This is a genomic window from Rhizobium sp. P38BS-XIX, assembly GCF_012641435.1.
Taxonomy (GTDB): Bacteria; Pseudomonadota; Alphaproteobacteria; order Rhizobiales; family Rhizobiaceae; genus Rhizobium.
Genome location: NZ_JABAIJ010000013.1, coordinates 114,386 through 164,443, shown reverse-complemented (window position 1 = coordinate 164,443; position 50,058 = coordinate 114,386). Strand labels below are relative to the sequence as shown.

The window sequence follows — 50,058 nt, the reverse complement described above, 5'->3', positions numbered from 1 at the left end:
CGGAGGGCTTTGCCCACGGCTTCCTGACACTCACCGACCACGTCGAGTTTCTGTACAAGACCACCAATTACTATGCGCCCGAGAGCGATCGCGGCATTCGCTGGGATGATCCCCAGATCGCCATCGATTGGACGCTCGATAGTCAACCTGTGCTTTCTCCGAAGGATCAACGGCAGCCGTTGCTGAAAGATGCAGAAACCTTCGATTGATGGAAGGCAGTCGTTATCATTCTTGAGGCGGTGATGTTCACAGAACAGACCTCCGCAACCAATTGCCTGTGTTGCCATCTTTCGATTTCAGGATCGCCGGGTTCCGTCAGCTTATCTCAAGTATCGCCTTAATAACCTGCGCTTCAGGTCTCAGCCAATCTGTAAAGAGCTCCGCGCCGTTTTTAAGGTCACCCCGGTGTGTGTTCAACGCAGACGTTGGCACCCGGCCATTCTCCATCTGTTTGACAACTTCGGCAAAATCGTCCGGCTGAGCGTTGCGGCTGGCGAAGAGTGTCGTTTCGCGCTTGTGAAACTCGGGGTCGGAAAAGGTGATGTCGTCGCGCACAACGCTGACGAGAACGTAGCGGCCGCCGTGGGCGACGAAGTTGAAGCCGCGTTGCATGGCTGCCGAGTTGCCGGTTGCGTCGATGACCACATCGAAAAAGTCGCCGTCGGTGAGGTGCTTTGCTTGAGCCTCCGCCTCGCGATTGGCGAGGAGCGTGCGGTCGGCGCCGAGGGAAGCGATGGTGAATGCCAGGCGGTCTTCGCGCATATCCATCACGGTGACGTCTGCACCCCGCGCCTTGGCGAAGATAATGGCCGACATGCCGATTGGGCCTGAGCCGACGACGAGAACGCGATCCGCTGCTGTTATGCCGCCGCGCTTCACTCCGTGGGCGCCGATCGCCAGGAACTCGATCATGGCAGCCTCGTCCAGACTGGCCTTGCCGGCCGAGACGACGTTCTCGTCCGGCACGCAAAGAAACTCCGTCATGCCGCCGTCGCGATGGACGCCGAGAACGGCAAGGCTCTGGCATGCATTTGTGATGCCGCGACGGCAGGCAACACATTTGCCGCAGGCGATGTAGGGGACGATGTAAACGTTGTCGCCATTTTTCAGGCGCGTGGAGCCATTGGCATTCTCGACGGTGCCCGAGAGTTCGTGGCCCATGACGCGCGGATATTCAAGGAAGGGGTGCTTGCCCTGAAATATGTGAAAATCCGTCCCGCAAATGCCGACGCGTCGGATGCGAACCAGAACCTCGCCTTCAGCCGGGGTCGGGACATCACGCTCGATAAGGGAAAGCCGCCCCGGTTCGCTACAGATCAAAGTTTTCATGACGATGCACTTTCGATGAGGCTTGGCTGCCGTAAATTGATGATAGGAGACGCCTGACGCAATTAGTCTGTTGCTAATGTCCGTTGCTCAGAGGCATCGTTGCCTCTCTTGGCCTTATTGACCGATTTGCCTGGGATCGGGTCACACCGCTGCTTCCTGAAGGGGATATCGGCCCGCGAGCTCCTTTAGGGCTGGCATCTTTGAAGAACTGTTTGCAGCGGTTGCCCATTTGAGAAAAGCATGGATGCGGCGAGCGACTTTCGCGTGGTGATGCTGAGCAATGTCGGAAAGCCGATGTTCAAGGAAGGGATTGGAAAAGCGCTCAAGCGTCGTTGCGACATAAGCCGACGCTTCACTTGCCATGTCGTTCGCGGCGAAGCCCGGAAGGACCTCATCTCTGTAAAGCGTATCCAGTCGTTCACGAATGCCGACATCCGCAAGAATAAGGCGAACTGTCTCATCGGTAGGCCGGTGTTCCCTCTGCCAGATCTCGGCAAGAAACGTATGGCCAAGGTTGAGGATGTGCAGCTTGAGGCACTCGTAGGGTTCAAGGTTGTCGGTAAGCACGATGCTCTCATGCGTGCAAGGGAGGCGGACGCCCGGCGCGCGCTTGATGGCCCAAATCGCATAGGGTTCTGCAATCGCTCCAATCGGCTCGATTGGTTCCGAGACAATGCGGTCAACCAACGTCTCGGCGAAGGCGACATTGGCGTCGAGCCATACCATAAAATCGGTCGGCGCGTCATTCTGTTGGGCGCAGTCGACAACGGCCTGCCTCAAGACAAGGCCGTTGCCCGTCACCAGTTCGCACGGGAGGATAACCAACGGCCGGCCTGATATCTGCCATCGCTTAACGAGAAGTGCCGCCAGCTTGGCTGGGAACGAGCGTGGAATTTGTCCCGTCACGCCGAAACGGTCCTCATCCTGCCACGTTTGATATCCCGTATCGCCGGTGTTGGAGACGATGAATTCGGCTTCAGTGCTGAAGATCCGCGATAGCTCATCCCAATCGTCAGTTGCCGAAAGGCCGCGTTCGACGCTGGTGACATTCACCGTGTGATCGACCGGCTGTCCGGCAGAGATGCCGCGAAGGACGACTGGATAGCCTCCCGGTTTGCCAAATGCAGCAACACGGCCGTTTCTGCTGCTCGATCCCGATATCTGAACGACGGTGATCGGGCCGGCATCCTGGCCAGCCTGTCTGGCCTCGTGGACAAAAAGAGCGGCGTGCGCCTGGAGGAACCGGCTTGTTCCAAACTGGATGATGCGGGAGGTCACGCTGTTGCCCTCGCGCCTTCAAACCGGCATCGCACTGTCAGTGTGTTTACCTCACCCCCATACACTCATCGATCCTCCGCGCTGAATGTTTTTTATCTATAGAAAACAGATTAGCGTCGACGTCAAGCGCTTTGCGCGTGCGGTTGGCGCGCAAAGCTGACGGTACGGGGAACATCCGCCGAGCTATCGGCGTGGCAGCAATCAGAGCGAGACTGGACTTGCCATGCGCCTCGGGCGTTCTTCGGCAAGTGTCTGGCCATGAAATTTAGAAAGGGCGCCGACGACCTCGTCGATCTCCTTGGCGAGCCGATTGGCATCCCACTGCAGCGCTGCCGCCGCTATTTCTCCGATGTCACGCAATCCCTGCATGGTCAGCAATCCCTCGATTGCCAGGGTCGTCCGCCGGAAGACAATATCCGAGAGATGAACGACAAGTTCCTGTCTCGCGATCCAGTCGATCTCCAGGGCGCTATGGCGCGGCGCACCGGTAATGCGCTCTCCGTCGCCGTAATGGGAGCTAAAGGTGAGGATGTCACCGGCCGTCGTGCCGTATCGGCCAAGCAGTTCGTCCACTCTGCTTGCGTCGGTATTCGTCTTCGCGGCGATTGAGCGGATCCAACTGGTGCGGTCGTTCGATGCGGTTGGAAAGTCGCGTCCGCCGCCAATCGCCAACCGTTCGGTGGACATGCTTCGCGTGCGTTGCAGCCGCGTCAGCACGGTGTTGGCCACTTCCTCGGCGAAGCCGCGGAACGTCGTCCACTTGCCGCCCACCAGGGAAATCACGGGGAAAGGGCGACTGCCCTCGGCTTCCGCAACCGGCGCTGAGTGATCACGGCTGATGAGGCCGGGGGACGAGGCGTCCGACGCAGGCAGCGGACGAATGCCGCTATAGCTATAGGTTACCTGATCGCGTTCAAAACGAAGGCTCGGAAGAAGCGTGCGCACACTGTCGAGGAAATACTCGATCTCCGGCTCCTCGCATCGAACGTTATCGGGGTCGTCGCAGGGAATATCCGTGGAGCCGACGAGCGCTTGGCCGAGATAGCCATAAACGAGGCAGATGCGGCCATCATCGGCTTCAAAATAGATCATGTGGCCATTGAGACTGCGTACCAGCTCCGGGTGATCCAGCAGAATGTGAGATCCCTTTGTGCCGCCGATCAGATGGGATGGTGCGCCAAGCGCTGTGTTGACATGGTCGATCCACGGCCCCGCCGCGTTGGCGACCAGTTTCGGCCTGACCGAAAACGCATAGCCATCCGAGCGTTGGAAGGTAAGCACGCCATCTGTAGCGGATACGAGATTGGTAGAATTCGCCGCCAGGGATTTCTGGTTGGCGCGCAACCCATCACCGACCAGTTCATAGACCAGCCGCTCGGGCCGGCTGATTTTTGCATCGTAATAGATGCCACCGGCAACGATCTGAGGGGTCACATGCGGCATTTCCTTGAGCGCACGGCGCTTGAGCAGAAACCTGTGGCGAGGCATGACGCGGTTGCGAGATCCGAAGAAGTCGTAGAGTGCAAGTCCGATTTTCACGAGCAGCGCGCCGCGGCTTCGAGGCGCTGTGGTCGAGCCGGTCAGGGTGCGAAGGGCCGCCCATATCCCACGCGTCCAGGAGAAGATCGGAACAAAGGTCGGAAGCGCTTCCACGCAGTGCGGCGCGTTCTTCAGTAGCAGGTTTCGCTCGAGCGCCGATTGAGCTACGAGGCCGAATTCACCCGTTTCCAGATATTTCAAGCCACCATGGATCAGTCTGGATGGCGCCGCACTTGCGCCTGCGCCAAAGTCTGATTTGTCGACGATCAGGCAGTTGACGCCCTGTACAGATAGGTCGCGAAACAGTCCTGCACCATTGACACCGGCGCCGATGATGACGACATCGACGTCTCCGTCTCGAAGTTGCGAGAAGCGTTGTTTCAGATCGGCGGCCATATCGGTCATAACATCATCGTCCTGCTGAACTGCCGCGCTGGAGCCTGTCCGCGCGGCGCAATTGTCTGTCTAGTCTTGGGAGTGTTGTGTTGAGAGCGCGCCGATCCGCGGCCAGAGCGGCGCCATGGTGTCTGCGATGTCGCGAAAGAGATCGTATCGAATGCGATAGTCGGCGTTGCGGGCAGAATCCGGCAGATATGTCTTGGCAATTTTGCCGATGTCGCGAGGATCGCTCTCGGCGCTTACATACGCGCCGATGCCGGCACCGGCACAAAGCGCCGCGCCCCAGGCCGCGGCTTCATCCGTCTCCGTGACGGTGACAGGCATGCCCAGCACGTCTGCAAACATCTGCACGACCATCGGATTGCGCGACACGCCGCCTGCCAATCTCGCTTTATTAAAAGAAAAACCGTCGCTTAGGGCATCGATATGAATCTTATGATTGAACGCGATGCCTTCCAGAACGGCCCGCAGCATATCGCCGCGATCATGCCAGCCGCCAAGACCGAAAAAGCTGGCGCTTGCCGAAGCCCCATAGGGAGAGCCAAAAAGATAAGGATGGAATAGCGCACTCGATGGGCGATCGAACGCCGCCTCGATTTCCGGAGCCAGAAGAGCATGGATCGATTGCCCTGCAGCCTCGGCGTTTGCGATATCGCTGGCGCAGAGCTTATCCAGGAACCATTCGTAATTCGCTGAGGAGGCCGGCGAGATCGACATGTTGTTCCATTGGCCGGGCGCAATGGCATTGCGGCAGAACCAGCGGCCGTCCACGCTCGGCTTCGAGGACAGCGTTTCGTTGATCGAATAAGTGCCGGCAATAACGGCAACGACACCGGATGCGTAACCGCCAGCGCCAAGGGCAGAGGCCGTGACGTCATGCAGACCGGCTACGACCGGCGTGCCTTCGGCGAGACCCGTGCGCTTCGCCACGGCCTGCGTCACATGACCAACGACCTCGTCGGAGCGCGAGGCCTTCGGCAACGCGTCGGTCACTTCGGCCACGCCGAAAAGCTTCAGTGCGTCCGGCGCATAGTCCTGTGTCGATACGTTGGTAAAGGAGGTGCTGGCCTCGGTGCGGTCGGTGCCGGCGATGCCGGTCAGGCAAAAGCGCAGCCAGTCCTTGCAGCTCAAGATGTGGCCGATTTGGGCAAAGCGTTCCGCTTCATTGGTCTTGATCCAGGCCAGCAACGCCGAGGGAGCCGAGACGTGCGGCAGCTGACCGGTCAGTGCAAGGGCTTCTTCGGCAAGCGGGCTGTTCAGCCAATGATCGACCACCGAGCCGGCGCGGCTATCGAGCGATAGAATGGCGCGTCCAAGTGGCTTCTTTGCCCTATCAAGCAGATAGATGCCGTCGCCGTGCGCCGTCGCAGCGATCGTCTGTATGTCGCTTGCGGGGCGGCCGCTTAACTGGATCGCCTCGGCGATTGCGTCGGCCGTCCGGTCCCACAATTCGTCCATATCGCGCTCGACATGGCGGGGCTTGGGCATGAATTGTGTTACGCGACGGCGCGCAACGGCAAGCGGTGTACCATCGATATCAAAGATAACCGCCTTGGTGACGGTCAGACCGCTGTCTATTCCGAGAAGGCTCGGCATTCATGCTACTCCCGATGGCGAAGGATCCCAGGCTGCCCGCTCAGGGCTTGCCGTCAGGATCGCTCCCTGTCGCTTTTGGCGACGACCACATTGATGTTCTTGCTCTGCATGCGCTCCAGATGAGCGGGCGCTATTTTTTCGTCGACGATCACGACATCAAACTCGCTGAGATGCGCGAAACTATGTAGCGCGCGCCGATCGAACTTCGTGTGGTCGGTCAGCAGCACGCGCTTGGCGGCGCTGTCGAACATTGCGCGCTTGATATCGACGATTTCGGGTGACTGATGAAAGGCGACATCGTCGATGATTGCCGACATCGAGATGAAGGCAACGTCCGCTCGCAGCCGATTGATCTCGTTGATGGTCATGCGCCCCATGAAGGCGTTGCACCAATTATAATATTGGCCACCCAGCGCCAGAAGGTTGACGTGATGCATATCCTTCAGCGCGTTCATCAATGTCAGCGAATTTGTAATGGCGGTCAGAGGCACCTTGGCCGGCAACTGCGAAGCCATCTGCAGGACGGTGGTTGAATCGTCGAGGAAAACCGCCTGGCCGGGCTCGATGAACTGCATGGCGGCCGCTGCAATCGTCTTCTTTTCCGTTGCCTGTCGATTGGCGCGGTAGACGTCGCTGGATTCGATCAGGCTCGTTGCGGTTGCCGTCACGATGCCGCGCGTCTTTCGCAGCAGACCCCGGCTAACCAGCTCGTCGACGTCGCGGTGGACCGTCATCAGGCTGATGCCGAACCGCTCCGTCAGATCCTCGATGCGCATGGAGCCTTCCGCCATCACGGCCTCGGCGAGCATCTGACGCCGGGCGATCTGACGGGAGTGACGACTATCGGTCGGCAGCTCGTCTTGCAGAAAGGATACGGGGCTTGGCTTGTCTGTCACGTTGGCCTCTGACGCTCTGTCTTGCGGATGATGTTGCCGCATCGAATGCGTACTAAGGAAAAATAATATAAAAACAGTTCTCTACGAGAATTATTGTAAGTTTCCCATGATGCCAGATGGATCGGCAAAAAGGGTAGGGGCGCCGTGTCGGGCGCCCCCGATGTCATTACTGCGCGAGGACGAACGGCGCGGTGTACTTGTCGACATTGTCCTTGGTGATCAGGAGGCAATCGAACAGCTGCTTTTCGCTCTTGGCGCCGGTCTTGCCGGTCTTGATGAAGCTGTCGGCCTGCTTGACGGCTTCTTCCGAGAAGACGGCAACCGGCTGCAGAACCGTGTACTGCAGTTCGCCAGCCTTGATGGCAGCAACAGCGTCCGGCGAACCGTCGAAGCCGCCGACCTTCACGTTGGCAAGCTTGCCGGCTTCCTTGAGAGCAGCAATTGCACCAAGCGCCATCTCGTCATTGCCGGAGATTACGCCGGTGATGTCCGGATGAGCCTGCAGGATAGACTGCATCTTGTTGTGACCCTGGGTGCGGTCCCAGTTGGCAACTTCCTTGGCAACCTTCTGCAGGTCCGGGTACTGGGTCAGAACGGTTTCATAGCCATTCGAACGCGTGGCGGCATTGTTGTCGGACGGAGAACCGAAGAGTTCGGCATACTTGCCCTTGTCGCCAACGGCTTCCACCCACTGCTGAGCACCAATAGCAGCACCCTGAGCGTTGTTGGAGACGAGCTGAGCCTTGGCAAGGCCTTCCTGGTTGATTTCAGCGTTCACGAGGAAAACCGGGATACCAGCAGCAACGGCCTTCTTGACCGCACCGACGGAGCCGTCGGCGTTTGCCGGATCGAGGATGATCGCAACGGACTTGTTGGTGATCGCAGTGTCGATCAGGTTGCTTTCGGTGTTGGTGTCGCCCTTGTGCGCGCCGACCGTTGCGGTGTAGCCGAGCTTTTCAGCCGTCGCCTTCGCAACATTGCCTTCCGTCAGCCAGTAAGGGTTGGACGGGTCGTTGACGATGACGGTGATCTGGCCGGCGGCCCATGCAGCTCCGGTCAGAAGCGGTGCCACAGCAACTGCTGCCATGACGATGCGCAAACCTTTTTTGAACATTAGTCTCTCTCCCTTTGATGAGCTCTGGTGATGCCGGCGAACCGGCGGTTCTTTCGCCGACCGATTTTCACCGGTCGGTGACAAGTGCGTTTTCAGCCTCAGCTGGACTTCGTGCGGCGTCCGTACTGAATGCTGTTCATGAGCACGGCGAGCACGATGACAGCGCCGGTAAAGACGGTCTGCCAGTATGCGGATACGCCGATGATGACGAGGCCGTCCGACAGGAAGCCGATGACGAAGGCACCGAGCATGGTGCCGCGAACCGTGCCGCGGCCACCGGTCAAGGCTGCGCCGCCGATCACGACCGCCGCGATTGCTGTCAGCTCGTAGGTCGTACCTGCCGTCGGACCGGCAGAGGTCAGCTGCGACGACAGGACGAGGCCGGCGATAGCGGCGCAGACGCCCGAAAATACATAGACGAGAACCTTCACCCGCTTGACCGGAACACCGGAAAGATCGGCGGCACGCTCGTTGCCGCCCGAAGCGTAGAGCCAACGGCCAAACGCGGTGCGGCTGAGCACCAGACCGCAGATGATGGCAAGCACGGCAAGCACGATGACGCCGATCGGGATTCCGGCGAGGCGATTGAAGCCAAGCCAATCGAAGCCGGTGTTGCCGAGTTCCGGGCGGCCGCCGAGGTTGTTGTAGGTGAGGCCGTTGGTCATCAACAGCGCGACGCCGCGAGCGACATAGAGCACGCCAAGCGATGCGACGAAGGCTGGAACACGCAGATAGGCGATCAGCACGCCGTTGACGGCGCCGACGATAGCGCCGAGTACGCAGGTCAGCACCACGACAGCCCAAACCGGCGGGTAGAGAATGACGCCGAAGCTCGAAAGGTTGACACCCTGCATCAGGAAGCCGGCAATACAACCAGCAAGACCGAGCGTCGAGCCGACAGAAAGGTCGATGCCGCCGTTGAGGATGACCAGCAGCATGCCGATGGCGAGGATGCCGAAGATCGCGACGTGCGAGGCCATCGTCAGGAAGTTGCTGAGCGAGAAGTAGTAGGGCGATAGGAACGAGAAGACCGCGATGATGACGATCAGCGCGAAGAAGGCTCGTCCTTCGAGGATCAACCGCACGAGGCTGAAGTTTCGCCGCTGTCCGTTCGCAATTGGCTTTTTATCGGTAATGTTCGTGACTGACATAATCAGTGCTCCATGAATGCGGCTAGTGCGCGACCACTGCTTCGCCCGAGGCGGCCATGATCTTTTCTTTGGGGACGTCGGGACCGAATTCGGCAGAGATCTTGCCGCGGTGCATGACGATGATGCGATGGGCGATGCTGAGGCACTCGGCGACTTCCGACGTCGAATAGATCACCGCCAGACCTTCCTTGGCACGCTCCGCCAAAAGCTTGAAGACTTCTGCCTTGGCACCGATGTCGATACCGCGGCTTGGCTCGTCGAGCAGGATGACCTTCGGCTGCGTCGCCAGCATTTTACCGATGACGACCTTTTGTTGGTTGCCGCCGGAAAGCGAGCCGATCGCCGCTTCGCCGCCATCGGTCTTGATGTGAACCTTGCGGATCGAGTCATTGACCAGCGAACGCTCGCGGCCGCCTGAGGTGAAAAGACCCTTGGTAAAGGCACCGATGCTGGCAAGCGACAGATTGGAGCCGACGGTCATCGTCTGGACAAGGCCGTCGCGCTGACGGTCTTCCGGCACGAGCACCAGGCCCTGGGCGATACGCCCGGCGATGCTGAGGCCGCCAACGTCCAGATTGCCGAGCAGCACACGTCCGCCGCTCGCCTTCAGGCGGCCGGCCACGCATTCGAGCAGTTCAGTGCGCCCGGCCCCCATCAGTCCATAGATGCAGACGATCTCGCCTGCACGGACCTGAAGGGACATCTGATCAACTGCGTTATAGGCAGCGCCGGCCGGACCTGGAACGGTGAGGCTCTCGATATTGAGCGCGACGTCACCCATCTTGTGCCCGCTCGGCGGGCTGCCGAGGTCGAAATTGTCACCGACCATGTTGCGGACGATCCACTCGAGGTCGATGTCCTTGCGCTGGGCATAGGCGGTCATATTACCGTCGCGCAACACGACGGCGTGGTTGGTAATCTGCAGCGCCTCTTCAAGATGGTGCGAGATATAGACGATCGACACGCCGCGGCCGGTGAGGTCACGAATGACCTTGAACAGGACTTCCACCTCGGTGGCGCTCAGCGCCGATGTCGGCTCGTCCATGATGAGGATGCGGGAATTGACCGAAAGCGCGCGGGCGATCTCGACGATCTGCTGCTGACCGAGGCGCAAATCCTCAACGGGCGTCAGCGGATCGATATGCTCTTCGAGCTCTTCCATCAGCGCACGTGTTTGACGCTCTTCCTCCGCGAAATCGACCACGCCGCCCTTCATGATCTCGCGACCCATGAAGATGTTGTCGCGGACGCTCAAGTTCGGCGCCAGACTTAATTCCTGGTGAATGATGGAAATGCCGCAGGCGCGGGCATGGGTCGAGGAGGCGAAAGAAATCGGCGCGCCATCGAGAACGATCTCGCCCGAGCTCGGCTGGATGACGCCGGACAGGATCTTCATCAGCGTCGACTTGCCGGCGCCGTTCTCACCGAACAAGGTAGTGACTTCGCCGCGGCGAATGTCGAAATTGACGCCCTTCAGCGCGTGCACGTTGCCGTAGGATTTTGCGATGTTACGGGCGGCAAGGACAACTTCGCCGGTACCAGCCTCTTTTTCCAGCGCCTGGCTCATTTCACGTCGACCTTTACAGGAGTGATCAGCCAGTTCTTCGGGTTGATAAGCTTGAAGACGCCGACGACTGTCGCGCTCTTGCCTGTCAGCTTCTCTGGGTCGATGCTGCCGAGTGTCGCCTTCTTCATCTCGTTATTGATGGCGGAACCGGCATCCTGATATTCGATCTGATTGGTGAACTGGCCGAACTCGATCTTGCCGGTCGCGTCACGCAGGTCCGTGCCGTTGATCGCCGGGCCGGTCTGTACGCGAACGGTGATGCCGTCAGGCATGCCTTCGACCTTGAATTCGTTCAAATTGGCCTTGCGGTCGCCAAATGTCCCCGTCAACGTGACGGGCAGGACAGGACCGGTGGTCGTCGCAACCCCATATTTTTCACCCGCCGCCTTTTTGTCCGCCAGTGCGGCGTTGGCAAGCGTTACCGCATCGACAGCGCGCTTCTCGACATCGGCCAGGACCTTCGGGAATTCCTGGGCGCCATAGGTTTCCGGCTGGAAGCCCTGTTCACGCACATCGTGGTCGGAGCCGATCTTGACCACCTTGGTGTCGGCGGCAATAGCGCCGATCACGATGACGACGGCAGCGATGCCCGCGACGATCTTGAGTTTGGAGCCGGTTGGCTTGGCGGTTGCGTATTGAGTTTGCGTATTCATGTTCAAACGACCTTCGGCATGTCAGCCGGATTGCCTGATGGAGAGGGAGAGGTCTTGCGCCAATAAGGGCGTTAGCAAGCGGGCATCCCGTGCCGGGGCACGCGGATACGCTTCGCTCGGCTTTGCCGAGGGTTGCGACCGGAATGGAAGTTCAACATCAGGAGCCTCCTCTAAAGACCAGATGACCGTCTCCTCCGGTCATCTTTTCAGTTCGACAGCGCCTCCGCACAGAAAGTCGCTGTGATAGAATTGTGTTAATAACTGTATTTCATATGTTATAAATTCTGGAGCCTGTCAATCGCCATTTATCATATTTTAAACGGCTCCCAGCGTTTTGATCGATAGGTTCGCTCACATTGTTGCGCAGTCCGCCACAGGCGTGCTGATGCCCGCGCAATGGTCTGCAGTCAAAAACAAGATTTTTATGAAATAAGTGAAATAAGCATATGATATATATGCAATAAATCACTTAGTTGACATGAAAGACTGCGGCTCGCCTACGATTTGGACGCGAAGAAAACGGTGTGTTTTAGCCTCTCTTTGTCACCTCCTTGCGGATTCCATCGCAGTGTACAAAATCCGTGACTGGCAATCATTCTAGCTGAAAAAAATTACAATACCAGAAAAATTTTACTGCAAGTGTGATATCTCTATGTTATAAGTCGCGCATCGCGATTGAGAATGTTGTCGTATAGAATCCGGTGACTCGTTTCCGATCGAGTGCGGCTGGTGTTTGTATCGGCCTTCTTATCGGATCGTGCTGCGTGCGACTCGGGGTGGAGCTTTTCCTGAGTGTCTCGCCGGGAGGGATTGGTATGGTTTTGATGAATGAGAGCGCCGCGTTTTCGTGGCGTGTGATGGTGGGGTTGGCGCGCAATGCCTGATACTGGCGGAATTATCATCGGGATCGATGCCGGAACGTCTGTTCTGAAGGCGGTCGCTTTTGAATTATCCGGTCGGCAAATCGCATCGGCGTCGGCGCGAAATCGATATCAGACCGGAGACGACGGCTCCGTCACGCAGTCGCTGGATCAAACCTGGCTGGACTGTGTCAGCGCCTTGCGCGGCCTGGGAGACAAGGTTCCAGGTCTGGCATCCCGCACGGCAGCGATTGCCGTCACCGGGCAGGGCGATGGCACCTGGCTTGTCGGTGCCGACAATGCGCCCGTCGGAGATGCATGGCTCTGGCTTGACGCCCGCGCGGCGCCGACCGTGATGCGCTTGAGCGGCGGCCCCGATGATCGTGCCCGTTTCGAGGCGACGGGGACGGGGTTGAATACCTGCCAGCAAGGTGCGCAGCTTGCTCATATGGATCGGTTCATGCCGGAATTTCTCGACCGCGCAGAAGCGTCGCTGCATTGCAAGGACTGGCTTTATCTGAACCTGACGGGCATTCGCGCCACGGATCCGTCGGAGGCGAGCTTTACGTTCGGGAATTTCCGCAATCGCCAATACGATCCGGTCGTGATCGAGGCTCTGGGGCTGGCGCGTCGACGTTCCCTTTTGCCTGAGATCATCGATGGCACCCAGATCAGTCATCCGCTGACGGACGAAGCGGCGCGAGCCGCCGGATTGCGCGCCGGCACGCCGGTGTGCCTCGGCTATGTGGATATGGTCATGACGGCGCTCGGCGCGGGCGTTCGCACCGGTGGCCAGAATGCGGCCTGCTCGACGATTGGCTCGACTGGTGTCCATATGCGGGCAAAGGCGGTGCCTGATGTTCAGCTCAACGATGAGAACACCGGTTACGTCATCGCATTGCCCATCCCTGGCATCGTGACCCAGGTTCAAACCAACATGGGCGCGACGATTAATATAGACTGGATATTGCGGATTGCGGCCGATTTGATGTCGGCAGGCGGCAGTCAAGTCTCCTATTCGGATCTCATTCCGCGTATCGATGCCTGGCTGGCCGAAACGCGCCCGACGAACCTCCTTTATCATCCGTATATTTCGGAGGCAGGCGAGCGTGGCCCGTTCGTAAACGCTTATGCCCGTGCGGGCTTTACCGGACTTTCCACGCGACATGGCTTTGCCGACATGTTGAGGGCAGTCGTCGAGGGGCTCGGCATGGCGACGCGCGATTGCTACGCGGCCATGGGCGACATGCCCTCGGAATTGCGCATAACCGGCGGCGCGGCACGGTCTCGCGCGCTCCGCAGCTCGCTGTCGGCCGCTGTGCGGGCGCCGGTCAGAGTTTCTGATCGCGAAGAGGCGGGGGCTGCCGGCGTTGCGATGATGGCCGCCGTCGCAATCGGTGTTTACCCCGACATGGATAGCTGCATCGCTGAATGGGTGACGCCGCTGCTGGGTGAAGCCGAAGCGCCGAGCGCAGAAGATGCCGAGCGTTATGACCGCCTGTTTGACGCTTACAAGGACGTACGAGAAGCGATCGCGCCCGCCTGGGAGAAGCTCGCCGGGCACTAACCCAGCAGCGCGTGGCGCCGTTCATACAGTTTGATTTCATGATGCCAAGGGCATCCGAAGGAGCATGACATGAGTGAACCCGAAATCCTGGATCTTTTCGTGATCGGCGGCGGCATCAACGGCGCCGGCATTGCCCGTGATGCGGCCGGTCGCGGCCTCTCCGTCATGATGTGCGAAAAAGGCGATCTGGCCGAAGGAACCTCTTCGCGCTCGGGCAAGCTGGTGCATGGTGGCCTGCGCTATCTTGAATATTATGAGTTTCGTCTGGTTCGCGAGGCGCTGATCGAACGCGAGGTCCTGTTGAATTCGGCAAGCCATATCATCTGGCCGATGCGTTTCGTCTTGCCCCATAGCCCGACGGATCGCCCTGCCTGGCTCGTGCGTCTCGGCCTGTTCCTCTACGATCACTTGGGCGGCCGCAAGAAGTTGCCAGGAACCCGCTCGCTCGATCTTCATCGCGATCCGGAGGGTGCCCCGATCCTCGACCAATATTCGAAAGGGTTCGAATATTCTGACTGCTGGGTTGATGACGCCCGTCTCGTCGTTCTGAACGCGCTGGATGCTGCCGCAAAGGGAGCGCAGATCCTGACACGCACTGCCTGCATCAGCGCACGTCGCGATCAGGGCGTGTGGACCGTCCAGATGCGCGACCAGCGATCGGGCGAGGTTCGCACGGTACGCGCCAAGGCTCTCGTGAATGCATCCGGACCGTGGGTAAACGACATCATCAACCGTGTTGCCGGCTCAAACAGCAGCCGTAGCGTCCGCCTCGTCAAGGGCAGCCATATCATCGTTCCGAAATTCTGGAATGGACAACAGGCCTACCTTGTCCAGAACCACGACAAGCGCGTGATCTTCATCAACCCTTACGAGGGCGACAAGGCACTGATCGGAACGACCGACATTCCTTATGAAGGCAAACCCGAAGAAGTCAGCGCCGAGGAGAAGGAGATCGATTACCTGATCGCCGCCGTCAATCGCTACTTCAAGGAAAAGCTGCGTCGTTCGGATGTGCTGGAAAGTTTTTCCGGCGTGCGGCCACTGTTTGATGACGGCAAGGGCAATCCATCTGCCGTGACGCGGGACTATGTCTTCGATCTTGACGAGACCGGCGGCGCTCCGCTTCTCAACGTCTTCGGCGGCAAGATCACGACCTTCCGTAAACTTTCGGAACACGCCATGCAGAAGCTTGCCCGATTCTTTCCGAACATGGGTAACGATTGGACCCGCAGCGCCACGCTTCCGGGTGGCGAGATTCCCAATGCCGACTACGTGGCTTTCGTCGATTCGTTGCGCACCGCGTACCCCTGGATGCCGCGCAACCTGATCAACCACTACGGCCATCTCTACGGGTCGCGGACGAAAAAGATCGTCGGCGACGCCACCTCGCTGGTGGGGCTTGGACGCCATTTCGGCGGCAACCTCTATGAGGCAGAAGCTCGCTATCTGGCGACTTCCGAATGGGCGCAAAAGGCGGAAGATGTGCTTATGCGCCGCACAAAGGAAGGGCTGGGTATGACAGCCGAGGAGAAAGCGGCGTTTTCGGCCTGGTTCGACGCCGAGCTGGCGCTTGCTGCCTGAACCATCGATCATTGCCGGGAAACAGATCCATGCCCTTGACCCTTTCGCTGAATACAAACCCGTTGGTGAACCGCTTTGCCGAACCCGCCGATGTGATCGAGACAACTGCGCGCGATCTGCGTATTCGCGATTTGCAGCTGACGCATGAGTTCATTAACCCTAGCTGGCAGGCACCGGTGATCCGCCGCTTGACGCGTGACATGCAGGCAGCGATGCGGCGCACTGGCGTTCGTGTCACTTCAGGCATGACGGGTCCCTACGGGCGGCTCAATCATTTCGGTCATCCGGACAAGGACGTTCGGCGCTACTACGTCGACTGGTTCAAGACATTTGCCGATATCACAGCCGATCTCGGCGGCCATTCAGTCGGCACACAGTTCGCGATTTTCACATATAGGGATTATGACAATCCGGCGCGGCGCGAAGAGCTGATCCGGATTGCCATCGATTGCTGGGGTGAGGTGGCCGAACACGCGAAGTCGGCCGGATTGTCCTATATCTTCTGGGAGCCGATGAGCGTCGGCCGCGAATTTGGCGAAACCATCGAGTCGTCCCTGGCTCTGCAGGACAGGCTTACGAAGGCGCCGTTTGCGATCCCGATGTGGATGATGGCCGATATCGACCATGGCGACGTCACGTCAAGCGATCCCGATGATTATGACCCCTATGCCTGGGCTCGTGCCGTCCCCAAGGTTTCACCGATCATCCACATCAAGCAGAGCCTGATGGATAAGGGCGGCCATCGGCCGTTCACCGCCGAATTCAACGCTAAAGGCAGGATACAGCCGGCGCCGTTGCTTGAGGCGTTTAATCAGGGCGGCGCAAAGGACAATGAAATCTGCCTTGAACTCTCGTTCAAGGAACGCGATCCGAACGATCGGCAGGTCGTTGCGCAGATTGCCGAAAGTGTCGCCTTCTGGGCGCCTCATATCGACACCGGCGTCAGTGACTTGCATATCTAACCGCAGAGGCAACTGAGTCCCCGTTTCGCAGCCAAATCAATCATGAGGTGATGTCGGCGACACTCGATCGGGACCAACGGGAGGCAGGCGGTATCATATGTGTGACAACAAGAAGGGAAACGGTCGATGACGGATGCGGATGCTTCGCTCGCCGTGCGAGCGGCCTGGTTACACTATGCAGGGGGACTGACGCAGTCCGAGGTGGCGAAACGCCTCGGTGTCCCCTCCGTCAAAGCGCACCGTCTGATCGCCCGCGCGGTTGCCGAAGGCGTTGTCAAGGTGACGATCGACGGCGATATCGTCGAGTGCGTCGAACTTGAAACCGAGCTGGCTGCGCGCTTTGGTCTGCAATATTGCGAGGTAGCCCCCGATCTCGGCGAGGAAGGGTTCGAATTTCGGGCCCTCGGCCAAGCAGGCGCCGGATTTCTTCGGCGCGAAATCGAAAGCGGCAACAACAAGGTGATTGGCCTTGGTCATGGTCGAACGCTGTCTTCAGCGGTCCATCATCTGTCGCGCGTCAGCGCCAAGGAGTTGCGTTTCGTCTCGCTGCTGGGTGGCCTCACCAGAAACTATGCCGCCAATCCCTACGACGTCATGCATCGTATTGCCGAAAAGACAGGAATGCAGGCGCATGTGATGCCCGTGCCGTTTTTCGCCAACACGCGCGAGGATCGGGATGTGCTGCTGGCGCAGCGCGGTGTGAAGGAGGTCTTCGATCTCGCAAACGGCGCCGAGCTCAAACTTGTCGGTCTGGGTACCGTCGATACCGACGCCCAACTCGTGCTGTCGGGTATGGTAGAGCCACGCGAGATCAAGGAAGTCACGGCCGCCGGCGGCGTCGGTGAAATTCTCGGGCACTTCTTCGATGGCGCGGGCAACATCATTGAGACGACGCTTTCGGCACGTACGCTTTCGGCCTCGTTGCCACGCTCGAAGAAGGAACGGCTTGTGGCGCTCTCAGGTGGACTTCCGAAGGTGGAGGCCATTCGCGCGGTTCTGAAGAGCGGCTGTCTCTATGGCCTGATCACGGATGAGAGAACTGCTCGCGCCCTCATGGAAACATAACAACAATCATGTGATAACATGCCATTTCATATCAATATCACAATTATAATGTTGAATTGAGAGATACTAGTGTTATATCTTGTCTAAGCCCATTTGCACAACAGTCGGGGTTGCAAGGTGAAGCGGGAAGAGCGGCAGCAATCGATCATCAATCTGCTTGTCGAGCACAAGACCGTCGACCTCGACGATCTGGCCGATCGTTTCATTGTGTCGAAGATGACCATTCATCGCGATCTCGATGATCTCGAGCAGGCCGGTGTCCTGCGCAAGGTCCGCGGTGGTGCGACAATCGACGCCGGCACGCAATTCGAAAGCGATTTCCGCTTCCGCGAACGTCAGGGTCATGATGAAAAGATTGCCATGGCGCGCGCGGCGCTGGAGCTGGTCGAGCCCGGCATGACGGTCATGATCAATGACGGCTCGATGGCCGCCGTTCTCGGCGAGATGCTTTTGCAAAAACGGCCGCTGACACTGATTACCAACAATGCGGCGATCATCGATCGCATGAAGAACGAAAGCGGCATCACGCTGATTGCGCTGGGTGGCATCTATTCCGCCAAGTTTAACGCCTTTTTGGGTGTCGTGACGGAAGAGGCATTGTCGCGGTTGCGCGCCGACATCGCCTTCCTGTCGACGCCAGCGATTTCCGGTCGGCTCGCCTATCACATGGACGACAATGTTGTTCGCACGAAACGCGCGATGCTTGCCTCGGCCAGGAGGAGCTGCCTGCTCGTCAGCCATCAGCGCATCGGGCACACGGCGTTGCATGTCATGGCCGATCTGACCGCTTTCGACGCAGTGATTACCGATCGCGCCCCAGATGCCGATATTCTCGAGCAATTCGGTCATGACGGTATCGCCCTTACCATCGCCTCCAACCAGGATATGACATGACAGAGACCCCTCGCTACTGGATCGGCACGAGCTGGAAAATGAACAAGACTTTGGCCGAGGCGCGCGCCTTTGCTGAAGCATTGAAGGCTGCCGATGCAACAAGGGATGGGCGCATTCAGCGGTTTGTCATTCCACCCTTCACCGCTGTGCGGGAGGTAAAGTCAATCCTGGCCGAAACCTCGGTCAACGTCGGCGCTCAGAACATGCATTGGGCCGATCAGGGGGCCTGGACGGGGGAGATCTCCCCGTTGATGCTGAACGATTGTAATCTCGATATCGTGGAGCTCGGCCACTCCGAGCGCCGCGAGTATTTCGGAGAGACCAATGAGACTGTCGGTCTGAAGACCGAGGCGGCTGTTCGCCACGGCCTGATCCCGCTCGTCTGCATCGGCGAAACCCTGAGCGATCGCGAAAGCGGTCGCGCGACGGAGATCCTGAGCGAGCAGGTCGTTGGCGCGCTGTCAAAGCTTTCCGATAAGCAGAAGCACGCGCAAATCCTTCTGGCTTATGAGCCGGTCTGGGCGATCGGCGAAAAGGGAATTCCCGCTGAGCCGTCGTATGCCGACGCGCGTCAGGCGGAGATCATCGCAGTCGCCGAGACAGTGCTCGGCCACAAGATTCCATGCCTCTACGGCGGATCGGTCAATCCGCAGAACTGTGAAGAACTCATATCCTGCCCGAACGTAGACGGGCTTTTCATCGGGCGCTCCGCCTGGAAGGTCGAAGGCTATCTCGACATTCTGGCCAAGTGCGCCGCCAAACTCTAAGGAGACTATCATGAAACTTGCTATTGCAGGCGACAGCGCGGGCGAAGGCCTGGCAAAGGTGCTCGCAGACCATCTGAAGGATCGCTACGAGGTGAGCGAAGTCTCGCGCACTGAGGACGGCCCGGATGATTTTTATGCCAATCTGGCGGATCGCGTCGCTTCCGGCGTCCTCGATGGTACTTACGACAAGGCGATCCTTGTCTGCGGTACTGGGATCGGCGTCAGTATTTCCGCCAACAAGGTGCCGGGTATCCGCGCAGCCTTGACGCACGACACCTATTCGGCGGAGCGCGCCGCGCTGTCGAACAACGCTCAGATCATCACGATGGGTTCCCGCGTCATCGGCCCCGAACTTGCCAAGGCCATTGCCGACGCCTTCCTGGTGCAGACATTCGATGAAAACGGTCGTTCGGCCGGAAATGTCAAAGCCATCAACGAAGTCGACGCGAAGTACAACGCTCGCTAGTAAACGCAAAGAGCCAAAGCGGTTCAGAGTTTCGACGAAAACCGAACCGCTCAAAGGCCAGTCTCCCAAGACGCAGCAAGCCCGGCCGATCACTTCAGATTGGCCGGGCTTGTCTGTCTTTCGCAACGAATGTGAGCGGCTGTTATTTTGCGCCGCGGCTAGCCAACCACTGCTTGAATTCGACGTTGGTGTCGGTCTGGATCGCACCGACGCCGGCCGCAATGAGTGCACCCCATACGCCGTCAGGATCCTTGAGCGCGCGGCTGTCGTTGAACTCGAGATTGTGGGAGACGTCGAGCGTATTGATCCACAAGCGGATATTTTGGCGATCCAGTTCCTCGCGACCCGCGGCAAGATCGGCGATATCGGCAAACTTGACTTCGATCATGGGCGCCCGCAACGGCTCGATCATGCGCAGATCATCCGCGAATTTCTGAGGCCGGACGCGAAACATGGGCATGTGCGGAATGGAGCCGAACCAATCCTCGTTCAGAACCGGGAAGCTGCCGCTTTGCGGCTGGACGTCCGATTTGATGATCACATGATCTTCAGCGCCGAGCCGTCGCACGGCCGCAATCACCATCGGCAACTGATCCGGAAACTTCGTATCGATGTTGACGAAGATCCGCCCGCGGGCCTCTTCGAGAGCCTCTTCCAGGGTCGGTACACGTTCATCGCTTGCCGCCGCCGCCGTACCTCCCGAGCCGACACGCAAGCGGGCATCGCGAATTGCAGCAAAGCTGCTGGCGCCGACGATGCCTTGAGCTGTTGTCGTGCGATCGAGTGTCTTGTCGTGAATGACGACGAGGTGCCCATCGGCGGTCGACTGGGTATCGATCTCGACGAACTCCACCCCGATTTCAGCGGCAGCCCGGATCGCCGCGAGCGAATTTTCCGGTGCGGCGGACCATAAGCCGCGGTGGGCGATGGTGAGAATATCGGGATTGCTGCGTGACAGGAGCTCGAAGATATCGCAGGTCCGTGCGGAGAGGGCGGCATTCTGGCTGGGCATGGAGACGGCTTTCGTGAAAATTGTCTTTCAGGCGGATGGGACTCATTCGACATCGGTAACGCATTATCATTAATACACATAAAGTGTAATATTTGTGACGAGCCTGATGACGATGAATTTATGGCCTGCTTGCGAGCTTCGATCTGACAGGCTAAGGCGATGATCAAAGGATCGAGATCAATATTCATGGCAGCGCTTGAGAAATCCCCGCTAGCGACTGAAAACGAGCGCCTTATCCTCGATATCGTCCGCCGCCATGAGCCGATCGCGCGTGCGACGATCACCACACACACCAACCTGACGCAGCAATCCGTTCATCGATTGGTCGAATCGTTGATTTCGCGAGGTTTGCTGCGTGCTGGTGCACCCCTGAAGGGTGCGCGCGGACAGCCGAGCCCCACCATCGAATTGGCAAGGCAGTCCGCCTTCTCCGTCGGCATTTCGGTCAATACCGATGCCGTCACCATTTCGCTTGCGGACTTCGGATGCGATGTCGTCGATCAGAAAACGATCAAAGGGGTGCCGGACGATCGGCGCAAAACGCTTTCCCTTCTAGCGGCAGAATTGAACGTCATCCTGGAACGCCATGGATTATCACGTCAGAAGCTGATCGGGTTGGGCTTTGCCATGTCCGGTTTTTTCGTTGGCGATGACAGGCGGTTCAATGCGCCGGAGCCTTTAAGAGACTGGTCCCTGATCGATCTGCAGCCAGAGCTTGAGGATGTATTCGCCTTGCCTGCATGGCTGGAGAACAACGCGACGACCGGCGCCATCGGGGAAAGCCTTCGCGGGGCTGGACGCTGGTGCCAGACCTTCGCATATCTGTCGTTCAATTATGGCTTTGGTGGCGGTCTCGTGTTGGAGGGCAAGCCATATCTGGGATTCCATGGCAATGCTGGTGAGTTCAGCGTCATCTATAACCCCGATGAATCTCCGCGACGTCCGGCGCTGCAGTATCTGATCCGATTGTTGCGCGACAGGGGCGTCGACATCAGGTCGATCGAGGAGCTGAAGCACAACTTCGATCCATCGTGGCCAGGTGTGGAGGACTGGCTTTCCGAGGCTATGCCAATGCTGGATCGTTTGATTGCAACGCTTACCGGCGTGCTTGATCCACAGGCGATCGTATTTGGCGGCCAAATCCCACCGGAACTTGGGCGAATGATGATCTCTCGTGCCCGCGTGCCATCGCAGCGTAAGCATCGCTATGGTGTTGCCCCGTTAGGTCCGCGGCTGGTTCTTAGCGAGACCAAGGGCGATGCGAGCACCATCGGCGCTGCGCTGCTTCCGCTGAAATTCCGCTATTTCTTGTGATTTTGCCTCGTTTGTGGAGCCGACACAGGCAGCGGCTCAACGCCTTCGCGTCTTGCGTTTAATGCTCTCCGAGCAATCCGCGAAGCTCCGTCAAGCGATCGTTCACGAGCCAGCCATAGTAGTTTTCTTCCGGCAGCTTCTTGCCGCCGGCAGCATCGGCCGCCTGCCGCAAGGCAAGCGCACGTCGCCGGGGCTGCCCGACATTGTAGAGCGTCGCGGTCAGGCCGGGATTATCCGATATATCAAAGCCCTGATCGCGATAGGCATCCATGGCGTCTTTGACGATCGCGGCGATATAGATCACACTGCGATCCGGATCCATGATGTCGCGGTAAATTGCCTGCGGATCGTCTACGGAAAGCTTGGACAAGCCACTGGTGGCGTGAACGAGATCGGTGACTTCAAGCGCCGTCAGTGGGCTGATCTGGCCAAGGCCAAAGGTTTGGCCCGCAAAGAATGGCTGGAAGAAGGCCCGTTGAAACGTCATGTTTTCGTAAGTAACGCCGTCGATGATCTTGCCGCGGAAGCTTTGATCCCAGGTTTCGTCGCGGCATTCCCACAATTGAGCGCTACCGGTAAAGGCGTCGCAATGCGCGAATTCCGGCCTTTTCAGGAAGGACTGAACAGTCATGTCCTTGTAGCTGAACTTGAAATCGGCCTGAGAATAGGCAAGCGCCTTGACGTAATAGGACTTTACGCGGTTTACGATGGTGATGTTGTAGGTGTGCTCACCGACAAGCGCGCCGACAATGTGAATAGGGTCGATCTGATAGGCTTGGGCTGCCTTCGTGATCGATGCCATCAAATCCTTGTCATCCCGAAGAACGCTGACGATCTTCTGGTACTTGTCTTCGTAGGTCGTATTGAACGCCTTTACCCGCAGCGCCGAGGTGTTCGGTATTGGCGGCTGCTCGCTATTACGATTGCCGGGCGGCACGCGTACTAGCTCGCGCGCAAATGAGGCGCTTGCAAGGGCCGCAACGAGGAAAAGACCGAGTGCCAGGATTTTCGACAGGCTTGTACGCATTCGCAAGTTGACTTTCAAAACTATTCCCCGGCACGGGGACGATCTTCATACGCGAACACGCTACGAAGGCAAGGGCAGGCGCTTCTTCCGGCCCACGAATCACAATAAACTTGCGGCATATCAGCCTCCGGCTGCAAAGGCGGGTGCCAATGCTGCCGCGGCGAGTTCTCGCGGTTATGTTTGCACCGCGGGCTTGAAAGGATGCCGTTGAATCATCTTGTTGTCGCAGGAAGTATTTTGCTTGCAGCTGCGCCCGGCGAGGCGCTGCCGACCATGGCGGATGTTACGGCCCTTGCAACGGCGGCCGTCAGAAGACGGATCGACGTACCGCCGTCAGCGGTTCATATATTGAGTGCGAAGTCCAGTGAGCGGATGCCGGGCTTCGTTGTCTGCGGCCGGGTCGATATAAACTCTCATTTGGCAGGCGAGGGCGATAGACATGGGGAGCGCTTCTTTGTGGTCGTGCCCGGCGACTTCGCCATACTCGATCAGGACGGTAAAGCTCTCGTCGATACCTATTGGTCTGCCAATCACTGTGAATGAGAAGCGAGCGCCTTGCTGATCATTGCAAGCTCTTCCGGCGTGCGGCCGGATTCGAGCCTGACCCAGCTGTTCGGATCATCGGCTGACTGGCGCTTGATAAAGGTATAGCCGGTTCCTTCCCAGCCCTTTATCGTGTCCGACAGGTTGTCGAGGATCATATCGCCATTGTTCGTGCGCGCCATAAGGACGAGATGTCCTTCATTTTGCTTGTCGAGAACGACCGTCAACAGCAAAGCCGAGCGCGGCCAGCCGGCCTCGATCAGCAGCTTCTTTTTCAGGATGACATAATCGTTGCAATTGCCGGCGCCGTCGTCGGGATAGGTCCACCAGTTGATGATGCCCATCTTGTAGATGCCGTAGTGGTCGTTATCGCCAACGCCCTGGATCTCGCGATTGACGAGGGCGTTGATCTGCTGCAGCTGCGTCCAACGCTCGCGATCGATCGTGACAAACTCGTCGCTCCTTTGGCTTTGAACGCACTCGGAGGGCTGAGCCTTGCAAAAGGTCGCCCAGCCGACCGGCACGCTGGCATCCGCAACAACATTCGCAAATTGATGCGTGTTGACGATTGCCGTGTTGACGACGGGTTTTGCAGTTGTCGCCGTCGAGAACAACAGCCCGGCGACGAAGAGAAAGCTTGCAGCGACTAGAAACGAACGCATACTTGGCTCCATGATTTGGAGCCATGAAATCCGAGGCGCTCAAATTTATTCGGAACAAGATTATTCGCATTTTAGCGAAGCTGCGTTTTTCGCCGCCGCCGCGCACCATATGCTGCAACGTAGGGTGTCGTTGGCGCAATCCAGTCTTGCAGGTGCTCAGCCAATGGATGCCCTAAAAACCGGACATCAGCAAGAAAACTATTATTTTTCAATGATATGTGGGTTTTTCCTAAGCAGGCTTGACGTGTTCATTGTTTGCTTACTCTGAATCTGGATCTCTATGGCGAGGCGACTGGGCGGCCCACCGGTTTGGCCATGAAGTCAGGGGATATTCGTGCGTTGATCACGCCAGAAGTCAGCTCGGCTCGCCTTTCGTTGCCGCATACAGTGCGGTTTTGCGGAGCTGATGCGTGCCTTTGGCGGAACGAGGAAAAGCAAAAAGGATCGGCAACCGCCGACCCTTTTGCTGATTGTTTGACGCCTCGGTGAGTCTAACGTCGGCGCATACGCTGTGGCGGGAGGCGGCCGGAGAATGTGCTGGAGACATCGTCGGCAAAAGCCGGTTCTGTCTGGAAGATCTGGCCGACGGGCTTGGGCCTGCCAAGGAAGAAGCCCTGCGCCTCGTCGCAGCCTTCGACGCGAAGGATTTCCAGCTGATGATTGGTTTCAACGCCTTCAGCCAGAACCGGTATTTCCAAGCTCTTGCCAAGGGTCAGGACGGCTCGAACGATCGCTTTTGCCTGGATGCTTTTATCGACCTCACTCATGAAGGAACGATCAAGCTTGATCTTGTCGAAGGGGAACGAGCGCAAGGTGTCGAGCGAGGAATATCCTGTCCCGAAATCGTCGATGGCAATGGTAACTCCCAGCGCCCGCACCTGCCGCAGGACATGCAACGTGCGATTTTTGTCGGCGATGATGGTCGACTCTGTGATCTCCAGCTCAAGTCTCGATGGCGACAGCCCCGTCTCGAGCAAGATCGAATGGATCAGTTTGGCAAGATCGGCGTGAACAAACTGCACGGGCGATAGATTGACGGCGATCTTGTACGGCTTTTTCCACGAGGCGGCCTGCTTGCAGGCGGTTCGAAGGACCCATTCGCCGATAACGAGGATCGTGCCGCTTTCTTCCGCTATGGGGATGAAATCCGAAGGCGGCACCGGACCTCGTTCCGGATGGTTCCAACGCAGCAAGACCTCATAGCCGCAGACTTCGCCGGTTTGCACAGAAGTCTGCACCTGATAATGCAGATCGAGTTGATCGAGTTCGACTGCGCGGCGAAGGTCCTGCGCAAGCGTGTGACGGGCGCGAGCCGCTTCGTCCATTTTGGATTCGTAGAAGCAGACCGCGCGAGCAACATCGGCTTTGGCGCGATACATGGCCAGATCGGCATTGCTGATCAGGCGCTCCTGATCGTTGCCGTCATCGGGATAGATGGCAACACCGATGCTGGCCCCTGTTGCTAACTCGAAGTCGTCGATGCGGATCGGCTCGAACAGCATTTTTTCGAGCCGGGCCACGAAATCCAAAAGTTCGCTCTGGTTGCGGAACCGCTTTGCGGCGGCAAATTCGTCTCCGCCGACGCGGGCAACGGATTCGCCATCCCTGATCAGGCGCAGGAGCCGACGGCCAATGATCTTGAGAGCCTGATCGCCGGCCTTGTGACCGCGTAGATCGTTGATCTCCTTGAAGCGATCAAGATCTATGCCGATGACCGCGAGCTTCGTGTCATCTTCCTTGGCATGTTCAAGTTCCCTGTCGAGATAGTCGCTGAAGCTGCTGCGATTGGGCAGGCCGGTCAGCAGGTCGTTGAGAGCCATGTGTTGCAGCTTTTGAATGGAATCGCGCGAGGCGCGTTCATCAATCATATAGCTGGCGACGCCGGTGCCGATGATCAACATTCCCCCACCTGCGACCGCGACGGCCATGGCTTTCAGCGCATAGGAGTCGATGATCCCCGCACCGGTTGCCAAGGGCGTTACGGACACGGCGGTCATCGCGGTAAAATGCAGCGAGATCACTGCGAGAACAAAAAGGAGCAATGCCGCTGCCGCGGCGAAGCGCCATGGACGACGGACCGCCTGATTGAGCGCCAGCACGGAGAATCCGACCGACAGCGACACGGAGGCGACGACATAGCTTACGTTCCATTCCACGATACCGTCGACATGATAAGCCATCATGCCGGTATAGTGCATAGTCGTTACGGCAAGTCCGACAATTGCGCCGCCCACTTCCGGCGCGATCCTTGGCAGCCGGGAAAGAGTGACGGAGAAACCGGCGGCGCATCCGGCGACCGCCAGAAGAAACGATACCATCGTCAGGATCGGATCAAACGCGACAGGAGCGCCAACCTCATAAGCCAATATCGCGACGAAGTGGGTGCACCAGATCGAGGAACCCGCCGCGACACCGGTCAGGAAAATCCAGCCGCCGCGCTGAAGCCCGTAGGTTTTCTCTGCTCTCTCCAAAAGATTGAGCGTTATCCATCCGCCGCTGACGCAGACAAACGCCGCAAGAAGAACCAGCCAAAGACTATGTTCCGTGAAGATGCATGATAGGACGCGCACGCAGAGAATCCTGAATTTGCCGAGAAGAAACATGCCTGCCAAGTTGCAGTCGTTTCCCCCGAAAGCGATGGCCCTATGCTTTCAGCTGCAAACACTAAAGATCGCGTAAATACGCTCGGCGCAAACCCGCATGGAAAGCGTCGTATAAAGCTCTATCACCACACAAATTCGTTGCATTCAATGAGCTTGGCCGCGATTCAGCGCGGAGAATAAGCCTCGATTAGAAGTAGAAAAATATCTAATTTAGACTTGTCTTTCTATCTGCGGGCGATCATGCAATCTATAAACGTAGTAAAATTTATATAAATAAATCGCACATACTGCGATGTGCATGTTGTTATCTCAAAATAAATATCTTCGTTTAATAATAATAACGATAAATCATCAGTTTAGTTGTATTCAACCAGAGAAAAAAATCGAGATGCAACCTATAATATCGAGGTGTTTCTTGAGGATATTAAATGGCTGCATGGAACTTGGTTGCAAACTAAGTTGGGCCTTGGGAAAGTTCGCCGGCAATAGATCCGGCAATTTTGCTGTGATGACGGCATTGCTCGCCGTTCCTCTGATCGGGGCAGCGGGGCTTGCGATCGACGTTACCAACGCACTCGTTATCAGGGCCGAGCTCTACAATGCGGCGGATGCTGCAGCTGTTGGCGCCATCGCAACGTCATCCCCGGCGGTAGCCGCAGCCATGGCGATGACCACCGATGGCACGATCAGTGTCGGACAGGATGACGCGAAGACGCTTTTCTTCGGCCAGGCATCCAGCGACCTGCAAAATGTGCCGGTCAATGTAGATATCAAGGTGACAAAGGCGGCGAATATCGTTTCATCCACGGTCAATTTCTCGGCCACAGTACCGACAACATTGATGCAGGTCATGGGGCTGATGTCGATCCCGCTCAATGGTACCGCCTTCGCACAGTATCAGACGGCAAGTTTTATCGACTTCTATATGTTGTTGGATAACACGCCATCGATGGGAGTGGGTGCAACGTCGGATGATATCACGATGTTGCAGACTCACACGAGCGATACCTGTGCGTTTGCTTGCCATAATCTCGATACGACGAACAATTACTACAATCTAGCCAAGAGCCTGAAAATCAACATGCGCATAGACGTGGTGCGTCAGGCGACGCAGTCGCTGACGGATACTGCGACTAAAAACCGCCAGACCCCTGATCAATATCGCATGGCGGTCTACACTTTCGGAACCAAGGCCGAAGCTGCAGGTCTGACCTCCGTCTCCGCGCTGTCGTGGGATATGACCCAAGTGAAGACATCGACTGGGGCCGTCGATCTGATGACCACACCCAGTCAGAATTATAACAGCGACCAGGATACCAGTTTTGATACGATGCTGACGCAGCTCAAGCCAATCATCGGCACGGGAGGCGGAGGTACAACGAGCGCAGATCGGTCGAAGGTCCTGTTCTTCGTAACGGACGGCGTCGGTGACAGTTATAAGCCGACGACGTGCACGAAACCAACAACCGGCGGTCGCTGTCAGGAACCGCTCGATACATCTTTCTGTCAACCGCTGAAAGATCAGAACGTCAAGATCGCAATCCTCTATACGACCTATTTGCCATTGCCGCAAAATGCCTGGTACAACACCTGGATTGCGCCGTTCCAATCGCAGATCGGTACGAACCTGCGCAATTGTGCTTCGCCTGGCCTCTACTTCGAAGTCAGCCCGACGCAGGGTATCTCCGATGCTATGAACGCGCTCTTTTTGAAGGTGATCCGCACCCCGAGGCTCACCGGCTGATCTCAATCAGACTTTGATGTGAACGTGAGAGACTTCACCAGCTCCAGGATCTTCTGCCGGGTTCGCGCATCCTTGATTTTCGCAAAGGAACGATTGAGTTCAGCACCCTCTTCGGAAGCAAGGAAGTGAACAAGATCGTTCTTCGCGACGATCGTCTCGTCGGACAGAGCAAGTCCTTCTGTCTCTGCTGTGTCGAAAAAGTAGGAAACCGGAACACCCAGACAATCCGCAACCCGCTGGAGCCTGCTGGCTCCGACGCGATTGGTTCCCTTTTCGTATTTCTGAACTTGCTGAAAGGTCACATTGAGGCCTTCCGCGAGCGCCGACTGGCTCATCCCCAGTATCCGCCTTTGCAGGCGTATGCGCCTTCCAACTTCAACATCGATCGGGCTTGGTGGCTTCTTCTTCGATGTATCCTGCACTGATTCCCCTTTCAGATGCTTGAAAACCGCCCACCAGACGTCACGACGTTGATGGGCGGGAAGCTGCGGCAAGTTGTTGACGTCATCCCGGCATAGTTCGCCTATAGGACTGCCGAGACCGACGAAAAACCGCAATGTCAATCGAAGCGCACCGTTGTTACTTATGCGTATTTCATGCGCGTTAGGGACAATGCTTGCGTTATGTGAACATTGGACCGAGGCTGCAGCGGCGTGCGCTAGCGCAGTCGGGCTTCATGAGGTCGCCGATTCGCGGTTGATCTGCCTGATCGTGTCGATGAAGGCTCTGAGTTTGGGGGCAAGCTCGGCGCGGCGAGGAAAATAGACGAAGAGACCGTCCTCGGTCACGGCGTGCTGTGGCAGCAGCTCTATCAATCTGCCTGCCGCGATATCCGGCTGTACCAGTGGTTCGAACACATAGGCCAAGCCAACTCCAGCGATGGCCAGCTCGATCGCCGAATGAGATTCGGTGACGATTGCCTGTCCGCGCACCGTGACCGCGACGTCTCGACCGTCCTCGATGAATTCCCATTGATAGAGGCCACCGGAACGCATCAGGCGGTAACCGATACAATTATGGTTCGAGAGATCACCAAGTGTTTTCGGTCGGCCAAAGCGGCCGATATAATCGGGTGAGGCAACAACGATTGAACGGAAGGGCTTGGTGAGGCGCACGGTGACCATGTCCTGCGCAATCATCTCGCCAACCCGTATGCCGGCATCGAAACCTTCCGACACAATGTCCGTCAATCGCTCATCGGAAAAGATTTCGACTTCCACTTCCGGGTAGCGATCGCTCATGCTCGTGATGACGCGTGTCACGCCGAGCGGCAGACAGACCCGGGGTGCATTCAGCCGCAACAGACCGCTCGCTCGGCCTTTGACGGCGCGTATTCGCTCCATTCGTTCGTGAATATCCTGCAGGGCAGGCGCTGCGGTTGCAATCAGGTTTTTACCTGCCTCCGTCAACGCGACGCTGCGCGTCGTGCGGGCAAAAAGCGGTTGGCCGAGCCGCTCCTCAACCAGGCGGACCGAGTGGCTGACAGCCGATGCACTCATGCCCAGCTCATGGGCGGCAGCTGCGAAACCACCGCGGCGGCCAACTGCGACGACGACAGGCAGATGTGCGAGCAGATCACGATCCATTCCTGAATAATATCGCATAATGCATGTATATTAAACAGCCTTATCACGCGGCCCGAAAAGAATGAATGTGTGCCCATCAGGTTGAACGGCTCCTCAAGGAGCCCGTCGTTTCAAGTGGAGCACCTCATGAGCATGGAATTTTACACCCTTGGCAATAGTGGGCTGAAGGTTACCCGGCTTGCGCTCGGCACCATGACGTTTGGGACCGAATGGGGTTGGGGTGCCGATAAAGACGCCGCACGCGCCATCTTCAATGCCTATGTCGATGCCGGCGGCAATTTCTTCGATACGGCCGATGCCTATACCGGCGGCACATCCGAGACTTGGCTCGGAGAATTCATCGCGGAACGCGGATTGCGCGACGATGCGGTGATTTCGACGAAGTTCTCGATGAATCTTACGGCGCGCTCTCCAAACGCAGCCGGCAATGGCCGCAAGAACATCCTGCGGGCCGTCGACGCATCGCTGAAGCGCCTGCACACCGATCATATCGATCTCTACCTGATGCATTGCTGGGACCGGTTGACGCCGCCGGAGGAAGTGATGCGGACATTTGATGATCTGGTGCGGGCAGGGAAGGTCCTGCATGTCGGCCTGTCCGACGTTCCCGCCTGGTATGCGAGCCGTGCCCAATCCATTGCCGAACATCGAGGCTATGAGCCGGTATCGGCCCTGCAGCTCGAATATTCGCTGGCGGAGCGCAGTATAGAGAACGAATTCGTACCCTTCGGCACCCGGTATGGCGCAGGGATCATGGCCTGGAGCCCTTTGGCAAGCGGCCTTCTCAGTGGCAAGTATCGTCCAAGCGTCGAACATCAGGGGGATGGTCGCCTGGAGATGGTGCGCGGCACGACAAATCCGGGATTTCAGAAGTTCAATGATCGCAACTGGGCAATCGTTGCCGAACTTGAGAAGGTTGCGGCTGACCTCGGTCGAAGCATGGCGCAAGTGGCGATCAATTGGGCAATGACGCAGCCGGGATTGGCCTCGGTCATCATCGGGGCAACCAGGCTTGAACAACTGAAGGATAACCTGGGCGCACTTGATTTCGTCATCCCGTCGGAGCTGCGCCAGCGGCTTGAGGATGTCAGCACTCTTCCATCAAGTTTTCCCTATTCTTTCTTCGGATCCGAGATCCAGGGTGCCTTGACCGGTGGCAAGACCGTTGCCGACAAACCGGCTGCATACCATCCGGATCTGCGCATTTCGGGCGAATTCGCCGGGGTCTGAGCTTCTGTCCCCTCTATTGAATTTTGCGCCGGCAGCAATGCCGGCGCAAAGTCCATAAACAGGGATGCCTTGTGTCTTCGGACGGCTGCTGCTACTGAGCGGCCGTGGCCTTCATAAGCCACGAAATCCGGTCGCAGCCCACCCGGTCAAAACAAGGGATCCCAAATTATGAAGACTATCGTTGTCTGCTCCGGCGGACTGGACTCCGTTTCGCTCGCCCACAAGGTCGCGGCGGAACATCAACTGATCGGCCTCGTCTCCTTCGCCTATGGCCAGAGGCACCGTAAGGAAGTGGAATTCGCGGCAGCCTGTGCAAGGCGTCTCGGCGTACCTCACCAGATCATCGACATCACGGCTATTGGCAAGCATTTGACGGGCTCGGCCCTTACGGATGAGGTCGAGGTGCCCGACGGGCATTATGCCGAAGACACGATGAAGGTGACCGTCGTGCCAAACCGCAACGCGATCATGCTGTCGATCGCCTTCGGTCTGGCCGCGGCACAAAAGGCGGATGCTGTGGCCGTTGCGGTCCATGGCGGCGATCATTTCATCTATCCGGATTGTCGCCCTGGCTTTATCGATGCGTTTCAGCAAATGCAGAACCACGCACTCGACGGCTACGCCGATGTCAGGCTCTATGCGCCCTATGTGACAATCTCGAAGGCGGACATCGTGACGGATGGCGCCAGGCATGAAACCCCGTTTGCTGAAACCTGGTCCTGTTATAAGGGCGGTGAACGGCATTGTGGCCGTTGCGGAACCTGCGTCGAACGCCGTGAAGCGTTTCACCTCGCCGGCGTTGAAGACCCGACCGATTATGAAGACCGGGATTTCTGGGTGTCGACAACCGCCGGCTTTTCAGCCGAAGAGGTGAAGTGATGTTTCGCATCACCAAGGAATTTCACTTCTCCGCCTCGCATCAGCTCCCGCATCTCCCCTTGGATCATCAATGCGCGCGGCTGCATGGGCATAACTATATTGTCGTGGTCGAGCTTGCGGCATTCGAACTCGATGCCAATGGTTTCGTTCGCGATTATCATGAGCTTGCGCCGCTAAAGCAATATATAGACAGCGAATTTGATCATCGCCATCTCAACGATGTTCTGGGCCATGATCGGGTGACGTCGGAATGTCTCGCCAAGCATTTTTACGACTGGTGCAAGACCCTGCTGCCAGAAACCTCTGCGGTTCGGGTTAGCGAGACGCCGAAGACCTGGGCGGAATATCGGCCATGAGCGAAGCGCGCATTCGGGTGAGCGAGATATTCGGCCCAACAATACAGGGCGAGGGGATACTGATCGGCCTTCCCACGGTTTTCGTGCGCACCGGCGGTTGCGATTATCGCTGCTCCTGGTGCGATACGCTGCATGCCGTTGACGCCGATTACCGTGATCAATGGCAGCCGATGTCGGTGGACGAGATATGGCGCGATGTCACACGTCTTTCCGGCGGCAAGGCGTTGACCATATCGCTTTCGGGCGGCAATCCGGCCATCCAGCCGTTCGCCTCGCTGATCGCCCGCGGTCATCAGGAAGGCTATCGGTTTGCCTTGGAAACGCAAGGGAGCATCGCAAAGGATTGGTTCGCCGATCTCGATACGCTGGTGCTCAGTCCCAAGCCGCCGTCGAGCGGCATGAGAACGGATTGGCAAGTGCTCAATGATTGTCTGCGTGCGGCGGCGAATGGACCAATCATTGCATTGAAGATCGTCATATTCGATGACCGCGATTATGCCTATGCACGCGCCGCCGGCGCCCGCTATCCGCATTTGCCGATCTATCTGCAGCCCGGCAACCATACGCCGCCCCCGCCCGACGCCGATGACGCCTTGGTCGATATAGACGGCGTGATGGACCGGATGCGCTGGCTCGTGGATAAGGTCAGCGCTGATCAGTGGTTCGATGCGCGCGTGCTGCCGCAGCTCCATGTGTTGATCTGGGGGAACAGACGGAGCGTCTGATCGAAGCGCGATACGGTCAAAATATAAAAAACGTCATCGGCTTCAATTCGCTCGTCAGGACTTGCTGTCTTTGTCCTCGGCATCGTCGGACGCGCGCTTGGGTGCATCCGCGTCGAAGAGCTCGGCCAACGTCTTGAGGATCTGCTGCACCCCGGGATGGTCGCAGGTATAATATCTGAACTGCGCCTGGCGGCGGACTTTGACGATGCCGGAATGATAAAGCCGTGTCAGATGCTGGCTCAGCGCAGACTGCGAGATGCCAAGCTTCTTCGCCAGACTGTTGACGTCTTCCTCGTGCCCGGTCAGATGGATGCAAACTTCCAGACGCTTGGGATTGGACAGCTGGCTTAGAAGGTCCGCGTGATAGTTGAGACGCTCGTCTTCTGTTGTCTGATCTGAGTACATGACGCGGCCAATCGTTGATAGCGAAAGTAATGAACTTTCAAAGGTCAGGTGTCGCGCGATGTTAAACGCAAAAGTTGCAAAATTAAGGACAGAAATATTGCAATATGTTGCGCCCTCGCGGAGCAACCGGGCCTCCCTTTCAGGTCGATCGCCCAGTGGATCAACCTTTCGTCAATCGACAACTAGGGTCGTATTGTAATTTGGGAATATGTCCGATCGACGTTTTGCAATTATTCTGTAACAAAATCGAACGAACTGCCTTGTTTTTGTCCGCCTTTTGACATCGCGCTGCAAATTAAGCCGGTTATCTTCTCTCTCAGCGAACAGGAGATAAAGATGACCCACAGGGACCTGACGATCGCCGAAGTTCTCAAAGATCCGCTGATCCGGCAGATCATGAAGGCGGATCGTATTTCTATTGCCGGTATGGCAAATCTTCTCAAAGACGCGGCGCAAAAGCAGCAGCGCACCTTGGCGTCGCGATTGGCGCCAATGGCAAATGTGTCGGGGCGCACGTTCCGTCAGGTCGATCTGCGCGGATAGTGCAGGCAGGCCCCTCAACGTAGCTCTCCAGCGACACGAGGCCGGTTTTGCGCCGGCCCTTTCTATTTCAGAGCGCACCGCTACGGTTGAGAGAAATGGCGTAAACGCTTGTTGTTGCTGTTATAAAGAGCTTATGTTTCCCGCGGCCGCCGAAGCATATGTTGGACACCGTCTCCGGCACGAGAATCTTGCCCATCAGATGACCGTCGGGTGCGATGCAATGAACGCCGTCTCGCGCCGACGACCAAAGGTTGCCATCGGTATCGAGCCGCATGCCATCGGCGCAGCCCGGCGAAATCACATGGAATACATTGCCGCCGGAGAGGCGCCAGTTTTCGCCGACATCGAACACACGAATATGTTGCGGATCGTCGCTGTGCATTCGCCCGGTATCGGCGACATACAGTTTCTTTTCATCCGGGCTGAATGCAAGCCCGTTCGGGCAGTTGAAATCCGTCAGAACTGCCTGCATCACGCCGGAGGCGTCAACGCGATAAACGTTACAAGGCGATTCCTGCTCGCTCTTGTGACCTTCGTAATCGGTGGCGATGCCATAGTGAGGATCGGTGAACCAGATCGCGCCGTCAGAGGCAACGATGACGTCGTTCGGCGAATTCAAGCGCTTGCCTTGATAGCTGTCGGCGATGACGGTGATGGATCCATCGAACTCGGTTCGCGTTACGCGCCTGCCGCCGTGCTCACAACTAACGAGCCTGCCCTGCCGATCGCGTGTATGACCGTTGGAGAAATTGGACGGTTCGCGAAACACGCTGGTGCCGGCGCCGGGTATCCAGCGCATGATGCGGTTGTTGGGAATGTCCGAGAAGAGCAGGCAGTTCAGGTCTCCGAACCATACCGGGCCTTCCACCCAATCGAAACCGCTTGCGATTTGCTTGACGGGAGCGTTGCCGAGGACAAATTTCCCGAAGGCAGGATCCATGATCTCGAAGAATGACATTGTGACAAGACCTCCCGTAGTGTTGCACCGCACGCCCGACGTGTTATCGATAACATATCCAAATGAGTCCGCAAGGTCGGAGAGGGGTGCATGAGCTTTATTCTGACATCAAGCATTTTGAGCGACGATGGTGTGATGGCGTTGCTTACCGCCGCGATCGCAGCGGCCAACGCGATGGGGCAACCGCAATGTATCGTCGTGGTGGACCAGAGCGGTGTTACGCTCGGTTCCTTCCGCATGCGGGGCGCTCGGTTTCAATCCCTCAAAAGTGCAGCAGCGAAGGCGCAGACCGCGGCGTCGATCGGCGCCCCAAGTATCAGCTTGCCGGAGCATGCGAGACTGCCGCTTGCTGTTGCCACGCATGGCGGAATGACCGGCCTGCGCGGCGGTTTGCCGATCCGTTTTTCAGGCATGCTCGTCGGCGGCATCGGCGTCGGCTCGGGTTCAGGCGAACAGGATGAGCAGGTGGCGCTCGCCGCCCTCAAAGCCATTGGCGCGGATATCGACTGGTAGTGCGAAATCCGCGTTCTATAGCAAAGACCGGTCTCTGATCGAACGCCTGATGATTAAGAAAAGACGATTTGTGCTTTCATGGCCTTGCTCCGATCCGAGGCGATCTCAAACGCGCTGATCGCATCCGCAAGCGGCACCGAATGGGTGATCAGTGGACGCACATCAATCAGGCCTTTTCGCATGAGATCGACGCCGACGGCGAACTCCTCATGAAAGCGGAAAGAGCCGCGCAGTTCCAGTTCCTTGGCGGTGATTGCAATCATCGGAACGCTGACATCGCCGCCGATGCCAAGCTGCACGATGATGCCGCGGGGCCTGACGGCTGCGATGCCACCGATAAGCGCCGCCACCGCGCCAGAGCACTCGTAGAGGATATCGAAAGTGCCTTTATCCGCGGAATAAGCGGCCAATGCCTCAGGATCGTCTTTGGTGTTGATGATCCTGTCAGCACCTGCCTCCTTGGCGAGTGACAGTGTGAAGTCCGAAAGATCTGTCGCGACGATCTCTACAGCGCCTGCGCGACGTGCGGCCAGGATCGAAAGCACACCGATGGGACCACAACCTGTCACAAGCACGCGTTTGCCTAGAATTTCGCCGGCACGCCTTGTGGCGTGCAGTGTGACGGCCAGCGGTTCGGCCATCGCCGCTTCACCCGGCGTCAGTCCGTCTGCTGGCACGCATTGAATGGCATCGGCAACCAGCGTTTCGCGAAATGCGCCCTGAATATGCGGAAAGGGCATGGCGCTGCCATAAAAGCGCATGTTGAGGCATTGATTGGGTAGTCCCTGCAGGCAGTAGTGGCACGCTCTGCAGGGGCGCGAAGGTGAGACGGCAACGAGTTGGCCGACCTCAAGGCCCTGCACGCCGGGACCAAGTGCAGTGACTGTGGCGCTGACCTCGTGGCCTAGAATCATCGGTTCCTTGAGACGTACCGCGCCGAAACCGCCATGATGGTAGTAATGCAGATCGCTACCGCAGACCCCGCCCGTCGCCAGCCTGAGCTTGACTTCGCCTGCGCCAGGTTCCTCTTCTGGAAGATTTTCGATCCGCAGATCCTTGGCGGCGTGAGCAACGATGGCTTTCATGTCTTCCTCCTCAATGAACTGGTGGCCGCAAAGCCTGCCCGATGTCATGCCCCCAAGGTCGGCATCCGTCCTTGCCTCATCCCTTGACATCCGATGTTATCGTTAACATAAACGGGAGCGCCAGGTTTTGTCGAGTTGGAAAAATGGAGGAAACCGTGTCTCTTGGCCTCTTCGATCTCAAAGGGCGGCGCGCCCTGGTTACGGGTTCATCCCAAGGCATCGGCCTTGCACTCGCCAAGGGAATGGCCGCGGCAGGTGCCGAGCTGATCCTCAATGGTCGCGATGCGGGAAAGCTTGCCAGCGCGGCGGAAGCCTTTGTCGAACCTGTTCATCTCCTGCCATTCGATGCGACCGATCATGAAGCGGTGCGAGATGCCGTGGATGCGTTCGAAGCCAAGATCGGTGCGATCGATATTCTGGTCAACAATGCTGGAATGCAGTTCCGCACGCCGCTTGAGGAATTTCCCGCCGATGCATTCGAACGGTTGTTACGGACGAACATAACGAGCGTTTTCAATGTCGGTCAGGCCGTGGCGCGTCATATGATCCCTCGTCGGGCCGGAAAGATCATCAACATCGCAAGCGTTCAGACGGCGCTGGCGCGCCCGTCGATCGCGCCTTATACGGCAACGAAGGGCGCTGTTGGCAACCTCACCAAGGGCATGGCAACAGATTGGGCAAAATACGGATTGCAATGCAATGCCATCGCGCCCGGGTATTTCGACACGCCGCTGAATGCTGCGCTCGTGGCCGATGCCGATTTCTCTGCCTGGCTCGAAAAACGCACACCTGCGGGGCGATGGGGTCAGGTCGAGGAACTCGTCGGTGCGTGCATCTTCCTGGCTTCCGATGCCTCCTCATTTGTCAACGGCCATGTGCTTTATGTCGACGGTGGGATTACCGCGTCGCTTTGATGGAAAGGCATAACGACCCAAAGTCATGAGCAGCGATCGCAAGACACCGACCATGGCGGATATTGCCCGTCTCACCGGGGTTTCCCCGATGACGGTATCGCGTGCTTTCAAGACGGATAGTCTGGTAAATGCGGAGACCCGGGAAGCCATCCGCAACGCAGCGGAGGAACTGGGCTACGTATTCGATAGTACGGCCTCCAATCTGCGCTCTCAGAAATCAGGCTTTGTCGCGGTCACGATACCGTCCATCAACAATGCGAACTTTGCGGACACGGTTGGTGGCCTTTCGGACGCTTTGTCAAAGCGGGACATGCAGATCCTGCTTGGTTACACGAATTACGATGTCGACGAAGAGGAGCGGCTGATCGAACAGCTGCTTCGTCGCAAACCGCAGGCGATCGTCGTGACCGGCGGCAGGCATACTCAGCGCGCCCGGCGTCTTTTGCAAACCGTCGCTATTCCGGTCATCGAGACCTGGGATATTCCGGCCGAACCGATCGGTCACTATGTCGGATTTTCAAATGCGGCCGCCATGGGCGATATGATCGATCACTTCGTTGCGCTTGGCTGCCGGCGCATCGCCTTCATCGGTGGCGATGTTGAACAAGATACGCGCGGTCACGAACGCAGGTTGGGTTTCACGACGGCGATGCAGGCGCATGACCTTGATCCATCCCGGTTGATTGCGACAGGTGCGCCGCCGATATCGATACGCGAAGGCGCGAATGCGATGGCGGAGCTGATCAAGGTCTATCCGGATACGGACGCGGTTGTCTGTGTTTCCGATCTTGCCGCCTACGGCGCGCTGGCCGAATGTCAGCGGCGTGCCATCCCGGTTCCTGGCCGATTTTTCATTGCCGGATTTGGCAATTACGAAATCGGAGAGGTTTGCGTGCCGACGCTGACCACGATCAATGTCTTCGCCCGCGCTATAGGCGAGCGCACCGGCCAACTGATCCTTGATATTCTTGACGGCACCCAGCACGTCGCCAATATCAGCATCTCTCCAGAGCTGATTGTACGCGGTAGCAGCCGCAGGCCTTAGCCGAGCGGAGATACAGTCTGCCTGTGCGTCGCTCGATGACCGCCACTAAAGTGTACCTCATTAGTATTGAACGACATCATCGAAGGACATGATTGCCTCCTGCTCCGTAGTTGCCGGAAGACGACATGGCTACGCAACTTTGACGAGCTTCGCTCACTAGGTGGGGTTTCTACTAAGAGCAACCACAGATTTCTTTAAAATTAAAATAATCGCGCATCTTTTTATTAAGCATTGATGGAAATACGATGTATTTGAAAGTTCAAATAAAGTTCTGAATGCTCAGTAGTCATTACTTTGTATATTTTACATTTATACGTCGGTGAAATTTGGCCACAAAATGGCTAAATTTATTTCCTATTAAAATCTATTGCCGGTTATATTCTTCTATTCGCATTGAGTGATGTCTTGAAAAGCGGGTCGGCGATCGCGAGGGGATAATATTTGAAGTCTCTGACTGGGTCCGTATTCAAAATCGAGAACGCAGATGCTGCGGAAATGACCGCGCATTATGAAAAGACGTTATTCCCGGCCGTCGTCGAGCCCTTGCAGCGACGCATGCTCGTGTCGGTCCAGGATCGGCATTATTCCCTGGGAGATTTCAGCGTCTGGAATGGAAGCTGTCATTCGGGAATGCGTGTGACACTATCGGGGGGGCCGGATGCCTATGCTCTCTATCTCCCGTCATCAGGCAAGATGAGTGTCGATACCGGCGGCAGGCAATTGGAATCCGAGCCGGGCAGGGGGCTTATCTGCAACATGTCGTCCTTTGAGCGGCTGGTCTTGCATGAGCAACGCAGTCACATCGGGATTGCGTTCGAAAGGTCTGCCATGACACGCCAATTGAGTGAGTTGTTGGACGCACCGGTCGTGGCTGGGCTAGAATTTACCGATGCGATCGATCTTTCAGGCGAGAAGGGTGCGCGAATTGCAGCGCTCGGTCGCCTGATCTGGGATAGTCTGACTGCGGATGACGCAGATCAATCCTCGGGCCTTTTTACCGAGCATCTTCTACAGGCCATGATGATCAGGCTTCTCGAAGCAGTCCCGAACAATTATTCAATGCGTTTGCTGAAGCCGGTTTCGCCGGCAATCCCCAGGCGGCTGAAGCGGGCGATCGATTACATGCATGCCAATGCGGGATTGAACATCGGTATTACCGATATTGCGCGTGAAGCCGGCACAAGCGTGCGGGCCTTGCAGGCGGCATTCCAGCAGTTCAAGGATACGACGCCCATCAATTATCTGAGGTCCATCCGTCTGCAGGGTGCACGCAGGGCCCTGATGGATCCTGCGTGCCTTCAATCGGTATCCGAGGTTGCGCGCGATTGGGGCTTTTCCCACATGGGGCGCTTCGCAGCCCTTTATCATCAGTCTTTCGGGGAAATGCCCTCGGACGCCGCAAGACTACGTCGAGCGCAGGTCTGAGTCCGCTACAGTCTTATTCGCCGACAGCGTTGACGATGCGGCAAAGGTTCTTGCTGACGCCCGGAGCGACTTGACCGGCCTGCACGATGAAGACTGCATCGACGCGGCTGCCCTTGCCATTCTTGCGAACGACGACACGCAGGGTCTGCGGTCGACCTGAGCCGCTTGTTTCCTGCTGTGCTGTCAGCGTCCCCAGCTTCTTTTCAACGTTCACATCGACAAAACCTTCGGCCAGCACAGCGCGGGAGACCTTATCGAAGGCGGCGTTGGTGTTTATCGAGGGGAAGATCATCCAGGTTTTGTAGGTGATGCCGGTCACCAGCGGAACTCCGCTGCTCTCGTAATGGTCTGCGCAAGCATCTGCCAATGCCGGCGAAGCCGAGAGAACCGCAAGCGCGAACGCAAAACCTATCCTTGTAAGCATCATTATATTGCCTCTTGGTTGAGTCGGGGGAGGTCAAGCCATTGAGGCGCAAGAGATACTATCCTGCCGCGCATATGTCTATCGTTTGGAACGCGCCAGACGAGAGGAATTTGGCAGGGCGGAGCGCCGGTCCGCCATTCGAACCATGCTGCACTATGTCTTTTTCATGGCAACGCAAAGGGCGTCAAATTTCGGATGCGACGCTTGCGGGCTATGCGCAATGATTCGCATTTGCCCGCTATTTCAGGGCGAAGGTTCGGCTCAAATTCAAGATGCGGAGTGTGTTTTTGGCGATCTCAATGGCATGCGGTTGCTATTTAGACACATTCGTAAACAACCGGACTGTCATATTTCATTATTTATTAGGCTCCCATATTGCCTCCCGCCTTCTGGTTGATATTTCTGCATTGCCTGTAACATCCGAAGGAGGCTCTGGAATGCGGAAATTGGCGGCGGTCGTCTTACCATTGGTTGTTTTGAGTGCCTGTGCGAGGCCCTCGGACGGACCAAGCGCCGGCAACATTCGTAATGCGACGATGCCGCATTCGGGAGAAAGGATTCCGGTCATCCCGTTATCCAATGCGCCGATGGGGGGGCAGGTCGTCACGCCGTCCTACGCTCCGACCGACCAAGGGCTTGCACGCCTCCGTTCCAATGGGTTCTCGGATACCCGCCTTCGCCCCGGCGACGTGATCGACGTCAACGTGCTCGACACCGGGGAAGACGGATTGCTTTCGACCACGCAAAGCAAGTCGCTCAATCTTGGCCGCTTTACTGTCGACTCTCGCGGGTTTGTCACCATGCCCTATGTCGGCAAGCAGCGCGTCGCCGATTCGACACCCGAAGGCCTGCAGTCGCAGATCGTAACGGCGCTTAAGGGATCTTCGGTCAACCCGCAGGCTGTTGTGACCGTTGTCGATAAGCCGTCGAGTGCCGTCACCGTCGATGGCAAGGTACGCGCAGCAGGGCGCTTCCCGCTGACGGCGCGGAAAGAACGCGTGCTCGACGTTCTCGCGCTCGCAGGTGGTGCTTCCTCCGCGCCGGCCAGCACCAACGTGACGTTGACCCGCGGATCGCAACGCGCTACCGCGCCGCTTGATCGTATTTTGCAGGATGACAAGCAGAACGTTCGTCTGCTGCCAGGCGACCAGGTTTTCGTCGACGGCGCATCACAGAGCTTCACCGCGCTTGGCGCCTTCAAAAGCGTGGGCGAATTCCCGCTTGAGCCGGGCAAAACCACGCTTGCCCAAGCGCTCGCTCGCGCCGGTGGCCTTCTTGACGATCGCGCAGACTCGCGGAATTTCTACCTCTTCCGAAATCAGAAGACTTACTCGCAAGCCGTTGCACCCTTGTCGAAAACGGCAAGCGCCCCGACCATCATTACGATCAAGCCCGTCATCTACAGCGTAAACCTGAAAGACGTCTCGAATTTCGTTTTGATGCAGCAGTTCAAAATGCAGGATGGCGACACGTTATACGCCAGCAATGCCGGCATGGTCGATGCAGCCAAGTTGTTGACGGTTTATCAGAAGAGCGTTCCAACAGCGGCCGCACCGCAACCGGGCAGTCTGTCGTCCAACTAATGGCTGTGTTTTGACGCGGCTATTTTCTTTCGAAAAGCTCAAGAGCCGCCATCGCATTTAGCGGCCTTCGAGATACGTCTGGATCGGCAAGGCGTGTCGAGATGTCCGTTAGCGGGTTCGGGTCATGCGCCTGATGGCAATGCTCGAGGAGCAGCTTCATCACGCAACCGGCGGAATAGAGATCCGAGCGGGGATCGGCAGCCTTGTCGGAGGCTAGTTCGGGCGCGGCAAAGCCAGGTGTCGCCGCCTTGGCGACATCGAGGTCGCGATAGCGTTTGCCAGCTTCTATTGCCGAGCCGAAATCGGCGATTTTCAATCGCTCGAAGTCATCGTCGCAAATCAGCAAATTGGCGGCCGAAATATCGCCATGCACATATCCGGCTGTATGCATCGAATGCAAACCACGCAGGAGCGATGTCATGACCTGACGAATGTCAGCAACGGAAACGCTGCGCATTGACAGGCGTTGAGACAGCGACGCTCCAGCCCATTCCATAATGATCGCGGGACATCCGTCCGGCAGACGGAAACTGCATTCGACCGCCATAAGATTGGGATGACGCAGGGCCATCCCGACACGGGCTTCGCGCAGCAGAATAGTCCTCGCCATGGCGTCGTTGACGTGATGGGCGCTCAGCGTTTTCATCACATGCCAGCTGCCAAGGTCGCGATGACGCATCCGGGTGACAACGGTCCTCGTATTCGAATGGATGACGGCCTCGACAAGAAAGCTGTTGCCAATGAAGCCAGCTTCACCGTTTCCCATGGATGGTAAACGGCGATCGAGCGCATCGCGCAATCGATCAATCAAAAGGTCGCGAAGCTCTGCCGGGCGTTCGGCTTCGCCGTCATGCGTCAACAAGCGCATCAATCCGGCAAAACGCGACGCAATCTCCTTCATTTCCTCAGGAGTAAGTCTCTCTGTCATTTCATGCCAATGACGATGGCGCTGACATTTTCCCTGCAATTGGCAATCAGCGCCTCTTGGATCAATGCATCCGCAGCCTGATCCAGAGGCGTCTCAAGGAGAATTTCGGCGATAACGCGATCCGTAAGAGCGCGAGAGAGCGGTCCGCTGGCGAGAAGAAGCCGATCTCCGCTCTGAAGCTCATCGTTGACAATATCGGCTGCAAATTGCTGCTTGAGGCCAAGGCCACGACCAAGCGTGCGCCGTAAGCCGATGTCGATATGGTCGCGTGTGAGAAGGCGCATCATCCCGTCGCGCAGTATATAGCAGCGCGCGTCTCCGGCCCAGACCACCGCGAGCTGATCTTCCGCGATGGTGGCGATAACGACACTGGCAACGGGTTGCTCTCTTTCCTCATTCGTTCTTTTTGCCCGCAGGATGGCATGCGCGTGGCCGAGCTTGCCTTTCACCTCCTGGATCAATTCCGGCAAAGCAGCATGCTCGGAAATACCGGCAAGAATCTGCGTTGCAATACGGGCAGTCTCGATCGCGCCGATTCCATCGCCGACCCCATCGGCGACCGCAAAGATGCTGGGTTTATCGCAGACGAGAAGAGCGTCTGCGTTCATCGACAGCCTGGTTCCCGCGTGGCTGGCCTGGCTCCGCTCAATCTTTAACCGCGATTGGGGCACGGCAGCCACGGCTTCGGGTTTGGCTGCAGGCGGAACGGCAGGCTCACTTCGGCGTTGCTCCATGGGCGCGGTTTTGCTTGCATCCGATGTGACGAGTTTGACGAAATCGTCGACTGTCGGAGCTGCCGTGGTGCGAAAGCCTTTGCCCTGTCGCGTGCCGGGGCTGATCCGCCACCAAAGCGAGGCGGGGGATGGTGTGTCGCTGGCGGCTGTACGGGGATTTGCGAGAGGCAAGCGGAGGCGCTTGATCCCTTCGACAAAACGCCTCATGTCGAAATCCGGCTTTTCGGACGTCTCCGCCAGCGCTTCTGCGGCGATGAACCAAGTATCATCTTCGCAAAGATCACGGATTTGGCCGGAGAATTTCTGCAATTGAGCTGCAATCACGAGCGGAAAGCTACGGCCAACACGGTCGCGGCTCGGTAGAAGGATACCCGCAACGGCGCCAGGCGCCCAAATGCCGTTGCCGACAACGAAGCGCCAGGCGGCCGTGGCATGGAACAGGCGCCGCCAGTCCGTGCCAAGCGCCGCTTCAAGCGCAATCAGTCCCCCTCTGCTCCATTGGTCGATCTCCCCCTGCAATCTGAGGCCAAGGGCTGATGAAACGAAATCGCCATTCGTCGGCAATTTGCCGAAGAAGCCGATTGTGTCGGTTTGCATCGACGACTGGGAGCGGGCGAGGTGTTCGTTCATCGAGCAGCCAATCGTCAGAATTGCGCCGGGCAGCTGAAATCGGACAATGCCTGCAGCCGGAATGGATTGAGCACGGATCCGAATTGCACGTCGAACTCTGCCGTACGTCCCTCGTTTTCAAATCTTGCCCGGAAAAGATCGGGGCCTTCCACCGTTACCTTGGCCGCATCGAAGAGGCGGAAAGGAGACCAGTCGCCGCTCTGCGTCATCGCCTCCTGCCATCCGCCGGGCAGGAATGCGATGCGTGATTGATTATCCGCATTGCCGGCCGGCCAGCCGATGGACTTCGATTGGATCGGACCGTGGAAGTAAACGACACGCTCCCCTTCAATTTCCATCATGACGGCATTGGCCGAGTCCGACAGCGAAACCGGTTTTACGTTGATGGAGATCGCCGGCTTCTCACTTCCAGCAGGGAAGAAGGCGCGTTCGATCTTGTTGGCGTTTTCGAATTGGGCGATTGCCTGGCTTGGAATACTGTCCCCGCCAAAAGTGCCGCGCCAGCCCCAAGGCTGCGCACTGGTATCGACGAAGGCATCCAGCCTGTTCTTGAAGAAGGTCTGGAACAAACCTTGCGGCCCGAAGAGGCGCACGAAATCCGCCATGGCGATATCCTGACCGGAGGTTCGGTCGAAGGGATAGCGACCACTGACGATGCGTGCGCAAAGATCAGCACCCTCAGTGGCCCAGAGGTCGTTGATGCGGGCACGCGCGGTCTTGACCGCAAGCGATCCAATATCTGCCGCGACCGCGACCATCCATGCGTCGGCGGGTGCCGGCAAGCCTCTCGCCTGTTGCAGCAGATCCTGATTGGCGTTCGCAAGCTGGCCACCCGCGTCGAAGACCCGGGCAACTTCCGCCGTCGATGTGGCGGCACGGGACAATTGGCCATAAATATTCTGCAAGATGGGCTGCAGACTTTGAATCTGCGAGCGCGGCTTGTCATTACCGGCATCCGCCTTGTCATCAGACGTTGCGGATTGAGTGGTGTTCGTGTTCACCTCGAGGGCCGCCCGCAATGAACCGTAAGGATCCGGCGTATTGGCGACATTCGTGGACGCCGTTGCGATCGCGGCATCCGGAGTATCTCCAAGCGAGGCAACTTCGGTCGCGCCCGTCGGGCGCAGATCGGTTGCCGTTGCGATCGACTTCAGCGCCATTTCCACCGGGCTTGGATTGGCGGCAAGAATTCGTGCCGTTTCCGTCGCGTCAGCAAGATCTTTCGAAGGGCGCACCTGCAAATCAGCAAGAAGCGTCGACCAACGTTGCTGGAAAGCATCGAAATAGAGCTGCAACGCAGCCTGGGCAATCACATCCGTGGTCATACCGGCCGGGTTGCCGCCGGCATCTCCGCGCACCCATTGTTCCTTGAGAGCTTCGGCCGCTGCTGCCTCGGCGTCAGGCAGTACCACGGTGCGATAGCCTTTGCCGGTGAAGACACCGGCTATCCCATCGCGCAGCGCTGCCTTTGATTTGCGCTGGAAGACCTGCGCACCCAGAGGACCGAGAGCATCGGCGGGAATCCAGGGATCCAGCTGACGGGCGCTCCTTGAATGGGTGATGATGTCATAGGTGCGCGATGCCAGGCTTTGGGATCGTATGGTATCGCGGGCCTTTGCAATCAGTGCATTATCGAGTTCGATTGCCGGCAGATTTCCCGTGGCCATGGCGTCGACATGCGACAGAAGCGCCTTTCTGATCGCGGCACGGCCTTCTCCGGGATAAAGCGCCGCAAACATGTCCTCCGATTGTTGCGAGATGAACTCCTTGTCGATCGGCCCCAGTCCACCGAGCATTCCGTAGAGTTTCAGTCCGTCGAATGTCTTTTGAACACCTGAGTTCTGTTTGAGCTCTTTTTGGAGCTCCACCAGCATACGCGGCAACAGAAGAGAGTTCAGCGCACGCTGATACGCGATGCGCTGGCGGCTGGCGATCTTGTCTTCCTGATCCAGGCCGAAGCTCGTGGGCCAGACCCTTGCCTCGTCGAAGCCAGTCGTCACGGCGCGAAGATTATCGAGAGCTGGCAGGATGCGGATGAAATCGGCATCTGTCACATCGCGGACCGGAATTCCGCTCGTCAGCTTTTCGTAATTGTCGATGCGCCGCTCGGCGGCAGCAATCGCGCGCGAGTTCTGAAAATAGGTCGCGGTCCAACCAGTGAAGACGATGGCAAGCGCAACGGCTGCGGCGCCATAGGCGACGCGACGGATCATCGCCTGACGGCCTGAAAGCCGCCGGTCACGAGCAACGAGGGCCGCTTCTCCGAAGATGACTTCCTTGAACAGCCGTGACAGGAAATAGCTGCGGCGCATGCGTGGGGCTTCTGCCGCAGCCTCCCGGCCCTGTGTGCCGGATGCGAAGTAGACACCGCGCATCAGCGGCGCTTCGACAAGGCTTGAAGAAGAGCAAAGTTCGGTCAGCACCTCCTGCAAGCGTTCGCCGAGGGAGGCAAGCTCGGCGGGAAAGCGGAATATGCGACCACGCACCTCGATATTCGGTTCCTGTTGCAGGCGCTCGATGAGCATGGCGTCGACACGCTCCTGCAACAGCGCAAACTCTTCCATAAAGCGTTCGGGCAGGTTTTCACCCTTGTAGCTTTCATCGAGATTGAATGTCGTGCCCCAAACCTGTTCACGGTCAGTCTTGGCCAAACCGTCGAAGAACTCGACAAATCCAGTCAAAAGGTCTGCCTTGGTCAGAATGACGTAAACCGGTACGCGGGCCTGCAAGTATTCGTCCAGTTCGGACAAGCGCTTGCGAATGGACCGCACTTCCTCGAGCTGCGCCTCATGATCGCGGCCGATGAGATCGCCGATGGAAAGCGTCACAAGCGCGCCATTGATTGGCTGCGATCGGCGATATTTTCTCAGGAGCCCGAGAAAACCTTCCCATCCCGCTTTCGATGCGCCGTTCAAATCATCCTGGGTCGTATAACGGCCGGCGGTATCGATCAGAATGGCCTCGTCGGCAAACCACCAATTGCAATTGCGCGTACCGCCGACACCCTGGACCGAATTGGTGCCAAGTGCATCGCCGAGCGGAAACTTCAATCCGGAGTTGGTCAGCGCCGTCGTCTTGCCGGAGCCCGGAGCACCGAAAATCACGTACCACGGCAGTTCGTAGATATAGCCGAAGCGCTTCTTGCTGATACGGCGCAGCAGCAGCAAGGCTTCTTTCAGGCGGCTGTGAATCTCTCCGACCTCAGCCTGCTGACTGGCCGCATCGTCGCTGATACCGTCGACGAGTGCCTTGTCCCGCTTGCGAGCACGCAATGTCGAGATCAATAGATAGGCGAGCCAGGCGGCAATGACCAAGCCAATGGCAATCAGGCGCGCGTTGACTGACGTAAGTGGCTTAAAGGTGTCGTAACCGAGCGTGTAACCGTAAAACCAGATCAAGACGCAGATCGCCGCAACCCAGATCAGTGATACGAAACGCTGGCCAACGAGGCCAGCATAGACCGAGACATACGAGCGAAGCGTATAAAATATGCCGAGCGGGTTCATCGAGCGCCCCCTGACGTTGCGGGCGGTGCGGCCGTCGTGCTGCTCGGCGCCCCTCCGGTCGACTGCGGATTAAGAGCGGCATCGCCAAGCCGCTGCGTCGGATCGGTCAGCACCAGGATTTCCGTGCGCCGATTGGTTTCACGTCCTTCCGGCGTATCGTTGCTGGCCAGCGGATCGCTATCGGCTCGTCCTTCCGTCAGGATCGCATCCTTGCCGGTATAGGCAGCGAGAATATCGCCAACCGCGCGGGCGCGGGCTTCTGAAAGATGCCAGTTCGAGGGGAACTGAGCCGTTCGGATCGGTACATTGTCTGTGTAGCCGACAACGACGGCGCGGAATTTCTCAGATGCAAGGGCACCGCCGATGCGCTGGAGAAGATCGCGGAATTTATCGCTGACCTCGGCGCTGCCCGTATCGAACAGGCCTGAATTGTTGATGCGAACCAGTAGGCGGCCATTGGAGTTCGATAGCGTGACGAGCTTGCGGTCGACTTCGGGCTGCAGGAAGGCGAGCAGATTGTCGAGCGGACTCGGCTCCTTCTTGACAACAGGCGGCGGCGTTTCCGGCTCTTTCTTGACCGGCGGTTTTACCTCGACGACGACCTCCTTTGGCTTCGGCGTGTCGATCAGAAGGCTCGGCATGTCGCGCGGCGGCAGATTTGCGAGGCGTTCGAACGTCGCATCCGACGCTTGATTGAGCGATAGCGTGAAGAACATGTAGCCGAGGGCAAACAGCAACGCGAGGATCGATAGGACGGTCCAGAGCGCAACGGCGGTCCGCAGCGGCTTATGCCGGGCGACCACGCCGCGCCAATGCGGCGAAAGCTCTCTTTCGAAGACGCCATACTGGCCGAGCAGTGTCTTATAAAGACTGTCGCGAATGCGCCCGAGTTCAAGGGATCCACGCGGAGATACGCGGGTGCGTCCTTCGAAGGCCAACGACAGGCAAAGATAGATCAGAAGGAGCAGATCCTTGTTCGTGCCGGGACTTTGCTGGAAATGGTCAAGGAGATCGAATACCCGATCGCCACCGGTGACATCCATGTGGAAAGTGGAGACGAGGCCGGAGCGTGCCCAACCGGCGCGAACGCCCCAGCGCTTGCTCAACACGACGTCGTCTATGGTAGCGCAAATCACATAATGTGCCGCGCGTGCGCGCTCAGGGCTGATCCGAGCGCTGGCGAGATCTCGCTCATAGCGGCCGACAGCCTCGATCGTGACCCGTCGCAATTCGTCAATATCGGGCTGCTCCTCGGTGTTGCGAAGATTGTGCGCGAGATTGAGCAGCGGAGCGGCTGACCGCACGATGGTCGGCACATCCTCGCCGCCGAAGCGGAAGTTGCGGATCAAAGTGTCGACGGACCAGCCGCCAGGTTTCGTCGCGTTCTGATCGAGTTCTTCGTCCAGAATATCGGCCATCTTGCGGGCGTCGTCGTCCTTCTTGGCGCCGCTTTCGGTCAACTCGATGATGGTCGGCAACTCGTGCCATGGTGTCGATCGTGGTGTGTTCATTCTCTGAGAGCCCACAGTTCCATCTCCAGGCCAGGAAAGTCGCCGGCAAGATGCAGAGCGATTGCACCGGAGGTATCAAGCTGTTTCCAAAGCGGATTCTTCGTATCGAGTTCGAAATAGATGGTGCCTGACCGATACGGCAGCTGGCGCGGCAGCACCGGCAGCGGACGAACGGGGATACCGGGCAGGGCCACATTGACCAGTTCGGCGATACGCTCGACCGGCCCGACTTTGATCTGGGCCGGAAGCTTGCGCCTGACATCTTCGGCCGACATTTCGGCACGAACGGCAAGAACAAAGCCGGCATCCTTGAGAAGCGAGCGATCGTTGATGGTACCGACGCGAACGTCGTGGCGCCGCTCGATGAGTTCGATTGCAACGGCTGCCTGTTCGAGAACAGAAGAAAGAGATGCTCTTAGATCGTTGAAAACAGCTGCAAATGTTGCTTTCAAGTCGTCGTGGCGATAGGGCGGGAAGTCGCTAGCTCTC

The 50,058-nt window shown here is 57.8% G+C and carries 45 protein-coding genes (1 of these 45 running past the window's edge); 21 read left to right on the top strand and 24 right to left on the bottom strand.

The features are described 5' to 3' along the window. The coding region (gene rfbC, locus HGP17_RS29480) for a dTDP-4-dehydrorhamnose 3,5-epimerase (RefSeq protein ID WP_168814784.1) at nucleotides 1–209 on the top strand (209 nt) is incomplete at its 5' end. A gap of 106 nt (nucleotides 210–315) precedes the next feature. Here the strand turns inward: rfbC and HGP17_RS29475 are convergent. The 9 genes from HGP17_RS29475 to HGP17_RS29435 form a co-directional block, all read right to left on the bottom strand. Then, complete coding sequence (locus HGP17_RS29475; protein WP_168814782.1) at nucleotides 316–1,329, bottom strand: zinc-binding alcohol dehydrogenase family protein; 1,014 nt, start codon at nucleotides 1,327–1,329, stop codon at nucleotides 316–318. A 141-nt stretch (nucleotides 1,330–1,470) separates the two neighbouring features. After that, a complete protein-coding gene (locus tag HGP17_RS29470; RefSeq protein WP_168814781.1) occupies nucleotides 1,471–2,607 on the bottom strand; it encodes a mannitol dehydrogenase family protein in 1,137 nt (378 codons plus the stop codon). Between the two features lie 201 nt (nucleotides 2,608–2,808). After that, on the bottom strand, nucleotides 2,809–4,551 hold the full coding sequence (locus tag HGP17_RS29465; RefSeq protein ID WP_168814779.1) for a glycerol-3-phosphate dehydrogenase/oxidase: 1,743 nt from the start codon (nucleotides 4,549–4,551) through the stop codon (nucleotides 2,809–2,811). A 60-nt stretch (nucleotides 4,552–4,611) separates the two neighbouring features. Next, nucleotides 4,612–6,141, bottom strand: a complete 1,530-nt coding sequence (locus tag HGP17_RS29460) for an FGGY-family carbohydrate kinase (RefSeq protein WP_168814777.1) — start codon at nucleotides 6,139–6,141, stop codon at nucleotides 4,612–4,614. Nucleotides 6,142–6,194: 53 nt separating this feature from the next. Then, nucleotides 6,195–6,950 (bottom strand): DeoR/GlpR family DNA-binding transcription regulator, encoded by a 756-nt coding sequence (locus HGP17_RS29455; RefSeq protein ID WP_246704284.1) that lies wholly within the window; start codon nucleotides 6,948–6,950, stop codon nucleotides 6,195–6,197. A gap of 253 nt (nucleotides 6,951–7,203) precedes the next feature. Further along, entirely contained in the window at nucleotides 7,204–8,151 is a 948-nt protein-coding gene (locus HGP17_RS29450; protein WP_168814773.1) for a D-ribose ABC transporter substrate-binding protein, read from the bottom strand. Between the two features lie 98 nt (nucleotides 8,152–8,249). After that, nucleotides 8,250–9,302: an ABC transporter permease gene (locus HGP17_RS29445; RefSeq protein WP_168814772.1), complete on the bottom strand. Its 1,053-nt coding sequence runs from the start codon at nucleotides 9,300–9,302 to the stop codon at nucleotides 8,250–8,252. A gap of 22 nt (nucleotides 9,303–9,324) precedes the next feature. Beyond that, nucleotides 9,325–10,869 (bottom strand): sugar ABC transporter ATP-binding protein, encoded by a 1,545-nt coding sequence (locus HGP17_RS29440; RefSeq protein WP_168814770.1) that lies wholly within the window; start codon nucleotides 10,867–10,869, stop codon nucleotides 9,325–9,327. Beyond that, entirely contained in the window at nucleotides 10,866–11,522 is a 657-nt protein-coding gene (locus HGP17_RS29435; protein ID WP_168814768.1) for a DUF2291 domain-containing protein, read from the bottom strand. Before HGP17_RS29435 ends, HGP17_RS29440 begins: the two co-directional genes overlap by 4 nt. Before the next feature lie 876 nt (nucleotides 11,523–12,398). Between HGP17_RS29435 and HGP17_RS29430 the strand changes: the two genes are divergently transcribed. From HGP17_RS29430 to HGP17_RS29400, 7 genes are all read left to right on the top strand, one after another. Beyond that, entirely contained in the window at nucleotides 12,399–13,949 is a 1,551-nt protein-coding gene (locus HGP17_RS29430; protein WP_168814766.1) for an FGGY-family carbohydrate kinase, read from the top strand. Between the two features lie 69 nt (nucleotides 13,950–14,018). Continuing rightward, nucleotides 14,019–15,530, top strand: coding sequence for a glycerol-3-phosphate dehydrogenase (locus HGP17_RS29425; protein WP_168814764.1), 1,512 nt, complete (start codon nucleotides 14,019–14,021; stop codon nucleotides 15,528–15,530). Between the two features lie 29 nt (nucleotides 15,531–15,559). After that, the gene (locus HGP17_RS29420) at nucleotides 15,560–16,492 is read left to right on the top strand and encodes a TIM barrel protein (protein WP_168814762.1); all 933 of its coding nucleotides are present in this window, start codon (nucleotides 15,560–15,562) and stop codon (nucleotides 16,490–16,492) included. Nucleotides 16,493–16,618: 126 nt separating this feature from the next. Then, nucleotides 16,619–17,557, top strand: a complete 939-nt coding sequence (locus HGP17_RS29415) for a sugar-binding transcriptional regulator (RefSeq protein WP_168814760.1) — start codon at nucleotides 16,619–16,621, stop codon at nucleotides 17,555–17,557. Between the two features lie 117 nt (nucleotides 17,558–17,674). Next, a complete protein-coding gene (locus tag HGP17_RS29410; protein WP_168814758.1) occupies nucleotides 17,675–18,451 on the top strand; it encodes a DeoR/GlpR family DNA-binding transcription regulator in 777 nt (258 codons plus the stop codon). Next, the gene (locus HGP17_RS29405) at nucleotides 18,448–19,218 is read left to right on the top strand and encodes a triose-phosphate isomerase (protein ID WP_168814756.1); all 771 of its coding nucleotides are present in this window, start codon (nucleotides 18,448–18,450) and stop codon (nucleotides 19,216–19,218) included. Before HGP17_RS29410 ends, HGP17_RS29405 begins: the two co-directional genes overlap by 4 nt. A gap of 10 nt (nucleotides 19,219–19,228) precedes the next feature. After that, complete coding sequence (locus HGP17_RS29400) at nucleotides 19,229–19,684, top strand: RpiB/LacA/LacB family sugar-phosphate isomerase (protein WP_168814754.1); 456 nt, start codon at nucleotides 19,229–19,231, stop codon at nucleotides 19,682–19,684. A 142-nt stretch (nucleotides 19,685–19,826) separates the two neighbouring features. Here the strand turns inward: HGP17_RS29400 and HGP17_RS29395 are convergent, their stop codons facing one another. Next, nucleotides 19,827–20,696, bottom strand: coding sequence for a glycerophosphodiester phosphodiesterase family protein (locus tag HGP17_RS29395; RefSeq protein ID WP_168814752.1), 870 nt, complete (start codon nucleotides 20,694–20,696; stop codon nucleotides 19,827–19,829). 186 nt (nucleotides 20,697–20,882) lie between these two features. Between HGP17_RS29395 and HGP17_RS29390 the strand changes: the two genes are divergently transcribed. Then, on the top strand, nucleotides 20,883–22,010 hold the full coding sequence (locus HGP17_RS29390; protein WP_168814750.1) for an ROK family transcriptional regulator: 1,128 nt from the start codon (nucleotides 20,883–20,885) through the stop codon (nucleotides 22,008–22,010). A 58-nt stretch (nucleotides 22,011–22,068) separates the two neighbouring features. On the opposite strand, the gene HGP17_RS29385 is transcribed toward HGP17_RS29390, so the two are convergent. Beyond that, nucleotides 22,069–23,037: a DUF1402 family protein gene (locus tag HGP17_RS29385; protein ID WP_168814810.1), complete on the bottom strand. Its 969-nt coding sequence runs from the start codon at nucleotides 23,035–23,037 to the stop codon at nucleotides 22,069–22,071. A gap of 237 nt (nucleotides 23,038–23,274) precedes the next feature. Between HGP17_RS29385 and HGP17_RS29380 the strand changes: the two genes are divergently transcribed. Further along, entirely contained in the window at nucleotides 23,275–23,580 is a 306-nt protein-coding gene (locus HGP17_RS29380) for a hypothetical protein (protein WP_246704279.1), read from the top strand. Here HGP17_RS29380 and HGP17_RS29375 read toward each other — a convergent pair. Beyond that, entirely contained in the window at nucleotides 23,568–24,242 is a 675-nt protein-coding gene (locus HGP17_RS29375; protein WP_168814746.1) for a transglutaminase-like cysteine peptidase, read from the bottom strand. The two genes, HGP17_RS29380 and HGP17_RS29375, sit on opposite strands and share 13 nt — an antisense overlap. A 491-nt stretch (nucleotides 24,243–24,733) precedes the next feature. Then, nucleotides 24,734–26,812, bottom strand: coding sequence for a bifunctional diguanylate cyclase/phosphodiesterase (locus tag HGP17_RS29370; RefSeq protein ID WP_168814744.1), 2,079 nt, complete (start codon nucleotides 26,810–26,812; stop codon nucleotides 24,734–24,736). Nucleotides 26,813–27,281: 469 nt separating this feature from the next. Between HGP17_RS29370 and HGP17_RS29365 the strand changes: the two genes are divergently transcribed. Continuing rightward, nucleotides 27,282–28,589, top strand: a complete 1,308-nt coding sequence (locus HGP17_RS29365; RefSeq protein ID WP_168814808.1) for a TadE/TadG family type IV pilus assembly protein — start codon at nucleotides 27,282–27,284, stop codon at nucleotides 28,587–28,589. Between the two features lie 2 nt (nucleotides 28,590–28,591). Here HGP17_RS29365 and HGP17_RS29360 read toward each other — a convergent pair whose 3' ends face one another. After that, nucleotides 28,592–29,011 carry a helix-turn-helix transcriptional regulator gene (locus HGP17_RS29360; protein ID WP_168814806.1) on the bottom strand — a complete coding sequence of 140 codons (420 nt, stop codon included), beginning with the start codon at nucleotides 29,009–29,011 and terminating at the stop codon, nucleotides 28,592–28,594. 252 nt (nucleotides 29,012–29,263) lie between these two features. Then, nucleotides 29,264–30,175, bottom strand: coding sequence for a LysR family transcriptional regulator (locus HGP17_RS29355; protein WP_168814742.1), 912 nt, complete (start codon nucleotides 30,173–30,175; stop codon nucleotides 29,264–29,266). A 126-nt stretch (nucleotides 30,176–30,301) separates the two neighbouring features. On the opposite strand from HGP17_RS29355, the gene HGP17_RS29350 reads away from it, so the two are divergent. The 4 genes from HGP17_RS29350 (at nucleotide 30,302) to queE (ending at nucleotide 33,365) form a co-directional block, all read left to right on the top strand. Next, a complete protein-coding gene (locus HGP17_RS29350) occupies nucleotides 30,302–31,405 on the top strand; it encodes an aldo/keto reductase (RefSeq protein WP_168814740.1) in 1,104 nt (367 codons plus the stop codon). Nucleotides 31,406–31,573: 168 nt separating this feature from the next. After that, complete coding sequence (gene queC, locus HGP17_RS29345; RefSeq protein ID WP_168814738.1) at nucleotides 31,574–32,284, top strand: 7-cyano-7-deazaguanine synthase QueC; 711 nt, start codon at nucleotides 31,574–31,576, stop codon at nucleotides 32,282–32,284. Next, nucleotides 32,284–32,640: a 6-carboxytetrahydropterin synthase QueD gene (queD, locus tag HGP17_RS29340; protein WP_168814728.1), complete on the top strand. Its 357-nt coding sequence runs from the start codon at nucleotides 32,284–32,286 to the stop codon at nucleotides 32,638–32,640. Before queC ends, queD begins: the two co-directional genes overlap by 1 nt. After that, entirely contained in the window at nucleotides 32,637–33,365 is a 729-nt protein-coding gene (gene queE / locus HGP17_RS29335) for a 7-carboxy-7-deazaguanine synthase QueE (protein WP_168814726.1), read from the top strand. Before queD ends, queE begins: the two co-directional genes overlap by 4 nt. A gap of 54 nt (nucleotides 33,366–33,419) precedes the next feature. Here queE and HGP17_RS29330 read toward each other — a convergent pair whose 3' ends face one another. Continuing rightward, a complete protein-coding gene (locus tag HGP17_RS29330; RefSeq protein WP_168814724.1) occupies nucleotides 33,420–33,770 on the bottom strand; it encodes a metalloregulator ArsR/SmtB family transcription factor in 351 nt (116 codons plus the stop codon). Nucleotides 33,771–34,106: 336 nt separating this feature from the next. Here HGP17_RS29330 and HGP17_RS29325 point away from each other — a divergent pair, with 336 nt between their 5' ends. Then, the gene (locus HGP17_RS29325) at nucleotides 34,107–34,313 is read left to right on the top strand and encodes a hypothetical protein (RefSeq protein ID WP_168814722.1); all 207 of its coding nucleotides are present in this window, start codon (nucleotides 34,107–34,109) and stop codon (nucleotides 34,311–34,313) included. Nucleotides 34,314–34,380: 67 nt separating this feature from the next. On the opposite strand, the gene HGP17_RS29320 is transcribed toward HGP17_RS29325, so the two are convergent. Continuing rightward, nucleotides 34,381–35,271, bottom strand: a complete 891-nt coding sequence (locus HGP17_RS29320) for an SMP-30/gluconolactonase/LRE family protein (protein WP_168814720.1) — start codon at nucleotides 35,269–35,271, stop codon at nucleotides 34,381–34,383. Nucleotides 35,272–35,361: 90 nt separating this feature from the next. Here HGP17_RS29320 and HGP17_RS29315 point away from each other — a divergent pair, with 90 nt between their 5' ends. Continuing rightward, nucleotides 35,362–35,784 carry a heme-binding protein gene (locus HGP17_RS29315; RefSeq protein WP_168814718.1) on the top strand — a complete coding sequence of 141 codons (423 nt, stop codon included), beginning with the start codon at nucleotides 35,362–35,364 and terminating at the stop codon, nucleotides 35,782–35,784. Nucleotides 35,785–35,837: 53 nt separating this feature from the next. Here HGP17_RS29315 and HGP17_RS29310 read toward each other — a convergent pair whose 3' ends face one another. Next, nucleotides 35,838–36,869 carry an L-idonate 5-dehydrogenase gene (locus HGP17_RS29310; protein WP_168814716.1) on the bottom strand — a complete coding sequence of 344 codons (1,032 nt, stop codon included), beginning with the start codon at nucleotides 36,867–36,869 and terminating at the stop codon, nucleotides 35,838–35,840. A 155-nt stretch (nucleotides 36,870–37,024) separates the two neighbouring features. Here HGP17_RS29310 and HGP17_RS29305 point away from each other — a divergent pair, with 155 nt between their 5' ends. From HGP17_RS29305 to HGP17_RS29295, 3 genes are all read left to right on the top strand, one after another. Continuing rightward, nucleotides 37,025–37,783 carry an SDR family oxidoreductase gene (locus HGP17_RS29305; protein WP_168814714.1) on the top strand — a complete coding sequence of 253 codons (759 nt, stop codon included), beginning with the start codon at nucleotides 37,025–37,027 and terminating at the stop codon, nucleotides 37,781–37,783. A gap of 25 nt (nucleotides 37,784–37,808) precedes the next feature. Then, nucleotides 37,809–38,828 (top strand): LacI family DNA-binding transcriptional regulator, encoded by a 1,020-nt coding sequence (locus HGP17_RS29300; RefSeq protein ID WP_168814712.1) that lies wholly within the window; start codon nucleotides 37,809–37,811, stop codon nucleotides 38,826–38,828. 441 nt (nucleotides 38,829–39,269) lie between these two features. After that, on the top strand, nucleotides 39,270–40,253 hold the full coding sequence (locus HGP17_RS29295) for an AraC family transcriptional regulator (RefSeq protein WP_168814710.1): 984 nt from the start codon (nucleotides 39,270–39,272) through the stop codon (nucleotides 40,251–40,253). 13 nt (nucleotides 40,254–40,266) lie between these two features. Here HGP17_RS29295 and HGP17_RS29290 read toward each other — a convergent pair whose 3' ends face one another. After that, nucleotides 40,267–40,680, bottom strand: coding sequence for a hypothetical protein (locus tag HGP17_RS29290; protein WP_246704278.1), 414 nt, complete (start codon nucleotides 40,678–40,680; stop codon nucleotides 40,267–40,269). Between the two features lie 434 nt (nucleotides 40,681–41,114). On the opposite strand from HGP17_RS29290, the gene HGP17_RS29285 reads away from it, so the two are divergent. Continuing rightward, nucleotides 41,115–42,260 (top strand): polysaccharide biosynthesis/export family protein, encoded by a 1,146-nt coding sequence (locus HGP17_RS29285; protein WP_168814708.1) that lies wholly within the window; start codon nucleotides 41,115–41,117, stop codon nucleotides 42,258–42,260. Between the two features lie 19 nt (nucleotides 42,261–42,279). Here HGP17_RS29285 and HGP17_RS29280 read toward each other — a convergent pair whose 3' ends face one another. The 5 genes in view from HGP17_RS29280 to tssK are tightly spaced (at most 14 nt apart) and all read right to left on the bottom strand, a layout consistent with a single transcriptional unit that may run on beyond the window. Next, nucleotides 42,280–43,188 carry a protein kinase gene (locus HGP17_RS29280; RefSeq protein ID WP_168814706.1) on the bottom strand — a complete coding sequence of 303 codons (909 nt, stop codon included), beginning with the start codon at nucleotides 43,186–43,188 and terminating at the stop codon, nucleotides 42,280–42,282. After that, on the bottom strand, nucleotides 43,185–44,552 hold the full coding sequence (gene tagF / locus HGP17_RS29275) for a type VI secretion system-associated protein TagF (RefSeq protein WP_168814704.1): 1,368 nt from the start codon (nucleotides 44,550–44,552) through the stop codon (nucleotides 43,185–43,187). The genes HGP17_RS29280 and tagF overlap by 4 nt, the downstream gene beginning before the upstream one ends. Before the next feature lie 14 nt (nucleotides 44,553–44,566). Further along, on the bottom strand, nucleotides 44,567–48,058 hold the full coding sequence (tssM, locus tag HGP17_RS29270) for a type VI secretion system membrane subunit TssM (protein WP_168814702.1): 3,492 nt from the start codon (nucleotides 48,056–48,058) through the stop codon (nucleotides 44,567–44,569). Beyond that, the gene (tssL, locus tag HGP17_RS29265; RefSeq protein WP_168814700.1) at nucleotides 48,055–49,569 is read right to left on the bottom strand and encodes a type VI secretion system protein TssL, long form; all 1,515 of its coding nucleotides are present in this window, start codon (nucleotides 49,567–49,569) and stop codon (nucleotides 48,055–48,057) included. The genes tssM and tssL overlap by 4 nt, the downstream gene beginning before the upstream one ends. Next, nucleotides 49,566–50,058, bottom strand: partial view of a type VI secretion system baseplate subunit TssK gene (gene tssK, locus HGP17_RS29260; RefSeq protein ID WP_168814698.1) — the end only. 848 nt of this gene lie beyond the right edge of the window; only the last 493 of its 1,341 coding nucleotides appear in the window; its start codon lies beyond the right edge, outside the window; its stop codon occupies nucleotides 49,566–49,568. The genes tssL and tssK overlap by 4 nt, the downstream gene beginning before the upstream one ends.

Bases quoted from the DNA above. Each gene is read 5' to 3' on its own strand.
- HGP17_RS29475 (WP_168814782.1), bottom strand. From the start codon at position 1,329: ATGAAAACTTTGATCTGTAGCGAACCGGGGCGGCTTTCCCTTATCGAG.
- HGP17_RS29465 (WP_168814779.1), bottom strand. From the start codon at position 4,551: ATGACCGATATGGCCGCCGATCTGAAACAACGCTTCTCGCAACTTCGA.
- HGP17_RS29460 (WP_168814777.1), bottom strand. From the start codon at position 6,141: ATGCCGAGCCTTCTCGGAATAGACAGCGGTCTGACCGTCACCAAGGCG.
- HGP17_RS29455 (WP_246704284.1), bottom strand. From the start codon at position 6,950: ATGCTCGCCGAGGCCGTGATGGCGGAAGGCTCCATGCGCATCGAGGAT.
- HGP17_RS29450 (WP_168814773.1), bottom strand. From the start codon at position 8,151: ATGTTCAAAAAAGGTTTGCGCATCGTCATGGCAGCAGTTGCTGTGGCA.
- HGP17_RS29445 (WP_168814772.1), bottom strand. From the start codon at position 9,302: ATGTCAGTCACGAACATTACCGATAAAAAGCCAATTGCGAACGGACAG.
- HGP17_RS29440 (WP_168814770.1), bottom strand. From the start codon at position 10,869: ATGAGCCAGGCGCTGGAAAAAGAGGCTGGTACCGGCGAAGTTGTCCTT.
- HGP17_RS29435 (WP_168814768.1), bottom strand. From the start codon at position 11,522: ATGAATACGCAAACTCAATACGCAACCGCCAAGCCAACCGGCTCCAAA.
- HGP17_RS29430 (WP_168814766.1), top strand. From the start codon at position 12,399: ATGCCTGATACTGGCGGAATTATCATCGGGATCGATGCCGGAACGTCT.
- HGP17_RS29425 (WP_168814764.1), top strand. From the start codon at position 14,019: ATGAGTGAACCCGAAATCCTGGATCTTTTCGTGATCGGCGGCGGCATC.
- HGP17_RS29420 (WP_168814762.1), top strand. From the start codon at position 15,560: ATGCCCTTGACCCTTTCGCTGAATACAAACCCGTTGGTGAACCGCTTT.
- HGP17_RS29415 (WP_168814760.1), top strand. From the start codon at position 16,619: ATGACGGATGCGGATGCTTCGCTCGCCGTGCGAGCGGCCTGGTTACAC.
- HGP17_RS29405 (WP_168814756.1), top strand. From the start codon at position 18,448: ATGACAGAGACCCCTCGCTACTGGATCGGCACGAGCTGGAAAATGAAC.
- HGP17_RS29400 (WP_168814754.1), top strand. From the start codon at position 19,229: ATGAAACTTGCTATTGCAGGCGACAGCGCGGGCGAAGGCCTGGCAAAG.
- HGP17_RS29395 (WP_168814752.1), bottom strand. From the start codon at position 20,696: ATGCCCAGCCAGAATGCCGCCCTCTCCGCACGGACCTGCGATATCTTC.
- HGP17_RS29390 (WP_168814750.1), top strand. From the start codon at position 20,883: ATGGCAGCGCTTGAGAAATCCCCGCTAGCGACTGAAAACGAGCGCCTT.
- HGP17_RS29385 (WP_168814810.1), bottom strand. From the start codon at position 23,037: ATGCGTACAAGCCTGTCGAAAATCCTGGCACTCGGTCTTTTCCTCGTT.
- HGP17_RS29375 (WP_168814746.1), bottom strand. From the start codon at position 24,242: ATGCGTTCGTTTCTAGTCGCTGCAAGCTTTCTCTTCGTCGCCGGGCTG.
- HGP17_RS29365 (WP_168814808.1), top strand. From the start codon at position 27,282: ATGGAACTTGGTTGCAAACTAAGTTGGGCCTTGGGAAAGTTCGCCGGC.
- HGP17_RS29355 (WP_168814742.1), bottom strand. From the start codon at position 30,175: ATGGATCGTGATCTGCTCGCACATCTGCCTGTCGTCGTCGCAGTTGGC.
- HGP17_RS29350 (WP_168814740.1), top strand. From the start codon at position 30,302: ATGAGCATGGAATTTTACACCCTTGGCAATAGTGGGCTGAAGGTTACC.
- queC (WP_168814738.1), top strand. From the start codon at position 31,574: ATGAAGACTATCGTTGTCTGCTCCGGCGGACTGGACTCCGTTTCGCTC.
- queD (WP_168814728.1), top strand. From the start codon at position 32,284: ATGTTTCGCATCACCAAGGAATTTCACTTCTCCGCCTCGCATCAGCTC.
- queE (WP_168814726.1), top strand. From the start codon at position 32,637: ATGAGCGAAGCGCGCATTCGGGTGAGCGAGATATTCGGCCCAACAATA.
- HGP17_RS29330 (WP_168814724.1), bottom strand. From the start codon at position 33,770: ATGTACTCAGATCAGACAACAGAAGACGAGCGTCTCAACTATCACGCG.
- HGP17_RS29325 (WP_168814722.1), top strand. From the start codon at position 34,107: ATGACCCACAGGGACCTGACGATCGCCGAAGTTCTCAAAGATCCGCTG.
- HGP17_RS29320 (WP_168814720.1), bottom strand. From the start codon at position 35,271: ATGTCATTCTTCGAGATCATGGATCCTGCCTTCGGGAAATTTGTCCTC.
- HGP17_RS29315 (WP_168814718.1), top strand. From the start codon at position 35,362: ATGAGCTTTATTCTGACATCAAGCATTTTGAGCGACGATGGTGTGATG.
- HGP17_RS29310 (WP_168814716.1), bottom strand. From the start codon at position 36,869: ATGAAAGCCATCGTTGCTCACGCCGCCAAGGATCTGCGGATCGAAAAT.
- HGP17_RS29300 (WP_168814712.1), top strand. From the start codon at position 37,809: ATGAGCAGCGATCGCAAGACACCGACCATGGCGGATATTGCCCGTCTC.
- HGP17_RS29290 (WP_246704278.1), bottom strand. From the start codon at position 40,680: ATGATGCTTACAAGGATAGGTTTTGCGTTCGCGCTTGCGGTTCTCTCG.
- HGP17_RS29285 (WP_168814708.1), top strand. From the start codon at position 41,115: ATGCGGAAATTGGCGGCGGTCGTCTTACCATTGGTTGTTTTGAGTGCC.
- HGP17_RS29280 (WP_168814706.1), bottom strand. From the start codon at position 43,188: ATGACAGAGAGACTTACTCCTGAGGAAATGAAGGAGATTGCGTCGCGT.
- tagF (WP_168814704.1), bottom strand. From the start codon at position 44,552: ATGAACGAACACCTCGCCCGCTCCCAGTCGTCGATGCAAACCGACACA.
- tssM (WP_168814702.1), bottom strand. From the start codon at position 48,058: ATGAACCCGCTCGGCATATTTTATACGCTTCGCTCGTATGTCTCGGTC.
- tssL (WP_168814700.1), bottom strand. From the start codon at position 49,569: ATGAACACACCACGATCGACACCATGGCACGAGTTGCCGACCATCATC.